Source organism: Capnocytophaga sp. oral taxon 336 str. F0502 (assembly GCF_000411575.1).
In the GTDB taxonomy this organism is placed as follows: Bacteria; Bacteroidota; Bacteroidia; order Flavobacteriales; family Flavobacteriaceae; genus Capnocytophaga; species Capnocytophaga ochracea.
Genome location: NZ_KE150489.1, coordinates 189,853 through 247,523 on the forward strand (window position 1 = coordinate 189,853; position 57,671 = coordinate 247,523).

At 38.7% G+C, this 57,671-nt stretch carries 49 protein-coding genes (1 of these 49 running past the window's edge); 26 read left to right on the forward strand and 23 right to left on the reverse strand.

All coding sequences use genetic code 11. The features are described from left to right. The first annotated feature begins 361 nt into the window (after positions 1–361). The gene (gene glmM, locus HMPREF1528_RS04265) at positions 362–1,756 is read left to right on the forward strand and encodes a phosphoglucosamine mutase (protein WP_016478773.1); all 1,395 of its coding nucleotides are present in this window, start codon (positions 362–364) and stop codon (positions 1,754–1,756) included. Between the two features lie 85 nt (positions 1,757–1,841). Here glmM and odhB read toward each other — a convergent pair whose 3' ends face one another. The 4 genes from odhB to HMPREF1528_RS04285 form a co-directional block, all read right to left on the reverse strand. Beyond that, entirely contained in the window at positions 1,842–3,038 is a 1,197-nt protein-coding gene (gene odhB / locus HMPREF1528_RS04270; protein ID WP_016478774.1) for a 2-oxoglutarate dehydrogenase complex dihydrolipoyllysine-residue succinyltransferase, read from the reverse strand. Between the two features lie 29 nt (positions 3,039–3,067). Further along, positions 3,068–4,024 carry a DUF4299 domain-containing protein gene (locus HMPREF1528_RS04275; RefSeq protein WP_016478775.1) on the reverse strand — a complete coding sequence of 319 codons (957 nt, stop codon included), beginning with the start codon at positions 4,022–4,024 and terminating at the stop codon, positions 3,068–3,070. Positions 4,025–4,107: 83 nt separating this feature from the next. Beyond that, on the reverse strand, positions 4,108–4,668 hold the full coding sequence (locus HMPREF1528_RS04280) for a TonB-dependent receptor plug domain-containing protein (protein ID WP_016478776.1): 561 nt from the start codon (positions 4,666–4,668) through the stop codon (positions 4,108–4,110). A 25-nt stretch (positions 4,669–4,693) separates the two neighbouring features. Next, positions 4,694–7,465, reverse strand: a complete 2,772-nt coding sequence (locus HMPREF1528_RS04285) for a 2-oxoglutarate dehydrogenase E1 component (RefSeq protein WP_016478777.1) — start codon at positions 7,463–7,465, stop codon at positions 4,694–4,696. A gap of 689 nt (positions 7,466–8,154) precedes the next feature. Between HMPREF1528_RS04285 and HMPREF1528_RS04290 the strand changes: the two genes are divergently transcribed. Beyond that, positions 8,155–8,643, forward strand: a complete 489-nt coding sequence (locus HMPREF1528_RS04290) for a thioredoxin family protein (protein WP_009411346.1) — start codon at positions 8,155–8,157, stop codon at positions 8,641–8,643. Between the two features lie 37 nt (positions 8,644–8,680). On the opposite strand, the gene HMPREF1528_RS04295 is transcribed toward HMPREF1528_RS04290, so the two are convergent. Together HMPREF1528_RS04295 and HMPREF1528_RS04300 are read right to left on the reverse strand one after the other, a co-directional pair. After that, positions 8,681–9,682 carry a Gfo/Idh/MocA family oxidoreductase gene (locus HMPREF1528_RS04295; RefSeq protein WP_016478778.1) on the reverse strand — a complete coding sequence of 334 codons (1,002 nt, stop codon included), beginning with the start codon at positions 9,680–9,682 and terminating at the stop codon, positions 8,681–8,683. 11 nt (positions 9,683–9,693) lie between these two features. Continuing rightward, positions 9,694–10,284, reverse strand: coding sequence for a hypothetical protein (locus HMPREF1528_RS04300; RefSeq protein ID WP_016478779.1), 591 nt, complete (start codon positions 10,282–10,284; stop codon positions 9,694–9,696). Positions 10,285–10,421: 137 nt separating this feature from the next. Between HMPREF1528_RS04300 and HMPREF1528_RS04305 the strand changes: the two genes are divergently transcribed. Genes HMPREF1528_RS04305 through HMPREF1528_RS04315 form a run of 3 tightly spaced genes read left to right on the forward strand, consistent with a single transcriptional unit; the run spans position 10,422 to position 12,104 of the window. Further along, positions 10,422–11,072: a protein-L-isoaspartate(D-aspartate) O-methyltransferase gene (locus tag HMPREF1528_RS04305; protein WP_002671501.1), complete on the forward strand. Its 651-nt coding sequence runs from the start codon at positions 10,422–10,424 to the stop codon at positions 11,070–11,072. Positions 11,073–11,119: 47 nt separating this feature from the next. After that, entirely contained in the window at positions 11,120–11,674 is a 555-nt protein-coding gene (locus tag HMPREF1528_RS04310) for a hypothetical protein (RefSeq protein ID WP_016478780.1), read from the forward strand. Further along, complete coding sequence (locus HMPREF1528_RS04315) at positions 11,643–12,104, forward strand: SMI1/KNR4 family protein (protein WP_016478781.1); 462 nt, start codon at positions 11,643–11,645, stop codon at positions 12,102–12,104. Before HMPREF1528_RS04310 ends, HMPREF1528_RS04315 begins: the two co-directional genes overlap by 32 nt. Before the next feature lie 89 nt (positions 12,105–12,193). Here the strand turns inward: HMPREF1528_RS04315 and metE are convergent, their stop codons facing one another. The 3 genes from metE to HMPREF1528_RS04330 all read right to left on the reverse strand — a co-directional run bounded on the left by metE (position 12,194) and on the right by HMPREF1528_RS04330 (position 17,109). After that, the gene (gene metE, locus HMPREF1528_RS04320; protein ID WP_016478782.1) at positions 12,194–14,494 is read right to left on the reverse strand and encodes a 5-methyltetrahydropteroyltriglutamate--homocysteine S-methyltransferase; all 2,301 of its coding nucleotides are present in this window, start codon (positions 14,492–14,494) and stop codon (positions 12,194–12,196) included. A 154-nt stretch (positions 14,495–14,648) separates the two neighbouring features. Then, positions 14,649–15,842 carry an ADP-forming succinate--CoA ligase subunit beta gene (gene sucC, locus HMPREF1528_RS04325; protein ID WP_016478783.1) on the reverse strand — a complete coding sequence of 398 codons (1,194 nt, stop codon included), beginning with the start codon at positions 15,840–15,842 and terminating at the stop codon, positions 14,649–14,651. Between the two features lie 88 nt (positions 15,843–15,930). Then, positions 15,931–17,109: an aminopeptidase C gene (locus tag HMPREF1528_RS04330; protein WP_016478784.1), complete on the reverse strand. Its 1,179-nt coding sequence runs from the start codon at positions 17,107–17,109 to the stop codon at positions 15,931–15,933. A 99-nt stretch (positions 17,110–17,208) separates the two neighbouring features. On the opposite strand from HMPREF1528_RS04330, the gene HMPREF1528_RS04335 reads away from it, so the two are divergent. Continuing rightward, a complete protein-coding gene (locus HMPREF1528_RS04335) occupies positions 17,209–17,853 on the forward strand; it encodes a hypothetical protein (RefSeq protein ID WP_016478785.1) in 645 nt (214 codons plus the stop codon). Positions 17,854–17,945: 92 nt separating this feature from the next. On the opposite strand, the gene HMPREF1528_RS04340 is transcribed toward HMPREF1528_RS04335, so the two are convergent. Together HMPREF1528_RS04340 and tsaD are read right to left on the reverse strand one after the other, a co-directional pair. Next, entirely contained in the window at positions 17,946–18,728 is a 783-nt protein-coding gene (locus HMPREF1528_RS04340; RefSeq protein ID WP_016478786.1) for a class I SAM-dependent methyltransferase, read from the reverse strand. Positions 18,729–18,806: 78 nt separating this feature from the next. Beyond that, entirely contained in the window at positions 18,807–19,823 is a 1,017-nt protein-coding gene (gene tsaD / locus HMPREF1528_RS04345) for a tRNA (adenosine(37)-N6)-threonylcarbamoyltransferase complex transferase subunit TsaD (protein ID WP_016478787.1), read from the reverse strand. 159 nt (positions 19,824–19,982) lie between these two features. On the opposite strand from tsaD, the gene HMPREF1528_RS04350 reads away from it, so the two are divergent. The 14 genes from HMPREF1528_RS04350 to ruvB all read left to right on the forward strand — a co-directional run bounded on the left by HMPREF1528_RS04350 (position 19,983) and on the right by ruvB (position 33,369). Beyond that, positions 19,983–20,690: a metal-dependent hydrolase gene (locus HMPREF1528_RS04350; RefSeq protein WP_016478788.1), complete on the forward strand. Its 708-nt coding sequence runs from the start codon at positions 19,983–19,985 to the stop codon at positions 20,688–20,690. Between the two features lie 181 nt (positions 20,691–20,871). After that, positions 20,872–22,581: a M23 family metallopeptidase gene (locus HMPREF1528_RS04355; protein WP_016478789.1), complete on the forward strand. Its 1,710-nt coding sequence runs from the start codon at positions 20,872–20,874 to the stop codon at positions 22,579–22,581. Between the two features lie 21 nt (positions 22,582–22,602). Further along, positions 22,603–22,980, forward strand: coding sequence for a RidA family protein (locus HMPREF1528_RS04360; protein ID WP_016478790.1), 378 nt, complete (start codon positions 22,603–22,605; stop codon positions 22,978–22,980). Between the two features lie 647 nt (positions 22,981–23,627). Beyond that, positions 23,628–24,560 carry a citrulline utilization hydrolase CtlX gene (gene ctlX, locus HMPREF1528_RS04365; RefSeq protein ID WP_016478791.1) on the forward strand — a complete coding sequence of 311 codons (933 nt, stop codon included), beginning with the start codon at positions 23,628–23,630 and terminating at the stop codon, positions 24,558–24,560. A 15-nt stretch (positions 24,561–24,575) separates the two neighbouring features. Next, positions 24,576–25,094, forward strand: a complete 519-nt coding sequence (locus tag HMPREF1528_RS04370; RefSeq protein WP_016478792.1) for an adenine phosphoribosyltransferase — start codon at positions 24,576–24,578, stop codon at positions 25,092–25,094. 162 nt (positions 25,095–25,256) lie between these two features. Then, the gene (gene atpB, locus HMPREF1528_RS04375) at positions 25,257–26,324 is read left to right on the forward strand and encodes a F0F1 ATP synthase subunit A (RefSeq protein ID WP_016478793.1); all 1,068 of its coding nucleotides are present in this window, start codon (positions 25,257–25,259) and stop codon (positions 26,322–26,324) included. Positions 26,325–26,378: 54 nt separating this feature from the next. Then, entirely contained in the window at positions 26,379–26,579 is a 201-nt protein-coding gene (atpE, locus tag HMPREF1528_RS04380) for an ATP synthase F0 subunit C (protein WP_002671466.1), read from the forward strand. A 155-nt stretch (positions 26,580–26,734) separates the two neighbouring features. Beyond that, positions 26,735–27,226 (forward strand): F0F1 ATP synthase subunit B, encoded by a 492-nt coding sequence (locus tag HMPREF1528_RS04385; RefSeq protein ID WP_002671464.1) that lies wholly within the window; start codon positions 26,735–26,737, stop codon positions 27,224–27,226. 8 nt (positions 27,227–27,234) lie between these two features. Next, positions 27,235–27,783 carry an ATP synthase F1 subunit delta gene (gene atpH / locus HMPREF1528_RS04390; protein WP_016478794.1) on the forward strand — a complete coding sequence of 183 codons (549 nt, stop codon included), beginning with the start codon at positions 27,235–27,237 and terminating at the stop codon, positions 27,781–27,783. A gap of 97 nt (positions 27,784–27,880) precedes the next feature. Next, the gene (gene atpA / locus HMPREF1528_RS04395; protein ID WP_016478795.1) at positions 27,881–29,461 is read left to right on the forward strand and encodes a F0F1 ATP synthase subunit alpha; all 1,581 of its coding nucleotides are present in this window, start codon (positions 27,881–27,883) and stop codon (positions 29,459–29,461) included. A gap of 29 nt (positions 29,462–29,490) precedes the next feature. Continuing rightward, entirely contained in the window at positions 29,491–30,204 is a 714-nt protein-coding gene (locus HMPREF1528_RS04400) for a DUF1266 domain-containing protein (protein WP_002671458.1), read from the forward strand. A 36-nt stretch (positions 30,205–30,240) separates the two neighbouring features. Further along, a complete protein-coding gene (gene atpG / locus HMPREF1528_RS04405) occupies positions 30,241–31,104 on the forward strand; it encodes an ATP synthase F1 subunit gamma (protein ID WP_034567848.1) in 864 nt (287 codons plus the stop codon). Between the two features lie 40 nt (positions 31,105–31,144). After that, on the forward strand, positions 31,145–32,305 hold the full coding sequence (locus HMPREF1528_RS12195; protein ID WP_016478797.1) for a pseudouridine synthase: 1,161 nt from the start codon (positions 31,145–31,147) through the stop codon (positions 32,303–32,305). Between the two features lie 38 nt (positions 32,306–32,343). Continuing rightward, positions 32,344–33,369 (forward strand): Holliday junction branch migration DNA helicase RuvB, encoded by a 1,026-nt coding sequence (gene ruvB, locus HMPREF1528_RS04415; protein ID WP_034567883.1) that lies wholly within the window; start codon positions 32,344–32,346, stop codon positions 33,367–33,369. Positions 33,370–33,444: 75 nt separating this feature from the next. Here ruvB and HMPREF1528_RS04420 read toward each other — a convergent pair whose 3' ends face one another. Next, entirely contained in the window at positions 33,445–35,073 is a 1,629-nt protein-coding gene (locus tag HMPREF1528_RS04420; protein WP_016478799.1) for an acyl-CoA carboxylase subunit beta, read from the reverse strand. 648 nt (positions 35,074–35,721) lie between these two features. Between HMPREF1528_RS04420 and HMPREF1528_RS04425 the strand changes: the two genes are divergently transcribed. The 5 genes from HMPREF1528_RS04425 (at position 35,722) to lipB (ending at position 40,487) form a co-directional block, all read left to right on the forward strand. Beyond that, positions 35,722–36,744, forward strand: coding sequence for an OmpA family protein (locus HMPREF1528_RS04425; RefSeq protein WP_016478800.1), 1,023 nt, complete (start codon positions 35,722–35,724; stop codon positions 36,742–36,744). 102 nt (positions 36,745–36,846) lie between these two features. Continuing rightward, the gene (locus HMPREF1528_RS04430; protein ID WP_016478801.1) at positions 36,847–37,845 is read left to right on the forward strand and encodes a hypothetical protein; all 999 of its coding nucleotides are present in this window, start codon (positions 36,847–36,849) and stop codon (positions 37,843–37,845) included. A 24-nt stretch (positions 37,846–37,869) separates the two neighbouring features. Continuing rightward, positions 37,870–38,877 carry an aspartate--ammonia ligase gene (asnA, locus tag HMPREF1528_RS04435; protein ID WP_016478802.1) on the forward strand — a complete coding sequence of 336 codons (1,008 nt, stop codon included), beginning with the start codon at positions 37,870–37,872 and terminating at the stop codon, positions 38,875–38,877. A 61-nt stretch (positions 38,878–38,938) separates the two neighbouring features. After that, positions 38,939–39,814 (forward strand): neutral zinc metallopeptidase, encoded by an 876-nt coding sequence (locus tag HMPREF1528_RS04440; protein ID WP_016478803.1) that lies wholly within the window; start codon positions 38,939–38,941, stop codon positions 39,812–39,814. After that, on the forward strand, positions 39,792–40,487 hold the full coding sequence (gene lipB / locus HMPREF1528_RS04445; protein WP_009422319.1) for a lipoyl(octanoyl) transferase LipB: 696 nt from the start codon (positions 39,792–39,794) through the stop codon (positions 40,485–40,487). The genes HMPREF1528_RS04440 and lipB overlap by 23 nt, the downstream gene beginning before the upstream one ends. 63 nt (positions 40,488–40,550) lie before the next feature. Here lipB and HMPREF1528_RS04450 read toward each other — a convergent pair whose 3' ends face one another. The 11 genes from HMPREF1528_RS04450 to bioD all read right to left on the reverse strand — a co-directional run bounded on the left by HMPREF1528_RS04450 (position 40,551) and on the right by bioD (position 56,788). Next, complete coding sequence (locus tag HMPREF1528_RS04450; protein ID WP_016478804.1) at positions 40,551–42,533, reverse strand: OmpA family protein; 1,983 nt, start codon at positions 42,531–42,533, stop codon at positions 40,551–40,553. A 110-nt stretch (positions 42,534–42,643) separates the two neighbouring features. Beyond that, positions 42,644–44,596, reverse strand: a complete 1,953-nt coding sequence (locus HMPREF1528_RS04455; RefSeq protein ID WP_016478805.1) for an OmpA family protein — start codon at positions 44,594–44,596, stop codon at positions 42,644–42,646. 57 nt (positions 44,597–44,653) lie between these two features. Beyond that, entirely contained in the window at positions 44,654–45,565 is a 912-nt protein-coding gene (locus HMPREF1528_RS04460) for a type IX secretion system membrane protein PorP/SprF (protein WP_015782758.1), read from the reverse strand. Positions 45,566–45,710: 145 nt separating this feature from the next. Then, on the reverse strand, positions 45,711–50,096 hold the full coding sequence (locus tag HMPREF1528_RS04465) for a gliding motility-associated C-terminal domain-containing protein (RefSeq protein WP_232211461.1): 4,386 nt from the start codon (positions 50,094–50,096) through the stop codon (positions 45,711–45,713). A gap of 410 nt (positions 50,097–50,506) precedes the next feature. Continuing rightward, complete coding sequence (gene mltG, locus HMPREF1528_RS04470; protein ID WP_016478807.1) at positions 50,507–51,532, reverse strand: endolytic transglycosylase MltG; 1,026 nt, start codon at positions 51,530–51,532, stop codon at positions 50,507–50,509. Positions 51,533–51,547: 15 nt separating this feature from the next. Then, positions 51,548–52,342, reverse strand: coding sequence for a Fic family protein (locus HMPREF1528_RS04475; protein WP_016478808.1), 795 nt, complete (start codon positions 52,340–52,342; stop codon positions 51,548–51,550). 6 nt (positions 52,343–52,348) lie between these two features. Further along, on the reverse strand, positions 52,349–52,768 hold the full coding sequence (locus HMPREF1528_RS04480; RefSeq protein WP_016478809.1) for an HXXEE domain-containing protein: 420 nt from the start codon (positions 52,766–52,768) through the stop codon (positions 52,349–52,351). Beyond that, positions 52,755–53,168, reverse strand: coding sequence for a hypothetical protein (locus tag HMPREF1528_RS04485; protein ID WP_016478810.1), 414 nt, complete (start codon positions 53,166–53,168; stop codon positions 52,755–52,757). The genes HMPREF1528_RS04480 and HMPREF1528_RS04485 overlap by 14 nt, the downstream gene beginning before the upstream one ends. Positions 53,169–53,326: 158 nt before the next feature. Continuing rightward, positions 53,327–55,561, reverse strand: coding sequence for a polyribonucleotide nucleotidyltransferase (locus tag HMPREF1528_RS04490; RefSeq protein WP_016478811.1), 2,235 nt, complete (start codon positions 55,559–55,561; stop codon positions 53,327–53,329). Between the two features lie 112 nt (positions 55,562–55,673). Beyond that, positions 55,674–55,943, reverse strand: coding sequence for a 30S ribosomal protein S15 (gene rpsO, locus HMPREF1528_RS04495; RefSeq protein WP_002671426.1), 270 nt, complete (start codon positions 55,941–55,943; stop codon positions 55,674–55,676). 236 nt (positions 55,944–56,179) lie between these two features. Next, complete coding sequence (gene bioD / locus HMPREF1528_RS04500; RefSeq protein ID WP_016478812.1) at positions 56,180–56,788, reverse strand: dethiobiotin synthase; 609 nt, start codon at positions 56,786–56,788, stop codon at positions 56,180–56,182. 183 nt (positions 56,789–56,971) lie between these two features. Here bioD and HMPREF1528_RS04505 point away from each other — a divergent pair, with 183 nt between their 5' ends. Further along, positions 56,972–57,671: the 5' portion of a malate dehydrogenase gene (locus HMPREF1528_RS04505; protein WP_009418361.1), read on the forward strand. It continues 233 nt past the right edge of the window; the window shows 700 of its 933 coding nt (coding positions 1–700); the start codon lies at positions 56,972–56,974; the stop codon falls past the right edge of the window.

Here is a 57,671-nt window from a genome sequence, read left to right on the forward strand (position 1 = left end):
TTCGTTCTTTCTTCGTTCTTTCTTCGTTCTTTCTTCGTTCTTTCTTCGTTCTTTCTTCGTTCTTTCTTCGTTCTTTCTTCGTTCTTTCTTCGTTCATTGTTCGTCTTTTCTCTATATGCCCGTGCAGGTCGTACCGTCTTTTATTCATTGTAGACCCACTGTAGACCCACTCTTAAGCCAGTCTTTCTTCGCCTGTTGTTCGTTTATCCCATAAGCCTTCTTTAATTTAACCATTAATCACTAACCATTAATAATTAATCTTTATGATTTCAAATTTTTATATATCATTTTTTTATCCTATTTTTGTCGCGAAAAAACACTCTCTCTTTTATCTTTTGAAGAGAGTATAATCACTAAAATTATGTCATTAATCAAATCAATCTCAGGTATTCGTGGTACTATTGGAGGTGTACCCGATGAAAATCTAACCCCTATCGATGCCGTAAAATTCGCTGCCGCTTATGGTACGTGGCTCAAAGAAACCCTCAACAAAGCAAATATAAAGGTAGTTGTAGGAAGAGACGCACGTATTTCGGGCGAAATGATACAGAACTTAGTACAATACACCCTTGTAGGATTAGGCATTAATGTAGTGGATATCGGGCTAAGTACAACTCCTACCGTCGAAGTAGCTGTTACAATGGAAAAAGCCGATGGGGGCATTATTCTCACTGCAAGTCATAATCCTAAACAGTGGAACGCCTTAAAACTTCTCAATAATAAGGGAGAGTTCCTCAGTGCTAAAGAAGGTGAAAGAATTCTAACCATCGCTCAAGAGAACAAAGTGGTTTTTGCTGATGTAGAAGCTTTAGGAAGTATTTCTCACGATAATACCTATATTCAAAAACATATTGAGGCAGTGTTAGGGTTGCTAATATCTTCCACTATCGAAGCCATACGCAATTGTAAATTCAAAGTGGTTGTTGATGCGGTGAACTCCACAGGAGGTATTGCAATTCCAAAGTTATTAGAACATTTTGGCGTAGAAGTAGTTCGTTTGTATTGTGAACCAAACGGACATTTTCCTCATAACCCCGAACCTTTAAAAGAACATTTGGGAGACATCTGCAAAAAAGTACTTGAAGAAAAAGCTGATTTTGGTATCGTAGTAGACCCCGATGTAGATAGATTAGCTTTTATTACGGAAGAAGGTGAAATGTTCGGCGAAGAATATACTCTGGTTGCTTGCGCCGATTATATTTTAGGAAAAACCAAAGGAAATGTAGTCTCTAACCTCTCTTCTTCTCGTGCATTGAGAGATATAGCCGAAAAGTACGGAGTACAGTATGCAGCAGGAGCTGTAGGTGAGGTAAACGTAGTTGCTAAAATGAAGGAAGTGCACGCAATCATAGGTGGTGAAGGCAATGGAGGTATTATCTATCCTGAACTACACTATGGTCGTGACGCTTTGGTAGGTGTAGCGTTATTCCTTTCCTTACTTGCTGAAAGAAAATGCAGTGTAAAGACCTTGCGCAATAGTTATCCTGCTTATTATATGAGCAAGAACAAAATACAACTTACCAAAGACATTAACCCCGATAATATCCTACGTGAAATGCAAAAGAAGTACGCACACGAGCAAATCAATACTATCGATGGCTTAAAGATTGATTTTCCTCAAAGCTGGGTACACTTGCGAAAATCTAATACTGAACCTATTATTCGCATTTACACTGAAGCTAAAAGTCAAGCAGAAGCCGATGAACTTGCTCTGCGTTTCATTGAAGAAATGAAAGCCGTTGCTTTTGTAAAGTAACTGATTCATAATTTACTAATTATTAAAACTCCCTATAAAGCTGTTAGCTTTATAGGGAGTTTTCTATATCTTTTTCTCTAATTCCTTAGAGCTCAAGAGCTTGTTTAGGATTGCTATTCATTAGAATTTCTACAGGATTTTCGAGAGCTTCTTTTACAGCTACTAAAAATCCTACTGATTCACGCCCATCGATGATACGGTGGTCGTATGAAAGAGCGACATACATTACAGGAGCAATCACTATCTGTCCGTTGCGCACGATAGGGCGGTCGACGATGTTGTGCATACCCAAAATCCCTGATTGTGGCGGATTGATGATAGGAGTAGAAAGCATAGAGCCAAACACGCCCCCATTAGTAATCGTAAAAGTACCACCGGTCATTTCATCTACCGTAATTTGTCCATCACGAGCGCGGGTAGCTAAGCGTTTTACTTCGGCTTCCACACCTCTAAACGAAAGGTTCTCGGCATTGCGAATCACGGGAACCATCAAGCCTTTAGGTCCTGAAACGGCTATAGAGATGTCGCAGAAATCGTAAGTTACCTTGTCTTGTCCATCAATCATCGAATTGACATCGGGGAAGAGTTTAAGGGCACGCACGACGGCTAAAGTAAAGAACGACATAAAGCCGAGACTCACATTATGGCGCTCTTTGAAAGCGTCCTTATATTTGGCGCGCAACTCGTAAATAGCCGTCATATCCACCTCATTGAAGGTAGTGAGCATAGCGGTTTCATTCTTAGCACTCACCAAACGTTCGGCTACTTTGCGACGCAACATACTCATCTTAGTACGCACTTCTTTGCGAACGCCACCCGTAGGAGTCCCCATCGAAGGTTTAGAGGCTTTAAGTGCATCATCTTTGGTAATACGACCGCCTTTACCTGTACCCACTACTGCTGATACAGGAATCTCGCGTTCTGCTAATATTTTACGAGCGGCAGGACTTGGAACTTGCTTTGCAGAAGATGTAGGTGCTATAGGAGCTTCCTGTTTAACTGGTTGTGATGGTGAAGTACCTGCTGATGAAGCTCCTGCTGGTGCTTTTGCTTTAGTATCAATCAGGCATACCACTTGTCCTACTTTTACAGCTTCGCCTTCTTCGGCTTTCAGTGTAATGACTCCACTGGCTTCAGCGGGAAGTTCAAGAGTAGCCTTATCGGAATCCACTTCGGCAACAGCTTGGTCTTTGGTTACATAATCACCTGTTTTTACAAGCCAACGGGCTATTTCTACTTCGGTGATAGATTCCCCAGGTGAAGGGACTTTCATTTCCAACATATCGTTTAGTTTTAGGTGTTAGGTATTAGTTATTTCGTCGTTAAAAAGTTTTTCAATTTTGCTAGGAGTCCTTTGCGTTCTTGCTTGTCGTTTTGCAAAAGAGCTTCGAGTTCTTGTCGGTTGAGGGTTATAAGCATATAGTGACCATCGAGTTTTTGTATTTTCTCTTGAGGCAATCGCTCTAAAAAGGTTTGGTAATCGAGTCCATCGAGTACCTCATAAGCATTAGGGTCGTTTTCATCGCCGTTGATGACTACCAAACTAATGCGCCACAACTTTACATCGTCTTGACTGAGGTTTACTTGGGTGAAATCTACAAAAGGCGGATATTCATATGGCAAGATAGTAGGGACGCCCTCTGTAAGAGCATAAGCTCCCATCACCTCTCTTTTATCATTTCTAAAAAACTGCTGACGTGCAATATATGCATCAGGGTGCTCATATAGTTGTTTTTCTATGAGCTGACTAAAGGCTTTTACCTTATCTTCGGCGACTAATAACCCGTTTATCATTTCGTCTGACAAACATATAGGACGGTAGACACCGAACAGATAAGATCCTCCTTTTTCACCTTCATAACATTTGATACCAAATTTAATATCGTTTCTATAATCGTACGTAATGGCATTAGGTTCATAAACCTCTCCTTCTTCATCAACCACTTTGCTACCCAATGCGGTGGCTACTTTGCCAATAAACTCGTACGCACCTAACCAATCGGCTTCGGTACTGGGAGTAAAGACGCGCACACCGTAGTCTTGGGTTTCGGTGTCGTAAGAGACCTCAAAACCGCGACCACTGATGCCTTCTTGTCCCATCAGCATATAGCCCCAATCACTGAGCGGTGCATTCATCACTTGAGAGTAATGCTCGTCGTTATCATCAATAGAGTATTGTACAAATCCCTCACGCTGGAGGTCGAGCAATTGCTGAGGAGTCATTTCTTCAGGTGCTTGTGTGTTTTTAATGTAAAAAGTTCGACTCATTTTTTTAGGTGTTATGTGTTAGAAAGCTGCGTTCCCCATAGGGGTTGAACTTTGCCAAAGTTTGCGACGAATTGCTCGTCGTACTACGATTTAGGTTCATAAGGTGGTATATCTAACTTTTCAGGTTTTCCTTTTAGAGTAACTAAAATCACTCCGTTTTTAGCTTTCTCACCGTATTTTTCAGTAGCTTTTTTGTCTTTTAGCACTACGATACTCTCTACTCTTTTAGGGCTGACATTGTTCATAAAAAGCTTTCCTACTTCAGGATCTGAAAACTCTACATCATTGACAACAACCAGAGGAAAAGCTTTATTAGGATTTTCTATTCCTGATAGGTTATCTTTCTTAGAAGTGTCTTTGCTTTTCTTCAAAGTAATGATAACCACTCCTTTTTCGGCTTTACTGCTACATAAAACAGTAGCAGAAGGATCTTTAAGTGCGCTTTTAAGTACGTTGATATTCTCAATATCATTAGGATCAATTGCGTTTAAAAAGATACTACATATCTTGTTATCGTCTATCAGAACGCCATTCACCACGAACAAGGGTGAATTCTGCTCTCGTGACACAATTTTGGTAACTGTTTTTTGCGCTGATAGTGCATAAGTGGTTATCAGCAATAGTAATGTAATAATTCGTTTCATATCAATTGGTATTTTTAGTTTTTTCTTATTCAAATACAGCCGCGATAGCTTTGTTGTGGCGTTTGCGGTCACGGGTATGGCTACCAGAGGCAGGGGCTGCATAGGCGGGAGTACCTACATAACGCCATTTTACCAAATCGAAATTCATTAGCATATAGCCATAAGCGCCCATATTTTTAGGTTCTTCTTGCGCCCAAATAAAGTCGGTGGCGTGTTTGTACTTCGCTATAATGGTTTTGAGCTGTGTTAGCGGTAGCGGGAACAACTGCTCGATGCGCACTAAGGCTATATCGTCTCTACCAAGTTTTTCGCGTTCAGCATAGAGGTCGTAGTAATAGCGACCAGAGCAAAATACTACGCGTTTTACTTTTTGAGCTTTAGCGAGAAGGTCGTCTAACACCTCTTGGAACTGTCCGCCAGCTAAGTCTTCCACAGTTGAAATCACTTGGGGGTGACGCAATAAGCTTTTAGGAGTGAATATTACCAACGGCTTACGGAAGGTAGTCTTCATTTGGCGGCGTAGTAGGTGGAAAAAGTTAGCGGGGGTAGTACAATTGGCTACATACATATTGTTCTCAGCACAGAGTTGTAAATAGCGTTCTATGCGCGCTGAAGAGTGCTCAGCTCCTTGTCCTTCATAACCGTGAGGGAGTAACATTACCAATCCGTCTTGCACTTTCCATTTGTCTTCACCACAACAGATGTACTGGTCAATCATTATTTGTGCGCCATTAGAGAAATCGCCGAACTGTGCTTCCCATATGGTGAGCGTGCGCGGACTTGCCATTGCATAACCGTACTCATAGCCCAAGACTCCATATTCGGATAACAGCGAATTGTAGATATGGAAAGTACCTGTTGCCAATTGTTTGGTTTTGAGGTCTTGCAAGAAGCATATTTCTTCTTCGGTATCTTCTGTTTTGAGCACAGCGTGACGGTGCGAGAATGTACCGCGTTGCACATCTTCCCCAGTGATACGTACATCGTAGCCCTCAGTAAGGAGTGAACCATACGCCAAGAGCTCTGCCATTCCCCAATCGATATGGTTGTGTGCATATGCCTCTTTACGGTCGGCTACAATCTTCTTCACCTTACTGATAAAAGGTTTATCGGCAGGCAATTCAGTAAGTGCCTTGGCTATTGTGTCGAGTTTTCGTTTGCTAATAGTCGTATCTACCTTTTGTAACATTTGTTTTGGCGATGCTATTTCAAAGCCTTGCCATTCGGTTTGCATAAAAGGCTTTAATATCGTAAGTGGTTCGCGACGAGATGCTTCGAGGTCTGCATCAAGAGTAGCTTTATAAGCGTTCTCTATCTCGGCAACATAACTTTGCTGTATGAGCCCTTCTTCGATTAGCTTCTGTGCGTAAATATTGCGGGGATTGTCGTGCTTACTTATAATTTTGTACAAAAGAGGTTGTGTAAAACGTGGTTCATCGCCTTCATTATGACCGTATTTACGATAGCCAAAGAGATTGATATACACGTCTTTGCCAAAGGCTTGGCGGTAATCGATTGCCAAGAGAAAAGTGCACACTACGGCTTCGGCATCGTCGGCATTTACGTGAAGCACAGGCGAATCGTTCATCTTTGCAATATCGGTACAGTACAACGACGAACGCGAGTCGGCAAAATTAGCAGTGAAACCTACTTGGTTGTTTATCACTATATGCACGGTACCCGCATTGGTGAAGCCTCTCAAGCCACACATCTGCACCGTTTCGTAGACGATACCCTGCCCTGACACAGCAGCATCACCGTGAATGATGATAGGCAAGGCTTGTCGGAAATTCTCTTGACAATAGTGGTCTTGTTTCGCACGAGTAATACCTCCTACAACGGCATCTACAGCTTCGAGATGCGAAGGATTAGGTACCAAATTCATATCTACGGTTTCTCCGGCACGAGTAGTGCGTTGGGTGGTGATACCCAAGTGGTATTTCACATCACCGTCGAACCAATCGTCCATTTCGTAATCCTTACCGTCGAACTCGGAAAAGATATCCTTTGGATTCTTGCCGAACACATTGGCTAATACATTTAATCGCCCACGGTGCGCCATACCGAGTACTACGTGTTTTACGCCTTGCTCGGCAGCAGCTTCCACCATAAAGTCGAGACCTGCGATGAGCGCATCGTTGCCTTCAAGCGAAAAGCGTTTTTGACCTACATACTTAGTATGAAGGAAGTTCTCAAAAGAAGTGGCTTCATTAAGTTTGTTAAGGATCTGCAGTTTTTCTTCCTTAGAAAACTGAGGTTTATTGTGATTTTGCTGTAATCGTTTGGTGAACCAATCGCGTTCTTGGGGATTGTGAATATACTGATATTCTACCCCTATCGACTTACAATAAGTAGTATTCAACGCCTCAATAATTGCACTTAAAGGCGAGGGAGCTAAGCCTATTTCACGAGCAGCATCGAAGGTAGTATTGAGGTCAGCCGTCGTAAGCCCGTAGTTTTCGATAGCCAAAGTAGGTGTATATGGCTCACGAGGACGTAGCGGATTAATTTGTGCGAATAAGTGACCGTAAGTGCGATAACCATTGATGAGGTTAAGCACGGCAAACTCTTTCTTGACAGTTTCGGAAAGCGCAGGGTTTTCGTTACCCACCACTTGTTGTACCATTACAGGTACTGCTTCTTCTACCGGAGTACTGTATTGCTCTTGAGCAAAATCGAAACCTTGAAAGAAAGCGCGCCAACTGGGTTCTACCGCATCGGGGTTTTCGAGATATTTATCATATAAATCACCAAAATAAGCCGTACTTGCGGCATTCAAAAAAGAATACTTATCCATAAAAAGCAATTGTTTCGTTTATTTTTCATTAATGATAGGCAAAGGTAATGTTTTGTTTTGGAATAACCATACTTTTTATGAAATATTTTTAAGATAATGTATTAGTAATTTGGGAATTAGCCAATTAGAAAATTAGCAAATGAAAATTCAGAATAAAAAAGGAATATCTAACCTTATGGAAATCTTAAAAATCAATAAAAATTGAAACTATAAAATAGTTGTGATATTTAAAAATATCAACTCATTAAGCGGATAGTTTTCTTTATATAGATATTATCTATGAGAAATGAGGGAAAAAGAGCCATTTTGGAGGGAGTTTAACCGAAGCTAAAGCGAACCTAAGACGAAGCTAAGACGAACAAAAGACGAACAAAAGACGAAGGAACGCTATTAATAACCTATATATTAGATGTTTATAAGAGCCATTTATGATAGATAAAATCTATTGAAAAGAGGAAATTTAGTAATGTTTATTGTGAAGGCAATTTGCCAATCGCCTCTACAATATAACTAAAAGAAATTGATTATCAAGGTAATCAACTTTGACAAAGGTACAAGCCACACAGGTAACTTTGGCAAAGTGTAGCGACACAAATGAAATTTAAGACTTTTGGAACAGCCTCAATATAGCTCTTGAAATATCTTGGCACTTTTTTTGTAATTATATATTTCTAAAAGATTTGGTTTTTATGAAGAAATACTTTTTTATAGCACTCCTCTGCTGGGGAGGTACTGCTCTTTGGTCTCAAAACAGTGAGGAAATAAGTAAAGAACGCGCTGGTTATGAACAACCTTATCACCCTGAGGAAGACGGTGATGCACGTATTACACAACTGCTAAAACAAGCTAAAAAAGAACACAAAAAAGTGTTGGTGCAAATAGGTGGGAATTGGTGTGTGTGGTGCTTGCGCTTTAACCATTTGGTGACTACTACGCCTGAACTGAAAAGTATTTTGGATAAGAAATATATTTTTTATCACCTAAACTTCTCACCTGAAAACAAGAATGAAAAGGCTTTTAAAAAGTACGGAAACCCTGGCGCACAATATGGTTATCCCTCTTTTTTGATTCTCAACGAAAAAGGAGATGTGCTTTTCACTCAAAAAAGTGAAGATTTAGAATCGGGGAAGGGGTATGACGTGAAGAAAGTAAAGAAATTCTTGCAAGGAAGGTTGTAATTTGCAAATTAGAAAATTAGAGAATTAGCAGATTGTGTTATTGGCTAAATTGACTAATAAGTTTGATAATTTCAACGGCTTGAGTGGCAGGGACGGGATTGGCACCTTTGCCTGTTAAAGCTTGGTAAAGGTCGTTATAAAAAAGCCAATAGTTACCGTGTTGGGCAGTGGTAAACAAACGTTTTTCAAGTGTATGGAGAATGCCATTAGGCTCGGCAACAGAAGGTAGCCACTGAGAGGCTGAAGGGATAGTGCCCGCTACTAAGGCATTTTCTTGTCCGTCGAACCGCTGTTGAAGAAAGGAACCCTTAGTGCCGTGCAAGGTGTACTCCCATTGGCGTTCCAAAGCATAGGTAGTGGATTTAAGGCGGACGCGTAGTTCGTTTTCGTAAAAGAGAATCAGTTCAAAATAATCGTCGGTTTGAGTACCTTTGCGAAGGTAACCCAAATCGGCATATACGTTTTTAGGAGTACCAAATAGCTGGAGTGCTTGGTCTATGAGATGTGCTCCTAAATCGTAGAGAGCCCCTCCCCCACGTTCGGGAGTTTCCTTATGAGCCTTAGCACTAATTTCACTTCGGAAACGGTCGAAGCGCATTTCTACTTCTTTAAGTTCGCCCAGTACACCACTGTTTACTATTTCTTTTACCTTTAAATAATCGCCATCATAACGCCTATTTTGGTAAACGGAAAGCAGCTTGCCTTGTTTTGTAGCCAATGTATTGAGTTCTTCAGCCTGCTCGACAGTAACCGTAAAAGGCTTTTCTACCAATACATTCTTATTTGCTAATAACGCTTCTTTGGCATACTCATAATGGGTTTGCACGGGGGTATTGACCACTACCAAATCTACCGCAGGGTCTTGTAGCATTTCGTTTACTGAGCGATAAAGTTTAGCATCAGGATATAGAGCGTGTGAATCGGAACGATGGCGTTCTACTATCGCATAGAGGTGATACTGTGGGTGTTGTGCTATGAAAGGGGCGTGAAATACCCGTCCACTCATACCAAAGCTGGCAAGGGCTACATTAATAGTCATTAGATAAGTATTTATAATTCTTTTAGGGAATTGATAATGTCCTTCATCTGCTGGTAATTCTTTTCTTTTTTGCTAGCTAACGTCCAAGTAAAAACTTGGTAGTAGGTCTTTTTAGTTTCGACAATAGCCACCACGTAAAAGACTCCGATACCATTGACGGTTTCGGTAGTTTCAACTACTACAGCAGGATATTTATTAATGGTAGTTTCGGTAATTTGTTTATCAGTAGGGCGCATCATCTTGGCTTCTGCCCAACCTTTTTTGCAGATGCTAAAATAGTCCTTTAATCCGAAGGATTTAACAAAGGCTTTTTTGTTTTTAATATGCAAAGAGTCCTTTAATACTTGGTAAAGTACCTCATTAAGCTCCTTGCGGTCTTCATCGATTACTGCAACAAAAAGCTCAGATTTACCGTTGCCATATTGCAGAGAGGCTTCTTCATAAAGATTATTTTGGCTGGTAAGAGAGTTAGGTAGTGTCATTTCATATCTATCTTCAACTTTCACTACTTGAGTGGCTTCAGAGGAGGTATCGCTCACTCTGCAAGCCGTAGCTAAAAGGAAGACAAAGATGAAATACAAGTTACGTTCTAAACGCTTCATCTCTTTCCTAATTTAGTTTTTTCCGCCACAAAAGTATAAATAATTTTTAAACTAATCAACTTTTTAGCAAAAAAATAACACAAATACTTTTTTAGTTGAAAAAAAAGGTTGAATTTTGTACCCGAAAATACAAGAAGATGCTACCGCTGAAAGACACATTAAAACACAAAGGTTTACGGAATCAATTAGCTGATTTATTGAGAGAAAAAGGCATAAAGGACAAGCGTGTATTGGAGGCTATTCGCACGATACCACGCCATTTGTTTATGGACAGCAGTTTTGAAGACCACGCTTACCAAGATAAGGCTTTCCCGATAGAGGAAGGGCAAACTATCTCTCAACCCTATACCGTAGCTTTCCAAACGGAATTGCTACAAGTATCACCTCGACAAAAAGTATTGGAGATAGGTACGGGCAGTGGCTATCAAGCTAGTGTACTGCTATATTTAGGGGTACAGCTTTACACTATTGAGCGACAACAGAAACTCTTTAAGCAAACCCAAAAACTACTCCCCAAACTAATGAATCGTACTGTACATATGTACTTTGGCGACGGTTATAAAGGAATTCCTAACGAAGCGCCTTTTGACCGTATTTTGGTAACGGCAGGCGCTCCTTATGTGCCGAAAGCGTTGCTTGCACAATTGGCGGTAGGAGGACGTTTAGTAATTCCGATAGGAGAAGAAACTCAAACAATGACGCTTTACGAGCGCATATCGGAAAAAGAATTTCACAAGACTACGCACGGGACTTTTCAGTTTGTACCGATGCTAAAAGAGAGGAACTGATGATTAATGGTGAGTGATTAGTGGTGAATGATTAATAATAATTTTATATGAGAACCATTGCTTTTGTTTTACTATCGTTATTGCTGTTTTCGTGTAAAACAGTGCAACGCCCTAAAATGACAGCTCCTATGGATGAAGCTGCTATTAAGACCCTTAATGAAGGAACGTATTATGTATATTCTGAGCCTATGGAAAAACAAGCTCCTTTGTTCTTTCCGCTACTGCCCAAAGAATACCAAGAAACAGCGCTACCTTTAAGTAGGTTTAAACTGCAAGTAAAAGCCGATTCGCTGTACGTGAGTTACCAAAAAGTAAAGGATAGCACCACTAGAATGGTAGCTGGTTTTAAAGGCAAACAGAAGAAGAACTTTTGGCAACGCTATAATAGGTTTAGAATCTATCCGTTTATTCCTATTTATTTAGGAGTAGATATTGATAGAATACGCATAGCTCCTAATAAAGATGGGGATTTGTTAGTAGAAGTCTACAAAGACCGACAAGGTGCGGTTATGTTTGTACAGTTTTTCAATACTTACTACGATACTTTTGTATTTAAAAGAGAAGAACATAATGAATTACCTGAGAAAACTACAACAGAGTGATGAATTTGAATACTGTGAAGGTGCTACCGCCGAAGAAATTCAAATTGTAGAAACATCTTTAGGGGTATTACTCCCTGAAGTGTATGTAAAGTTCTTGAGCGAATGTGGCTCTTGTAACTTTGGGGATACTTATATCAATGGAGTTTACAAAGAAGATGGAATATTATCATATCCAATAATAGAACTCACAAAACAGTTGAGAGAAGAACTCAACCTCCCCGATGATTTTATTGTACTCAATTACGAAATTGACGAATATCTTATTCTGTACAAAGTCTCAAAAACAGATCGCCTCAACGATTCAAAAGTATATGGTGCTGAAATACATTGTAATAAAAACAATGATTTTGTAATGAGCAAACCTACACTTCTATTTAATTCTTTTGATGAATATTTTGAGGATTTCTTAGAATTAGCAGATGATTATTAGTATTGTTAGTAGATTTTAGAAATTTACAAACAAAAAAGCAATGTACGAGAAAATGCACATTGCTTTTTTTATTTATTACTTCTTATTTCTTATTTGTAAAGATTGCGAAGTTCTTTAGCGGTATCCACCATTGCGTGAAGAGCTGCTTTGGTTTCTGGCCAGTGGCGTGTTTTGAGTCCGCAGTCGGGGTTTACCCACAATTGCTCTTTTGGCACTACCGAAATGGCTTTCTTCATCAAGTTGGTCATTTCTTCTTGTGAAGGTACGCGTGGTGAGTGAATATCGTATACCCCAGGTCCTATTTCGTTAGGATATTTGAAGTCGCCAAATACATCGAGGAGTTCCATTTGTGAACGTGAACACTCTATGGTAATCACATCAGCGTCCATATCGGCGATAGCTTCAATCATATCGTTGAACTCAGAATAGCACATATGGGTGTGGATTTGAGTTTCGTCTTTTACGCCTGAAGCTGAAATGCGGAATGCTTTGATTGCCCAATCGAAGTAGGATTTCCACTCACTCTTGCGCAAAGGCAATCCTTCGCGGATAGCTGGTTCGTCAATCTGAATAACTTTGATGCCCGCTTTTTCGAGGTCTACTACTTCATCACGGATTGCTAAAGCTATCTGCAAACAAGTTTCAGAACGCGGTTGGTCATCGCGTACAAACGACCATTGCAAGATAGTTACAGGTCCTGTAAGCATACCTTTTACGGACAATTTGGTAAGCGATTGTGCGTATTTACTCCAGCGTACAGTCATTGGTTCAGGACGAGAAATATCACCAAAGATAATCGGTGGCTTTACGCAACGTGAACCGTAGCTTTGTACCCAACCGAATTTGGTGAAGGTGTAACCTTTGAGCAATTCGCCAAAGTATTCCACCATATCGTTACGTTCAAACTCTCCGTGTACGAGTACATCGATATTGGTATCTTCTTGGAAACGGATAGACTCTTCAATTTCTTTTTCCAATAACTTATCGTATTCAGCTTGGGTGAGTTCTCCTTTTTTGAAACGAGCACGCCAGCTGCGTACCTCGTCGGTTTGAGGGAATGACCCAATAGTAGTTGTAGGGAAAAGAGGTAAGTTTAACGCTTTGTGTTGTGCTACTTTACGCTCGTTGAACGGACTGTGGCGCACATCGTCTTTGGCTGTGATGTTGTTCACACGCTCTTTCACTTTGTTGTCGTGGATAAGCGGTGAAGTTTTACGTGTTTCAGCTGCTTTTTTGTTTTCTTCAAAGGCTACTTTTACCTCAGGTGTTATGTGACCTGTAGCAAGAGCTTGCAAAGTAGTTACTTCTTTTACTTTTTGTTTAGCAAAAGCCAACCATTGCTTGATTTCAGGGGTAAGCACTTTCTCGTTGTTTTCGAGTTCGAGGTTGCAAGGAGAGTGCAATAAAGAGCAAGAAGTAGCTATCAATAGGCGGTCAGCACCGATAGCTTCTTTAGCTTTTTCAATCAATGCTAATGAGTGTTCGAAGTTGTTTTTCCAAATATTACGTCCATCTACTACTCCAAGAGATAATTTTTTATCGGCAGGAAGTGCTTTGAGCACTTTGTCAAGCTGAGCAGCTGCACGCACTAAATCGATGTGCAATACATTGAAAGGCAATGAAACAGCTAATTCGGTATTGTTATCCAATGCTCCGAAGTAGGTAGTGAGGATAAATTCGGTGGTAGGGAATTTGCTTCTTAGCTCGGTATATACCTTTTTGTATACATCGGGAGCGCCTTCAGGAAGGTCGAGAGCTAAGTAAGGCTCATCTATTTGAATAGTTTTAGCACCTGCATCTACTAAACTTCGTACGATTTGTACATACACAGGCAATAGACGCTCAGCCAAGTCTAAGCGGTGGAATCCTTGTTCTTTTTCTTTTCCGAGAAGCAAATAAGTTACCAAGCCGATAAGTACAGGTTTAGTGTCGAAACCGTGTTTTTTAGCCAAGTTGTACTCTTGCAAAGGTTTGTTTACAAGAATTTTGAAAGATTGGTCTTTAGTAAATTCGGGTACGATATAGTGGTAATTGGTATCAAACCATTTGGTCATTTCCATAGCAGTAATATCGATACCATTTTTTTGATAGCCACGTGCCAAAGCGTAATAACGTTCTAAATCACGCAAATGTTTAATTGGTGTAAAACGCTCAGGAATAGCGCTTATTGTAAACGAAAAGTCAAGCATTTGGTCATAAAGAGAGAAGTCGTTAGAAGGAATCAAATCTACTCCTGCTTCTTTTTGTAGTGTCCAGTTATGTACACGAATATTTTCAGCCACAGCTAAGAGTTCTTCTTCTGATATTTTACCAGCCCAGAAAGACTCATTAGCTTTTTTAAGTTCTCGTTTTTCACCGATACGAGGATAACCTAATACGTTTGATTTCATATATTTTTATTGAAATTTTAATTGGGCGCAAAGATATGAAAAATAATATCGGTACACAAATTTTTAATAATAAAAATTGTGTACCGATATGAATTTAGAATATTTTCCTAAGAATAAACTTCAAAACAGAAAAGCTAAAAATATTATCTGTTGTTTATTGTAATACTTCTTTTACTTTATCGGCGGCTTCTTGGAAGAGGATTGCTGAGTGAACCGCTAAGCCTGAATTGTCTAATATTTCTTTAGCAAGCTCAGCATTCGTACCCTGCAAGCGCACTATGATAGGCACTTTGATAGCATCGCCCATATTTTGGTAGGCATCTACTACCCCTTGTGCTACACGGTCGCAACGCACAATACCACCAAAGATATTAATGAGGATAGCCTTTACATTAGGGTCTTTGAGGATAATGCGGAAAGCAGCTTCTACGCGTTTGGCATCGGCGGTACCTCCTACATCAAGGAAGTTAGCAGGTGACCCCCCCGCTTGTTTAATCAAGTCCATCGTAGCCATTGCCAAGCCTGCACCATTTACGATACAGCCCACGTTACCATCGAGAGCAACATAGTTGAGCCCAACGGCTTTAGCTTCTACTTCTACTGGGTTTTCCTCTCGTGTATCGCGATAAGCCGCATACTCAGGGTGACGGAAAAGCGAATTGTCATCAAGAGTTACTTTGGCATCTACTGCCATTATTTTATTATCAGAAGTTTTTAGAACAGGGTTAATTTCAAACAAGCTAGCATCAGAAGATACATAAGCATTGTAGAGTGCTGTTACGAACTTCACCATTTCTTTTTGAGCCTCACCCGTAACGCCTAAGTTGAAAGCAATCTGGCGAGCTTGGAAAGGCAAGAGCCCTACGGCAGGGTCGATTTCTTCGGTGAAGATAAGGTGTGGCGTTTTTTCGGCAACTGCCTCAATATCCATTCCCCCTTCGGTAGAATACATAATCATATTTTTACCTTTGGCACGGTTCAATAGTACCGACATATAGAACTCTTTAGGCTCGCTTTCTCCAGGATAATACACATCTTCAGCGATGAGCACTTGATGTACTTTTTTCCCTGAGGGTGGCGTTTGAGGGGTAACGAGTTGCATACCTATAATTTGAGAAGCGATGGGCTCTACTTGGTCTAAACCTTTGGCTAACTTAATGCCACCTCCTTTTCCGCGCCCTCCGGCGTGCACTTGTGCTTTTACCACATACCACTGAGTATTAGTGGCTTCGGTGAGTTGTTTGGCTGCCTCTACGGCTTCGGTGGGGGTGTGAGCAACGATACCACGTTGTACGCGCACCCCAAAACTCGAAAGGATTTCCTTTCCTTGGTATTCGTGTAAGTTCATACGAGAATGATTTGGTAACTATTTGGCAAAGATACAAAACAATTTATTAATTAGCAATAAATAATGAACAATTTTTAGTGTTAACTTCTTATCTCTTACCTGAAAGTACCTCTTTCGGCACTCCTCCCTTGTGAAGCATAATGGCAGTTGTTTTAAACTCTACAAAGGCTTTAGTTACATATAAATAGCCCTCATAGTCGTTGCGCAAGCCCCAAGAGTTTTTCACGATGTAGTACTCACGTCCGTTTTGGTCTTTGGCAAGCCCTACGATGTGCATTGCGTGGTCATCGGTAGTTTGATAGTTGTCAAAATCACGCTGACGCATCTCGGGGGTGATGGTTCTTTCGGCAGTGGGAGGATTAGAAAAAAGATACAAGGCTTCCTCATTACTCATCTCACTCACTTCTTTTTCAGGCACAAAAGCCACTCCGTTTTTCCAACTGAAATAACGCTCACTCACATCGGCTGCCCACGCTACCGTATAACCTTTTTTAAGAGCGTTGTCAATGGTTTTAGTGAGGTCGGTCATTGCAATATTGTAAGCATAATCAAAGCTCCAGTTATCGGGTACTGCCATAAATACGTTTTTGTAGAGAGGCTGATCGGCATACGATACCATTTCTATATAGTCGGCAGGATTGATACCTACGCGCTCTTTAGCAAAGCTCTGAGGAGTGTACTTTTTACCTTCGTACATAAAACTTTCGGGCACTGCACCTAAATAGGCATCGATGGTTGCTGTGAAAGCAGGTAGCCAGTTAGGGGTGAGTTTTTTCTTCTTTTCACCATTTCTTATCATTCCTTTTAAAAAGCCTTGTAGGATAGCGTGCAGTTCACCAAAATCATTGCGAGTAGTACCATAGTGCAAGCCTGTATAAACATTTTGAGGTACAGCACCATATTTGGCGTACATATTGATTACATCGTGGAGTTCACCTCCTTGTCCGTAATCCAAATTGCCGTGCATACGCACATATTGTTTAGCTTTTTCGATATAACAGTTGCGAGCAGTGAAGATTTCGGCAAGATCGATAGGCTTTTTACCCATACGCTTCATCTCACTTTCTATAAACGAAGCCCCTGCATAGCTCCAGCAAGTGCCACTACTACCTTGGTCTTTCACGTCGGTGCGTTCGAGGTTAATAACGGTAGTAAACTGAAATCCAGCATTAGCCGATTGATTTCCTGCTACCGATCTGATTAGGTCGTCTTGTGCTGTTGCTACAAAAGAAGCACACAGCGCTACAAATAATGTAATGTTTTTCATAAAAAAATACTTTATAATGAAGCGCAAAAGTATAAAACAATTGGCAAAATAGCAAATTTGGCATAGTTATCGCTATAAAAAAGTAAATGCTCAAACAATATGAAACATTTATACTTGTACATATTACTTTTATTAGGGGGATTAGTAGCTCAAGCTCAACCTTTTGAAACACGTAAAAAAGATGAAAAGGTAGTCATTCCGTTAGAAAAATCACCTGAGATAGAGTACAAGGGTAGTCCCATCAATCTGCGGGTAGCTCCTAAAAAAGAGAATAATCCCTGGATGAAGATACCTGAAAAGAGCATTGATTTTACGGGAAAGAGTAATTTGGTACAGCGTAAAATAGAGTTCAAACCTAATTATGAGGTACTCAACGACCATAAACGGGAAGATTATGAAGCCCCAAAAGGCGACCAATTCTTTGGCGACTTCACCAATAATGGAAAGTTTGTAAATGTATATTGTCGCGACTTCGCAGCTATTGATGGCGATCGAGTGAGTTTATATGTGAATGGAGTAGAAGAAGTTCGCGATATTTTTCTTCTTGGAGAGTTCAGAGGTTTTAAAGTAGAATTGAAACCAGGTTTCAACAAAGTAGAGTTTTTAGCGCTCAACCAAGGTGAATCAGGCCCTAATACAGCCGAGTTTATGGTGCTGGACGACAAAGGCAACACCATTATACGCAACCGTTGGGATTTAGCAACAGGCTCGAAAGCACAACTTGTAATTGTAAAAGACCATTAAAGCGAAGAAAATTATTTTTATTTGTTACTTTTTTTAGCTCATATTTTTATAGGAGATTTCCTATAAAGATATGAGCTTTTTTGTAAAATCGTTTAAAGGGGTTTTTGAACAACAATAGCAATAGCGTCTAAGTTCTTTTGGTGTTTTCTAAACGTTTTCTTCATATTCATCACGCGTTTGCGCAAATCGGGATGGGTAAAGAGATTGAAGAAGAATTTAAGCGTGCGGAATATCCCTTCATCTTGCCATACGCGCTTGTTTTCAAGTAAGAGCATTGCGTTGTGCTGTTCTTTCGCCACCTTAAAACCTTGCTCTTCAAAAAGAGCTTTCCACTCACTGGAGGTCATAGGGCGTGCGTGTACACGTATATTGGCACTTAGTTCTTTAAAAACATCGTTTTTCACCTCGTCGCTCACATTGTCTGGCTGTAAACCTAATTCGTGAATAGCGTAATAACCTCCTGGTTTGAGTATTCTAAAAGCCTCTGCTATAATAGCTTTTTTGTGTTCAAGAGGTTGCATAGTGAGCATTGCCTCTCCATACACTTTATTAGCAAAAGCATCGGGAAGTGTAGAAGCTGCGGCATCAGCTACAATCACGCGTGCATTTTCATAGTGAATATTCTTTTTAGCTAAAGCAGCAGCTGCCTCATTCATATCTACTCCTGTATAGCTGAAAGGCTTGTAAGAACAGGCTATATTAGCCGTGAATCCTAAGCCTGGGGCAAACTCTACAATATCATCTTTGGAGGTAATCTCTAAGTTTTTCACTAACCATTCGCTGAGTACTCTTCCTCCTGGGCGCAACACTTTCTTGCCGAGCTTGGCGAGAATCCAGTGCCCTTGTTTTTCATTTAATGATGTTTCTGTCTTCATCGTTTTAATGGTTTTTATAATTTAGGAGACAAAAGTACGAATTTATTTTGAATGTTTCAAAATAAATTAACAAATCTGCTAATTAAAAGAAAGTCGCGCTTGGGCAGTTACTTCTTGTGCTACAAAATTTCCTTCCAAAAACTTATGATAACCTACGATACCTATCATCGCTGCATTATCGGTACAATACTGAAATTTAGGTACAAAGGTTTGCCAACCGTACTGCTTTCCTAAAGCTGTGAGAGCATTGCGAATACCCGAATTAGCCGATACCCCTCCCCCAATAGCCACCTGCTTGATACCTGTTTCTTTTACAGCTTTTTTGAGTTTATTCATAAGTATTTCCACAATAGTGTGTTGCACCGAGGCACAGATGTCGGCTAAATGCTCAGTTATGAAATTAGGATTTTCTTCAGTGTTTTTCTGTACAAAATAGAGAATACCTGTTTTAAGTCCCGAAAAACTGAAGTTGAGACCAGATATTTTAGGTTTAGAAAAACTGAAGGCTTTTGGGTTGCCCTCTTGGGCGTATTTATCTATGAGAGGTCCACCGGGGTAAGGAAGTCCTAATATTTTAGCGGTTTTGTCAAACGCCTCCCCTACTGCATCGTCAAGGGTTTCGCCCAACACTTCCATATCAAAAAAACTGTTTACCTTCACAATCTGGGTATGCCCCCCGCTGATGGTCATTGCAAGAAAAGGAAACTCTGGTTTCGGCTGACCTTCCTCTATAAAATGTGCTAAAATATGTGCCTGCATATGGTTCACTTCAATGAGTGGGATATCTAGACCCATTGCCATCGATTTAGCAAATGAAGTCCCTACAAGCAATGACCCCATTAAGCCTGGCCCTCTGGTAAAGGCAATAGCCGAGAGCTCTTCTTTGGTTATTCCTGCTTTTTTGAGCGCTTGAGCCACTACGGGCACTATATTTTGCAAGTGAGCGCGTGAAGCCAATTCGGGCACTACCCCGCCGTATTGTTTATGCACCTCTTGATTTGCCACCTCATTAGAAAGCACTTTATCATTGCAAAGCACTGAAGCTGAAGTATCATCGCAAGAAGATTCTATAGCTAATATATAGGTATTTTTCATTCTTTTTCAGTTTAAAGTGCAAAAGTAAGGATTATTTGCTAATTTAAAAAATTGTACTTGGTTGTGGAAGTAGCATTAAAATAAAAACTGAAAATTATTTGCTTTATTCATTTTTTATCTCTACATTTGTAGCCTTAAACAACAAATAAATAAAACACTATGAAAGTAACTTACTTAGGTCACGCTTGCGTGAATATAGACATCAATGGGACTCACTTTCTCGTAGACCCTTTTATTAGCCCAAACCCTTTGGCTTCACACATTGATATAAACTCTATCAAAGCGGATTACATTCTCATTACCCACGCCCACGGCGACCATATTGCCGATGTAGGAGCTATTGCCAAACGCACAGGCGCTCAACTGATTACCAATCCTGAAATTCTCGCTCATTTTGAAAAATTAGGGCTTAGTGGTCACGCTATGAATCTCGGAGGCTCTCACCGCTTCGTAGATGGCAAGGTAAAAATAAAGATGATTAAGGCAGAACACTCATCTTCCTTCCCCGATGGTTCTTATGGAGGCAATCCTGCTGGTTTTTTGATTGATTACAACGATAATACTATCTACATTTCAGGAGATACCGCCTTACATTACGATATGAAAATTATTCCTCACCAATACAAGGTGAATTTAGCTATTTTTCCTATCGGCAACAACTATACAATGGGCGTACGCGATGCTCTTACAGCGGCTCGTTTTGTAGAGGTAGGCAATGTGTTAGGTGTGCATTACGACACCTTCCCCGTAATCAAAATTGATAAAGAAGCGGCTAAACGCAAATTCAAAGACGACCACCGTCGCTTACACCTCTTAGAAATAGGTGCTACTCTTGATTTAAAAGATTTGAACATCAGCACGCTTTAAGAAATCTTATCACACGAACTTTGCCAAAGCCATAGAACTTTGGCAAAGTTTTTTTTCATACCTAAAATATCTAACCACTAACAAAAATTTACTAATTTACTAATCTACAAATTGGCTAATTGACAAATTATTCTTACTTTTGCGCCGTTTTTACAAAAGCAAAATATTTTAAACGGAAACAATGAAAAAACTTATCGCCTGCTTATTATCCAATCTTTTACTTTTTACCTCTTACCTCTTACCTCTTACCTTAGAAGCTCAGTCTTTCCAGGTCGCAATGCCTCTCAACACCAAACCTTTGCTCGCAGGTAATTTTGCTGAATTGCGTCCCAACCACTTTCACGGTGGCATCGACCTAAAAACCGAAGGTCGTGAAGGACTACAGGTGTTTGCTGCCGAAGATGGCTATGTGTCTCGTATCAAAGTAAGTCCTTACAGTTATGGCAAAATGTTGTTTATTACTCACCCCAATGGTTATGTAACTACTTATGGGCATTTACAAAAGTACGCCCCTGAAATAGAAGCTTACGTAAAGCAAAAACAATACGAAAAGCAAAGCTATGATATCGATATACTTCTTCCCGAAAAACAATTTATCGTAAAAAAAGGCGATTGGATAGCTCTCAGTGGTAATACAGGCGGAAGTAGAGGTCCTCACTTGCATTTTGAGGTACGCGATATTCACAATAACGGTTGGAATCCTCTGCTTTTTGGTTTTCAAGAAATACAAGACACCACTCCTCCTGATGTATTGCTTGTATATGCTTATTCACTAAGTGATGACGCACAAATAGATAACACTCAGTTGCCACGTCAGCTTAATAAAAATAAACAGATAGACGGCACTTACCTCACCGAGAAAGTTAATGCGATTGGTACTATAGGTTTTGGTATTTTGGGCTATGACCGTCAAGATGAAACAATGCATCGCAATGGTATTTATAAGGTGAGTTTACTTCTAAACGGAGAGACCCAGTTAGAAACTGTCTTTGATAAAGTAAACTATGACGAAACACGTTACCTTAATGCACTTATAGACTACGAACGATATGCACAACACAAAGGGTTTGTACAGCTTTTGTACAAATTGCCTAACAACAAACTCGAATCAGTATATCCTACCTTAAAACCTAATAAAGGTTATCTTACTATTGAAGAAGGTAAACAATACACCGTATCTATTATTGCAGAAGACTTTAAGGGGAATACCACTAAAATCAATATTCCTATTGAAGGCAAACGAGAGCCTTTAAAAACAGCTCGACCAGAACCTAAAGGCAATAAGCAAGTAGTTGCTACTCGTGATAATTATTACGAAATGGAATACGGAAGTGTATACTTTCCCGAAGATACTTTTTATAAAGACTATTTGATGAATATTACTAGCACTAAGGATACTTTAACCGTAGGTAGTTCCTTCATTCCTGCTCAAAAGTTCTTTACTGTAACTATCAAAAGTGACACTTATGCCAATGAGGATACTTCTAAGGTATTTATAGCTCGTTCGAACGGGGGCTATGAACCGACAGTCTATAAAGATGGTGTGTTTACAGCCAAATCGCGTAACTTAGGAAAGTTCTATTTGCGTAAGGATACTATTCCGCCCACTCTTAAGGCAGTGAATTTTAGGAACGGAGGCATTGTGAAAGGTAATACTCTCAAGATTTTAGTAAACGATAATCTTACGGGATTTGAATCTTGTTCCGCCACCCTAAATGGGCAGTGGATTCTCTTTGAATATGAACCTAAAAACCGATGTCTCACCTTTCATTTCAGCGATATTGATACTACCCAAACCAATAGATACGAACTCATTGTAAACGCCAAAGACAGAGTAGGCAACGTAGGAACTCTGAAAGCCAACTTTACAAAACTAACGACAAACAATTAACGACTAATAACTAATAGCTATATGAAACATATCATTTTTACAGAAAAAGCGCCAGCACCCATTGGTCCTTACACACAAGCCGTAAAAGCTGGCAACACGCTCTACGTATCAGGGCAAATACCGGTAAATCCTGCAACGGGAGAAGTAGTAAAAGGCATAGAAGCCGCTACCAAACAAGTAATGGAAAATCTCAAAGCTATCCTTACCGAAGCAGGAGCTACTTTTGAGAATGTAGTAAAAACTACTATTTTCTTAGCCGATATGGGGCAGTTTGCACAAGTAAATAGCGTATATGCGCGCTATTTCAACGAAGCAACAGCACCTGCACGTGAAACCGTACAAGTAGCACAACTGCCTAAATCCGTAGAAGTAGAGATTTCTTGTATTGCTGTATTGTAGTAATGCTGTGTAGAGACAAAAAAGCTGTATAGCGAAACGCTATACAGCTTTTTTTATGGTATTATTTACAAGCTAAACCATTTCTGCTACTTTTATAACATCTAAGTGTTTAGCAACATTTTTAATAGCACTATGTCTATTCTCCATATCTGATAGAAGGAATTTGTATATAAAAAAAGTGTGTCTCAGCAGTAGTTTAGTACCAATACTACAATACCAAGTAATAGCATTTTTTAAAAGTAAAAGATAAAAAATAAAAGATAAATTGAAACTTGAACAAATGATGAAGGGAGGAAGTCGCAAAGGCAGATGGGTAAATTAAGGAGGTTGCTTATACAAGGCTTAAACGATAAACGAACAATGAGTGGCTCTACAGTGGGTCTACAGTGGCTCTACAGTGGCTCTACAGTGGCTCTACAGTGGGTCTACAGTGGCTCTACAACGAACAAAAGACGAACAAAAGACGAACAATGAACGAAGATAAGATGAAGATAAGAGGAAGATAAAATAGAGACAAGGTGAAATTAAAATGGAGCTTGATAAAATCGGAATTGTAGCGTTTTTGAAAAAATAATTTTTCTTGCTTCATTGTTAATTACTGATTATTTTGTACTTTTGTCGCTTTGAGTGCTAACCATTGTTTACTGATGAAAAAACAAATTACCAATACTGTACTAATGGTGCGCCCTGTGCGCTTCCGTATGAACGAAGAAACCGTTGTGAACAACTATTTCCAAGAGGAAATGGATTTGAAGAACGAGGAAATCAATCGCCAAGCGCAACAAGAGTTTGATGCCTTTGTGCATAAACTACGTGAGGTAGGAGTAAAAGTGATTGGCGTAGACGATATTTACGAGCAAAACACTCCTGATTCGGTATTTCCGAATAATTGGATTACCTTTCACCAAAATGGCAACGTAGCAATTTACCCTATGTTTGCCGAAAATCGGCGTCGTGAGCGTCGTGAGGATATTTTGGACAAAGTAGAGGAAGAAGGTTTTCTCATCGAAAATGTGTATGACTATACTGATGCTGAGCAAGAAAACATCTTCTTGGAAGGTACGGGGGCTATGGTGCTAGACCGTGTGCATCGCAAGGCTTATTGTGCGCTCTCGCCCCGCGCTGATGAGGAACTATTTATTGAGTTCTGTGAAGATTTTGAGTATACGCCTGTAATTTTCAAAGCTTACCAAAAGGTAGATGGTAAGCAAGTACCTATCTATCATACCAATGTGATGATGGCTTTAGGTGAAAATTTTGCGGTGGTGTGTTTAGATACCATCACCGACAAGAGTGAGCGCAAGAACCTTTTGCATCACCTAAAAGAAGACAAGAAAGAGATTATCAGCATCACCCCTGAACAGATGTGCCAGTACGCAGGCAATATGTTACAAGTGCAGGGTAAGGACAGTACTTATTTGGTGATGAGTGATGCCGCTTATAACGCCCTTACCCCTCAACAGATACAGACGATTGAGAAATATACCCAGATACTCCACAGCAATTTAGAAACTATTGAGACTTGTGGAGGAGGCAGTGCGAGGTGTATGCTAGCAGAAGTGTTTAATCCACGTAATTAGGTAACAAGTAAAAAAATGGACAAAAAAGAATATATCAAAAGTAAAATTAGAGATATTAAAGATTTTCCAAAAGAGGGAATTATCTTCAAAGATATTACACCATTACTAATGGATGTGAAAGCAGGGCAATATGTAATCGACTTGCTGGTGGAGAACCTGCACGGACAGAAAATAGACAAAGTAGTGGGTATGGAAAGTAGAGGTTTCTTCTTCGGAATGTTGCTTGCACAACGATTGGGGGCTGGCTTTGTACCGGTACGCAAAAAAGGGAAATTACCTTATAAAACACTCTCACAAACCTACGATTTGGAGTACGGGCAAGACGTATTGGAAATTCACGCAGACGCTATTATAAAAGGTGAAAAAATCCTTATTCACGACGATATCCTCGCTACCGGTGGTACTGCTGAAGCGGTAGTAAAACTTGTAGAACGCCTCGGTGGCGATATTGTACAACTAGATTTCTTGATGGAACTGCATTTTCTGAACGGCAGAGAGAAACTCAAAGGACACCCTGTGTATAGCATTTTATAAGAATTAGAAGTTAATAATTAGAGCGAGACCTAAATTTCAACTCCTAAAATATAACTTCTGTATTTCAGTAGGTTATATTATATTAAGTGAAAAAATGTGTTAAATAATTTCGTCACTTAAATAAAAACTCCTACATTTGCACGAATAAAAACAAAACAAGTAATGAAAATAAAGAATTACATTCTATATATCACTTTATTTGTAACCTCACTCATTCCTCTACAAGGTTTTGCAACTGAAAGTGAGGAAGGAGAGCCTTTTCAAATCAACGATTTGATTGATGAACACATCAACGATTCACACGATTTTCACTTGTTTGATTATAAAGGGCACACTTATTCGTTACCCTTGCCTATCATTCTTTATACCGATAAAGGATTAGTGACTTTCCTATCGAGTGCCTTCCATCACGACAACAAAGGTACGGTAGTAGTAGATAAAGACGGACAGCGATTTGTGCGCTACAAAGAAGATATTTACTACGCAAATGCTGATACACCTCTCTCTTTCAACGAGAAAGGAGAAGTAACCAATACACGTCCGTTGAACTTTTCTATTACTAAGAACGTGTTTTCATTGCTTTTAGTATCGGTATTGATGGTGCTCATCTTCACCTATATGGCACGTTCTTACAAGAAGAACCCCAAAGCCCCTAAAGGCTTAACAGGAGTTTTAGAACCTATAGTGCTTTTTGTGCGCGATGAGATAGCGATTCCTAACATAGGCGAAAAGTACTACAATAGGTATATGCCTTATTTGCTTACTGTGTTTTTCTTGATTTGGATAGGAAACCTCTTCGGATTAATTCCGTTTTTCCCTTTTGCTGGTACGGTAACTAACAATATTCTTTTCACAGGTATGTTGGCTATCTTTACCCTTATTCTCACCTTATTTAGCAGTAACAAACACTATTGGAAGCATATTTTTGCTCCCCCAGGAGTTCCTACCTGGATATTACCAATTATGATACCTATTGAAATGTTGAGCGTTTTTACTAAGCCTTTTGCCTTGATGATACGTTTATTTGCCAATATGACGGCAGGGCACATCATTGTACTGAGCTTGATTTCACTCATTTTCATCTTTGGAACGGTGTATATATCGCCTGTGTCGATAGTTTTTACCTTGTTTATCTGTATCTTGGAGCTATTGGTAGCTGTTTTGCAAGCCTATGTGTTTACATTGCTATCAGCTTTGTTTATAGGACAGGCAGTGGAAGAAGAACACTAATCAATTGATAATTAACAATTGACAATTAACAAGTAACTAATTAATTTTATACATATGGTTTTAGCAGGAATTGGGGCTGGATTAGCAGCCATTGGAGCTGGAATCGGTATTGGTAAAATTGGTGCTTCTGCTGTTGAAGGAGTAGCACGCCAACCCGAAGTGTCTTCAAAAATTCAAACTGTGATGATTATTGCTGCAGCACTTATTGAAGGGGTAGCCCTTTTTGCTGTGGTAGTAGCACTCATCGCAAAATAGGACGACAAAACCGTTGTGCAACGGTTGGTTACACAACGGTTTTATAAAATTAGGGCGTATGCCACTAATGGTGAATTGTCTTTTATCCCTACATAAAGGGACAGAAAAGAGAATAAAATAATCATATTATTAAAGACTAAATAACAACTAAAGAAATGAATTTAGCACACCCCGAAAGTTTATTATTCTGGAATACTCTCATATTTCTGATATTGCTTTTCCTCTTAGCAAAATACGCTTGGAAGCCCATAATGAATGCGGTAAAACAACGCGAAGACTCTATCAATAAGGCTTTGGAAGCTGCTGAAGAAGCTCAAAAACAAATGGCAAATCTCAAAGCCGATAATGAACGTCTTTTAGCTGAAGCACGTGCCGAGAGAGATGTAATCTTGAAAGAGGCAAGAGATGTTAAGGATAAAATCGTAACAGAAGCCAAAGAAGAAGCACAACGCGAAGGCGAAAAGCTTATCAAACAAGCGCAACAAGCGATTGACAGTGAGAAGAAAGTAGCCTTGGCTCAGCTGAAAGACCAAGTGGCAGCTCTTTCTGTTGAAATGGCTCAGAAAGTGATGATGAGCGAACTCTCAGACGAGAAGAAACAAACTGCCCTCATCAACGATTATCTAAAAGGTGTTACGTTAAACTAAAATAGGTTATGTACGGATTGAGAGTAGCAAATAGATATGCCAAGGCACTCTTGGAATACGCTCTTCTACAAAATGCATTAGAAGGGGTTTTCGCTGATATGACCTTGATAGATAAAACAATAAAAATGAATAAGGACTTGGAGCGTATGCTCATTTCGCCTATTGTGAAAACAACGGTAAAGAAGAATGTCCTTACTGAAATATTTACAATGGTTACTCCTGAAACGCAACGTTTGTTCGATTTGCTTATTCAGAACCGACGCTTGCCAATACTCGGAGCAGTAGCCGAGAAGTTTGTTGTATTGTACAACGATTATAAGCATAACAAAACAGCAGTAGTAACTACGGCAACTCCGCTTAATGAAGCTACCCGCAAAGAGATACTCGAAAAGGTAATGATGCTTACTAAAAATAAAAATGTTACCCTTGAGAACAAGATAGATAAAAATATTATTGGGGGCTTTATTCTTCGTGTAGATGATGTGCAATACAACGCCAGTGTAGCGCATAAACTTAGCAGATTACAACAAGAGTTTCAAGAGAAACTGTTTCTGTAAGTAAGAGACGAATGGTAAGGAGAAAGAATTGTTTAAAGATTGATATAAATAAGACTGACAACTAAAAACTAACAACTAAGAAATAAAAACTGAAAAAATGGCAGAAATAAAAGCCGCTGAAATTTCAGCAATTTTAAAAGAACAATTAGCTCACTTCGACGCCAATGCTTCTTTGGAAGAAGTAGGAACGGTATTACAAGTGGGAGACGGTATTGCGCGTATCTTCGGACTATCGAATGCACAATACGGTGAATTAGTAAAATTTGACAATGGACTACAAGGGATTGTCCTCAACCTCGAAGAAGACAACGTGGGGATTACTCTCTTAGGTCCCTCTACCGATATTAAAGAAGGGGATACCATAAAACGTACAGGGCTTATTGCTTCTATCAATGTAGGTGAAGGCATTGTAGGGCGTGTGGTAAATACCTTAGGACAACCTATTGATGGAAAAGGACCTATTAGCGGCAAACTATACGAAATGCCGTTGGAACGCAAAGCTCCTGGGGTAATCTTCCGTCAGCCTGTAAACGAACCTCTACAAACAGGTATCAAGGCTATCGATGCAATGATTCCTATCGGTCGCGGACAACGTGAGTTAGTGATTGGTGACCGCCAAACGGGTAAAACTACCGTGTGTATCGACACTATCCTCAACCAAAAAGAATTCTACGATGCGGGCAAACCAGTATATTGTATCTATGTGGCTATTGGTCAGAAAGCTTCTACCGTAGCAGGTATCACTAAAACCTTAGAAGATGCAGGTGCTTTGGCTTATACTACCATTGTAGCGGCTAATGCTTCCGATCCTGCTCCTATGCAGGTATATGCACCTTTCGCAGGAGCTGCCATTGGGGAATACTTCCGTGATACAGGTCGCCCAGCTCTTATTATCTACGACGACCTTTCTAAACAAGCGGTAGCTTACCGTGAGGTATCACTTCTATTACGCCGTCCACCTGGACGTGAGGCTTACCCTGGTGATGTGTTCTACTTGCACTCTCGCTTATTAGAGCGCGCTGCCAAAGTAATTAATGATGATACTATCGCACGCCAGATGAACGACCTACCCGAAAGCATTGCACCACTCGTAAAAGGGGGAGGTTCTCTCACTGCCTTGCCAATCATCGAAACTCAAGCGGGTGACGTATCAGCCTATATCCCTACTAACGTGATTTCTATTACTGACGGACAGATATTCTTGGAGTCTGATTTGTTCAACTCGGGGGTACGTCCAGCTATCAACGTGGGTATTTCGGTATCGCGTGTGGGAGGGTCAGCACAGATTAAATCGATGAAGAAAGTAGCAGGAACTCTCAAATTAGACCAAGCACAATACCGCGAACTCGAAGCTTTTGCCAAATTCGGCTCTGACCTCGATGCAGCTACTATGGGGGTTATCGAAAAAGGAAAACGCAATGTGGAAATCTTAAAACAACCACAAAACGACCCTTACCCCGTAGAAAACCAAATTGCGATTACCTATGCAGGTTCTAAAAACTTATTGAGACAAGTGCCTGTGGACAAGATAAAAGAGTTTGAGAGAGAATATTTAGAGTTCCTCAATGTATCGCACCGTGATATTTTAGACGAGCTAAAAGCTGGCAAACTCACCGATGAGATTACAGCTACTCTCGAAAAAGTAGCGAAAGATTTGAGTGAAAAATACGCAAAATAGTAAATACATCTTTTTAAACATTTATTCTTATGAGTGTTATTATATGGGTAATTATTGGAGCCGTCTTTTTATTTGCGCTAAAGATTTATGTAAACAAAGTTTATACAAAAAAACATTTGCAAAAACAAATAGGGCACATCAATCAAAACCCTTTAACAGAGGAACAGATACGATTGCTTACTTTTGGAGCAATACTAACGTATTACCGTGGTGAAAATCTACTAAACCTGATACCTACTGAAATATTAGAAACATATCAGAAAGGATTACGTCGACAATGGGAAATAACAGATACAGCATCTGCTAAAGAAACTATAAGTGACTTATTAGCAGAGAAACGTTCGTTACAGTTCCGACATCTGCTAACGCAAACCTCACCTGAGCTCAGCAAAATACAAAAACAAATAGCCAAAGGTTTGGAGATAGAATTAGCACAAGTAGAAGCAGTAAAATCGGCTTATGCGTGGGATTTGTGTAGAGCAGCTTCTTTGGCTAAATGGTGTTATTGGTGCCAATATATCACAGAAACTGAAATGTGGGATATATTGCAAAAAGTATCAGAAATAGCGAAAGAACAAGGTAAGAATTGGCAAGAATATACCATATCTTTCCTTTTAGGACGTACTATTCAGGGTTTTGATTTAGAAAACCTTATTATTCTAACCTCTCAGCTATTCCATAGCAAATCACCTTCATTAAGGAAGATAGAAGGAATAGATGTTTATCAAAGGTATTCTTTTTAACAGCAATGATAAAATTGCTAACTGTTAATTGATAAAATGGCGAATTTAAAAGAAATACGAAGCAGAATTTCATCGGTAAGTTCAACGATGCAAATTACAGCAGCGATGAAAATGGTATCGGCAGCCAAACTGAAAAAGGCTCAAGATGCTATTGTAGCGATGAAGCCTTATGCTTATAAACTCAAGCAGTTATTAGAACATCTTAGTGCTGCCTTGGGTGATGAGAATGTTTATAATCCGCGCAAAGGAGAAGTAAGAAAAGTACTTTTGGTACCTATCACCTCCAATAGAGGACTCTGCGGGGCATTCAATGCCAGCGTGATTAAAAAAGCGTTAGAGTTAGAACAAACTACCTATAAAGACAAGCAGGTACAACTCTACACCATAGGTAAAAAAGGCAATGATGTGTTGAAAAAATACGACAATATTGTAGCTCATAACAGCGAGATTTTCGATAAGCTCACCTTTGCTACAGCTGCTGCTTTGGCTGAAGAACTAATGGAATTGTACACTTCGGGTAAATATGACCAGATAGTATTGGTGTACAACAGCTTTAAGAATGCAGCTACACAAATTCTTACCGAAGAAACATTTTTGCCTATTCAGCCTATAGCGACTAAAGCAAAAGGCAAAGAACTAAACACAAATTATATTTATGAGCCTTCTAAGCAAGAGATCGTAGAAGAACTCATTCCGCGTTCGTTAAAAACAGAGATTTTCAAAGCCTTACGCGACTCAGTAGCTGCTGAGCACGGTGCTCGTATGACAGCTATGCACAAAGCTACCGACAATGCTCAAGACCTTAAGAACGAACTCATACTCACCTACAACAAAGCCCGTCAGGCTACTATTACCGGTGAGATTATAGAAATCGTAGGAGGTTCAGAAGCCTTAGCATAATGTAATGCGTCGGCATACATAATAGAGAGATTTAATTTATATGGAAAACAAAAAATTTAATAATTACAAGAAGAATAGCTATTCCTCTAATGGGAATTCAGAGAAAAAGCCTTACAATTCTTCTTATAACAGCGGTAACAATCGCAACAACAACGGCAATAGTTCATTCAAAAAGAAAACTTACGGACAGAACGAAGGACGCAATTACAGCAATAACAGCAACCGTTATGAAAATAATAGCGATAATCGTTATGAAAATAACGGAGGCAATCGTTACAACAATAGTAACAACGGTTATAATTCCGAAAACAGAAAATCTTACAATCCTAACTTCAAAAAGAATGAGGGATATAACAAGCCTAACAACTACAACCGTAATGAAGGTTATAACCGAAACGATAATTATAAAAAACCTTTCAACAAAAAACCTTATAACAACATCTACAAGCCTCAGAACAACGCTCCTATAGACTACCTTACTACCACTCCAGCTGAAGTGCGTTTGAACAAATATATTGCCGATGCTGGTATCTGCTCACGCCGTAATGCCGATATGTATATTTCGGCAGGTAATGTAACGGTGAATGGTGAAGTAATGACCACACTCGGCTATCGCGTAAAGCCTACCGATGAAGTTCGTTTTGATGGAAAACTCCTTTCTTCTGAAAAGAAAGAATACATCTTGCTCAACAAACCCAAAGGTTTTATCACCACTACTAACGATGAGAAAGGACGCAAAACTGTAATGGATTTGGTCGCAAATGCTACCAATGTACGTATCTTGCCTGTAGGTCGTTTAGACAGAGCTACTACAGGTTTGTTATTGCTTACCAATGATGGAGAGCTTACCAAAAAACTCACTCACCCCACTCACGGTGTGCGCAAAATATACCACGTAATTCTCGACCGCAAACTCGACTACAAAGATTTTATGAAGGTACAAGACGGATTAGAGTTAGAAGATGGTCTTATTGAAGTAGATGAAATCAGCTATGTGAACGACAAACCTAAGAATGAAATAGGCATCAAAATTCACAGTGGTCGCAATCGTATTGTACGTCGTATTTTTGAACACTTGGGCTATCAAGTAGAAAAACTCGACCGTGTAGTATTTGCTGGGCTTACTAAAAAAGATTTACCTCGTGGTCATTGGCGTCGTCTCACTCAGCAAGAAGTAATCAACCTTCGCAATATGAAGTGATTCAATCTCCTAACTCATATTACCTAAATCCTAAAAGCTTGAATAAAAACTTAGACCCAAATAAAGAAAATTATTCGGCGCAAGAACTCGATATAGAAAGAGCCTTGCGCCCTTTGTCGTTTGATGATTTCGCAGGGCAAGAAGCAGTTTTAGAAAACCTAAAAGTATTCGTAAAAGCTGCTAATATGCGTCACGAAGCACTCGACCATACCCTTTTTCACGGACCTCCTGGACTTGGAAAGACTACCCTCGCTCATATTTTAGCTAACGAATTGGGCGTAGGCATCAAAATTACTTCAGGCCCTGTGCTTGATAAACCTGGTGATTTAGCTGGATTACTCACTAATTTGCAAGAGCGTGATGTGCTTTTTATCGACGAGATACACCGCTTGAGTCCAGTAGTAGAAGAGTATCTTTACTCAGCTATGGAAGACTACAAGATTGATATAATGATAGAATCAGGCCCTAACGCCCGCACCGTACAAATCAATCTCAATCCATTTACGCTTATAGGGGCGACCACCCGTTCAGGGCTACTTACAGCTCCTATGCGTGCACGTTTTGGTATTCAAAGTCGATTACAGTATTATTCTACCGAACTTTTGGCAGATATCGTTCAGCGCAGTGCTTCTATCCTTAAAGTACCAATTTCTATGGAAGCTGCTATAGAATTAGCGAGCAGAAGTAGAGGTACCCCGCGTATTGCGAATGCTCTTTTGCGCCGTATTCGTGACTTTGCTCAGATAAAAGGCAATGGTGAAATAAATATTGCTATTACCCGTTTCGGCCTCAAAGCCTTAAATGTAGATGCTCACGGATTAGACGAGATGGACAACAAAATTCTTTCAACTCTTATTGATAAGTTCAAAGGAGGGCCTGTGGGAATTACCACTTTGGCGACTGCCGTATCCGAAAGTGCCGAAACTATTGAAGAGGTGTATGAACCTTTTCTCATTCAAGAAGGATTTATCGTACGTACTCCTCGCGGACGCGAAGTAACCGATTTAGCTTATAAACATTTAGGTAGAGTAAATCCTACGAGGCAAGGCACTTTATTCAATTAAACAAATAACAATTAGATAGAAAAAATCCCTTAAAGTATGATGTTACTTTAAAGGATTTTTTATTGTTTATCTATTTTATACTTGTATCACACCCAAATTAAACGCTCTTTCAATAGGGGCATTATTAGCGGCTTCTATACCCATTGCTATCCATTGGCGAGTTTCTAATGGGTCGATAATGGCATCAGTCCAAAGGCGAGCAGCGGCGTAGTAGGGTGATATCTGCTCGTCGTATTGCTCTTTGATATGAGCAAAAAGCACGGCTTCTTTTTCAGGGGTAAGTTCCTCTCCTTTTTTCCTTAGGTTGGCAGTTTCTATCTGCAAGAGTACTTTAGCAGCTTGCGTGCCTCCCATTACCGAAATGTTTCCACTGTGCCACGATACGATAAGACGCGGGTCGTAAGCCTTACCGCACATTGCGTAGTTACCAGCCCCATACGAGTTGCCTATCACGACCGTAAATTTAGGCACTACCGAATTAGCAACTGCATTCACAAGTTTAGCCCCATCTTTGATAATCCCTCCGTGCTCTGATTTGGATCCTACCATAAAGCCCGTAACATCTTGCAAAAAGAGCAAGGGAATTTTCTTTTGGTTGCAATTGGCTATAAAGCGGGTCGCCTTGTCGGCACTATCCGAGTAGATTACTCCTCCAAACTGCATTTCCCCTTTCTTAGTTTTTACCACTTTGCGCTGGTTGGCAACAATGCCTACTGCCCAACCCTCAATACGCGCATAACCGGTGAGAATGGTTTGTCCGTACCCTTCTTTATATTCGTCAAATTCTGAATTGTCTACCAATCGAAGGATAATTTCCTTCATATCATAAGGCTCTGTACGCAATTTAGGCAAGATACCGTAAATTTCGTTAGGGTCTTTCAGCGGTTTATGAGCTTCAATGCGGTTAAAGCCTGCTTTTTCGGCATCGGCGAGTTTAGCCATTGTACGGCGTACACGGTCGAGGGCATCTTTATCATCGGTTGCCTTGTAGTCGGTTACCCCGCTAATTTCGCAATGGGTAGTTGCCCCACCTAAGGTTTCATTGTCGATGTTTTCGCCTATAGCTGCTTTTACTAAATAGCTGCCCGCCAAAAAGATACTACCCGTTTTATCTACTATCAATGCCTCATCGCTCATTATTGGTAGGTAAGCCCCACCCGCCACACAACTGCCCATTACTACGGCTATTTGGGTGATGCCCATACTGCTCATCAGAGCGTTGTTGCGAAAGATGCGACCAAAGTGTTCCTTATCGGGGAAAATCTCGTCCTGCAAAGGCAAGTACACCCCTGCACTATCCACCAAATAGATGATAGGCAATCGGTTCTCCATCGCAATTTCTTGAGCGCGTAAGTTCTTTTTGGCAGTAATAGGAAACCACGCCCCCGCCTTTACAGTAGCGTCGTTAGCTACTACTACGCATTGTCTACCAGCTACATAGCCTATCACCACCACTACACCAGCCGAGGGGCAACCGCCGTGTTCTTCGTACATTCCCTCACCGGCAAAAGCGCCTATTTCTATTTGGGGTTTATCGTTGTCTAACAGATACTCTATGCGTTCACGAGCCGAAAGTTTACCTTGGCTGTGAAGTTTTTCGAGGTTCTTTTTGCCCCCGCCTTCTTTTACTTTTTTCAAGCGTTTGCGCAGCTGACTAAGGGCTAATTTATTGTAATCTTCGTTTGTATTGAATTGAATGTCCATTGTAATGTTATGAGGGTGCAAAGGTAGGAAATAATTATGAATTACAAATGATGATTGATAAGTAAGAAAATAATACAGAAAATGAATCGTATAGACCTTTTGTATTTTTACATCAGTTCAATATAGCAAAGTAGTACTTTTCAATCACTTTTGCGTTGCTACAATCTCCCTCAGAAGGTAGGTTGCTTTCGTTTTTCATTACTTTTCTTTCGCCTAAACCTCTTTTTATTCATCACTCTTAACTATTTACTATCAACTACTTATATACCCTTTCTATACCAATCTTCCAAGATTCGTTCAAGCTTCCTATAAGCTCCCTATAAGCTAAGCATACCCATTTACCCTCTATTTTTCACTTTTTAGCCAATTTACCCCTTCCGAACCTCTCCGAAATCTTTCGATAATCCAACTCTCTCAGCTTGCTAACTTAATCATCTGCGTAGCTCGCACTGCTCATTATGCCACAACTGTCCGTACAGCTTACATCTAATTTGCTAATCGAAAAAATTGGCACTAATTTTGTAAAGGTAGAAATAAGGTATATGTTACCTAACTCTAACTAAGAGAGAAATTGTTAAAAATGTTAAATTAAAAAGGAAAACTGTACAACTTTTAAGAAGTTTTTGTACATTTGTGCCTTAATTTGAAATGAAAAATATGAAGATAAAAGTATTATTTGCGCTATTCTTAGGAGGTTGCTCCTTAGGTTTTTCACAAATAAAAGTATCTCCTGTCGAAATTTATAACACAGTAGTAGATAGAGGATATGAAATACAAGAAGTTGTAGAACGATTAGGCGATTATTACTATGCTAGTAAAGATTATCCTAAAGCGTTCCATTGGTATGAAAAACTAATGAAAGACGGCAACTACTCTCCTCAACCCATCAACCGTTACCGCTATGCGGTGGTATTGCAAGCCTTAGGTAAAAAAGACGAAGCTAAAAAACAATTTAACCTATTTGAGGTACTCACAAAAAAAGGTGACGCTCCTCAAACTAACCCTACACCAGATTGCTCTCGTGAAATTATAGGCACTGTAACCGATGCCGAAACAGGTGCCAAAATTTCTGGTGCTCAAGTTTATATATTCGATAGTGCTATGGGAGCTCTTTCCAGCAATACAACTGATAGTAAAGGCTCTTTTACTACCAAAAAACTGAACTGTAACTTCCAAAATGGCTTTGTGGAAATCGTAAAAAAAGATTATGATATTGCCGATACCCCTATCGTTTTTGAGAACAATAACACTCTCAAAAAAACAATATCATTAGCCCCTCACACAATAAGCCTTAACGAGGGCGATGATTTAGCCCCTGTTTTTGCCATTGATAATATTCATTTCAACTACGGAAGAACCAATATCCGATATGACGCCTCTGTGCAATTAGCTAAAATTGTGGCTTTTTTGGAAGCCAATCCTACTGTAAAGATAGCAATTAAAGTGCACACCGATAGCCGAGGAGAAGACGGTTACAATATGAACCTCACCGAAACTCAAGCGCAATCTATCTATCAATGGCTTGTAAGCAAAGGTATTTCTCCTAACCGATTAACTGCCAAAGGTTATGGCGAAACGCAATTAGTAAATGGTTGCGAAAACGGAGTGCCTTGTAGCGAAGAAGAACACCAAGCTAATAAACGCGTAGAATTTATTATTATCGAAAAATAAAATACTTTTTTCATTAATTTTCATAGCTTCTACACTTTGTTAAACAGCAAGTTTAGCAAAGTGTAGTTTCTTTGATTCTAAAATTAAAAAAACTTACACAATATGAAAGGAAAATATTTACTCCTATTTTTTGTTTTACTAATCGCTTGTAAAGACGAAAAATCAAATCCTGAAAACAAAGAACCAAAAGCAGGAGTAGGATTAAGAATTGCTACTGCTTATGGAGCTCCTAATGTCGATAAATGGATTGCTAATGCTAAAGCTATGGGTATTAATTGTATGCGATTGACTGATATGATACAAAAAGATAAAGGTCATTTGCAAGATTTAACCAGTGACCCTGAACATAAGTTTGACGAAATGGATAAAAAAGTAGCCAAAATAGTCGCCAGCGGTATGACTTATGTTTTAGATTTATCCTACATACGAAATCAACTCATAAAAGAAGGTATCAACCCTTATTCACCTTCTACCGATTGGACTCCGTATTTAGAAGTTGTTTTAAACAGAACCCCTATAAAAGGATATACTTATAAAAACGACCCTCACCTTGCTTTCATAGCCATAGCAGGCGAGCCTTTTAGTAAATACAGTGATAATCCAATAGAGAAAGCGGGTAATAAAGCTAATCTCATTGCCTTCTATAAACGGTTAGCTCTTCAGTTAAAGAGAATGGGAGTAACTCGCCCTATTTCAGCAGGTGCGTTCCTTCATCAAGGCAAAGACGGCTGGGGTACCGATGCCGATTTAGGTTTTAAAGAAATATGGTCGTTGCCCGAGATTGATATCCCCACCATACACGTATACGACGACGACGCTATTAATAGCATTCCCCAATTAGTTGCCTTTTGCCATAGCATTGGTAAACCTTTGGTCATTGAGGAAACAGGAAAAAAATACGAAGGAAATGATGCTGAGAGAGCTAAATGGTTTGAGAAGATTGCCTCCAAAATTAAAGACTCTAAAGCCTTCCCTGATGGTATAGGTTTGTGGAATATAGGCGAAATGAATGGTTTTGATGTTCGTGCCGATGAACACCCTATAACTACCAAAGCAGTACGAGAACTAATGCTATTAACTCAAAGCAAGCTACTAAATTAACAAACAGCTTATTATCGTCTGATTATGACTATTATTATCCCTAAAAACTACTCAACTCCCTACGGAATAATGGATACCGAGCGAGCTATAAAACTAATCAAAGACTCTTTTGAGCAGGCTTTGGCGCGTGCTTTAAACCTCACACGTATTTCGGCTCCTTTATTTGTGAAGCGTTCCACAGGTCTTAATGATAACCTCAACGGAATAGAACGCCCTGTTAGCTTCGAAATGAAAGATTACAAAGGTGAAGTGATAGAAATTATCCATTCGCTTGCTAAATGGAAACGTTTAGCCCTGAAACGTTATGGTATTACAGCAGGCGAAGGCATTTATACTGATATGAATGCTATCCGTAGAGATGAAGAATTAGATAATACCCATTCTATTTATGTAGACCAATGGGATTGGGAAAAAGTGATAACTCCCTCTCAGCGCACTTTATCTTATCTCAAACAAACCGTAAAACAGCTATATAATGCCTTTCTCGAAACAGAAGCGATATTAGTAAAAGAATATAACAAGTGTAAGGTTTTTCTACCTCGTGAAGTAACATTCATAAGTTCACAAGAATTAGAAGATATGTATCCTAACTTATCACCTTCTGAACGCGAACATAATTTCACCAAAGAAAAAGGAGCTATTTTTATTACTCAAATAGGCAAAACACTTCTTTCAGGAAAAAAACACGACAATAGAGCCCCCGATTATGACGATTGGGAACTCAATGGCGACCTTATTATTTGGAATCCTGTACTAAACAGCGCTTTAGAACTTTCTTCAATGGGTATTCGAGTAAACGAAGCCTCTCTACATTCTCAACTGAAAGCTTCAAAATCAGAAGAACGCGAGAAGTTAGAATATCATCAGATGCTATTACGTGGTGAATTACCCTTAACTATTGGGGGAGGTATCGGTCAATCTCGTATCTGTATGCTACTCTTGCAAAAAGCTCATATCGGTGAAGTACAAGCATCAATATGGACAAATGATATGGTTCAGTTATGCGATAAGAACGGAATTCATTTATTGTAAACGGATATTGTACATATTGAGAAAAGATGTATCTTTGCACCAAAATATAACAAGATAAACTATGAAATGGGAAGGAAGAAGACAAAGTAGCAATGTAGACGATCGTCGCGGAATAAGTGCTAAAGGTGGTCTTATAGCAGGCGGTGGTATCGTAGGTATCATTGTAGTATTGTTACAACTTTTTGGAGGCGAAACAGGACAACAAGTAGCCTCTGTAGTAAATCAAGTAGCAGGTGGTAACCAAACTCAACAAGCGGTAGAACGTGTAGAACTTACTGCCGAACAAAAGAAAATAGGTGAATTTACCGCTACAGTACTCGCCGATACCGAAGATGTATGGGATAAAGTATTTGCTCAAAATGGCTTAGGAACCTATAAGAAACCTACCTTGGTACTCTTTACCGCTAATGTAAATACAGGCTGTGGAACTGCCTCTTCTGCAGTAGGTCCATTCTATTGTCCTGCTGACCAAAAGCTCTATATGGATATGGATTTCTTTGAAGAACTCAAAACGCGCTTCGGAGCTAAAGGTGGCGATTTTGCTATTGCCTACGTAATGGCACACGAGGTAGGGCATCATATCCAAACGCTTTTAGGCACTTCTCAACAAGTACGCCAAAAACAACAAGGGCTCTCCAAAGCAGCTGCCAATAAATGGTCGGTAGCACAAGAATTACAAGCCGATTTCTATGCGGGAGTATGGGCTCATCACAACCAAAAATATTTAGATGCCGATGATATTGACGAAGCTCTTAGTGCGGCTAACGCTGTAGGCGATGATGCTATACAAAAACGTATGCAAGGACACGTAGTACCTGATTCTTTCACTCACGGTACTTCTGAACAACGTAAATATTGGTTTACCAAAGGGTACAATACTGGAGATATCCGTCAGGGTAATATTCAAACTATTTATGAACAAACAAGTAATCGTTAAGGATTTAGGTAATAAAGACTACAAAGAAACGTGGGACTACCAAGAGTCGCTGTTTGAAGAAATAGTCGCACAAAAAACAAATAACAAAGCTAATGGCACAACCTTGCCTACTACTAATTATTTCCTTTTTGTAGAACACCCTCACGTATATACACTTGGCAAAAGCGGTCATATAGAGAATCTGCTCATCGATGAAGAAGGACTAAAAAATAAAGGGGCTACTTTTTACAAAATCAATCGTGGAGGAGATATCACCTATCACGGACCTGGACAGATTGTGGGGTATCCTATCTTAGATTTAGAAAACTTTTTTACCGATATCCACAAATATTTGCGTTCTTTAGAAGAAGTGATTATCCGTACTCTTTCCGATTATGGTCTCAAAGGCGAACGCAGTGAAGGTGAGACAGGGGTTTGGCTTGATGTAGGAACACCTTTTGCTCGTAAAATTTGCGCAATGGGAGTCCGTTGTTCTCGTTGGGTAACAATGCACGGCTTTGCCCTAAATGTAAATACTGATTTAGGCTATTTTGATAATATTATTCCTTGTGGTATTCGCGGTAAAGCAGTAACATCCCTAAATGTAGAATTAGCAAAAGATAAGGTGGATACTCAAGAAGTAAAACAACGTATCCTAACTCATTTTAAAGAAATCTTTGAAGCAACATTATAAAGAATAAAAAAGGGAGGTATCAAAATGATAACCTCCCTCCTATTTTATAGAAATATTCTTTTCTTACATTGATATAATAATAAATTCACTACGACGGTTTGCTTGATGCTGTTCTTCAGTACAGGGTACTCCATTTGAGCAACCATTTACTAATTGCGTTTCTCCATATCCCTTACCCGTAATCCTATCTTTGTGAATACCGTGAGCTATAAGCCACTTAATAGTTGATTTTGCACGTCTTTGTGACAAAGCTAAGTTATAGCTATCAGAACCTCTACTATCAGTATGCAAGCGCACATCTATTTTCATAGTAGGGTACTCTTCCATTACTTTTACTATTTTAGCCAACTGTTCAGCTGCATCAGGACGAATATTAGCTTTATCATAGTCGAAGTATATATTATCTATTTTTAATTCCTTTGATAAATCATCTCCTATTTTTATAGGTTTCTTCTCAACAATAGGAGATAACAATACTTCAGCATATGCGTCTTTTAATCCTATTAAAGTAACATTTTGCTCATCAGAAGAAAAACCTTCCCTTATTGTTCTAATTATTAGCTGTTCTTCTTTGCAATTGGAAGTATAAAGAAAACTAAAAGTCCCCTCCTTATTCGAGATTTGTTCTTCTATTAACTTCAATGATTTATCTAATAAAGTAATTTTAGCATCTGCTATTACTTCTAAACTTTTTGCATTTTTAACGATCCCATTAATGGCTTGTTTACACGAGAACTGTACTGGGGCTTCCTCATAAAAACTATAAATATCATCACTTCCTTTACCTCCTGGTCTGTTTGAAGTAAGATATCCTATTTTAGTATGAGTGTTAATTACATAACAGAAATCATCTTCAGCACTATTGGCAGGGCGACCTACATTCACAGGTTTAGAAATAGGATTGCCTTCCTCATCTAATTTTACGGCATAAATATCTAATCCCCCTAAACCTGGAAAACCATCTGATGAATAATACAATATGTTATCATCTGAAACAAATGGGAAAGACTCTCTACCTTGAGTATTGACAAGTGCTCCTAAATTCTCTGGCTTCCCATAACCGTTTTTCAGTATTTTAGCACGATAAATATCCGATGCTCCAATAGTGCCTTTCATATCCGATGCAAAATAAATATATTTGCCATCAGGACTTAAAGCAGGGTGAGCTACATTATGAATATTACTATTAAAAGGCATTTCTTTTACATCTTCCCACTTACCGCTCTTATTTTTGGTAGCTTTAAATATCTTCAACAATACTGTTTCGTCCCCATTAGTCTTTACTTCATTGTGGATAAAGTTATTACGAGTAAAATAAACCGTGTTTCCATCTTTGCTAAACGCAGCTGTCGATTCATTAAACTTAGTATTGATACCATTGAGCCTTCCTTTCTTAGAAACTTGCAAGCTATCAGTAGTTGCCTCATACAAACTATAAAAATTATCGCCTGTCCAATCTGCACGCTTCTTTAAAATACCTCCTTTGCTGGTAGCATATACTATATTATTACCATAAAAAGCTGTCCCATACTCTGATTTATTAGTATTAATCTGTAAGGGGTGTAATACCATTCTATCAGAATTCCGCTTAATTTCTGCCTGATAATCTCTGTTCTTTTGAAAGAGTACTGCACGCGAATCAGTATTCCCTTTAAGAGCCACAAACTTATCCATCATTTTGTCAGAGGCTTCATAATCTTCCACTGATTTTAAAGTTTGCGAATAACGATAGTAATATTCAGGATTAATATTATAAGTTTTTCCTGTCTTAACATCAGTATTTGCAAAGAGTTTTGCATACCACTTATTCGCTTGTTTGTAATCGGCATTATAGTAGTAAGCATTAGCCAAATTTTCTAATAGCTCTTGGGGTTCCACTCCTTTACGAGCAATACTTTCATAGGCATTAATAGCCTGTACATAATCCAAGTTCCTGTAATAGTTAGCTGCTTTCTGTAAAGCTTCTTTTTCACTTTGTCCACAAATAGTTTGTGTAAAAGTACTTACAAGAATGACTAATAAATAGAAAGGTATTTGTTTCTTCATAAATCAATAAAAGGAAAAAATTATAAAAAAGAAGGTTTGTAATATCAACTGGGTAAATAGAAAAATAGGAGTTAATTTATAACTCCTAATCTTCCATTACAATATTTCTATTAATCCATACTTACCACAATAAACTCACTACGGCGGTTAGCTTGATGTTGTTCTTCAGTGCAAGGCACTCCATTTGAGCAACCATTTACTAATTGCGTTTCTCCATAGCCTTTCGCTTTCAATCGCTTGCGGTCAATACCTTGCTTAACTATCCATTCAAGAGTTGCTTTAGCTCGGCGGTCAGATAAAGCTAAGTTATAAGCATCTGTAGCTCGGCTATCGGTGTGCGAACGAATATCTATCTTCATCTTAGGATATTGTTTCATCACTTCCACAATCTTAGCTAATTCTACCGCTGCATCTGGTCTGATGTTCGACTTGTTTAAATCGAAGTATATTTCTTTTATCTCAAATACTTTAGCTAAATCAGTATCCTTTGAGATAGCTATTTCTCTCGGTTTTAACAAAAACTCGTAGAAGATATCTCCTTCTTTACCCGTTAATACTTTCACTTCTGTGGTTTCATATTTATCTTTTTCAGCTCTTAGGTAATAATATAATTCTTTACAATCCACCTTCTTGAATGCAAAAGTACCATCTTCTTTAGTTCTTTGAGTATCTACCTGTTTCATTGTTCTATCTGATAGCACTATAAGAGCATCTACAATAACGCTTTTTGTATTAGCATCTTTCAGTACTCCTTTCAGCATTTTCTCACAGTCAAAGGATAAAGGTTTCTCTTCATAAAAGCTGTAAATATCATCTTTACCCTTTCCTCCAGCTCTGTTAGAACTTAAAAATCCTATCCTACTGTCACTATCCATTATAAAACAAAAATCATCATCAGCACTATTACCTGGCTTACCTATATTAATAGGTTTTGATACAGTTCCGTCTTCATAAAACTTTACTGCAAAGATATCCAAACCTCCTAACCCTGGAAAACCATCTGATGAGTAATACAACACATTGTTCTTAGAGATAAAAGGGAAAGATTCACGTCCCGACGTATTAATAACATCTCCTAAATTTTCGGGTCTACCGTATTTATTATTTCCTAAAATCTCTACGCGAAAGATATCCGAACTCCCTAAGGTTCCTTTCATATCTGAAGCAAAATAAAGATATTTTTCATCAGGACTCAAGGCTGGGTGTGCCACATTGTATTGGTTACTATTAAATGGCACCTCTACCACATTCCCCCAATCACCTTTTTCATCTTTCGTTGCTTTAAGTATTTTTAGTAAGATAGTATTTTCTCCATTCGTTCCTATCTTTTTATTTATATAGTTATTACGGGTAAAATACACTGTTTTTCCATCTTTTGTAAACACAGCCGTAGATTCATTAAACTTTGTATTTAAAGCTGATGAAAAAGGTTTCTTATTACTTAATTCTTGCTTACTGCGGTCTGCTATATACAGGTCATAAAAACTCTCTCCTGTCCATTGTGAAATTCCTCCTTTAGAAGCTCTACCGCTATTAGCTGCTGCAAAAACTATTTTATCACCATAAAAAGCTGTCCCATATTCTGAATATTCGGTGTTAATAGCTACTGGGTGTAATTGCAAACGTCCTGAGTTACTCTCTATCACTTCCCGATAGTCCTTATTCTCTTCATAAAGTACAGCACGCGTATCATTATTACCTGTAAGCTCAGCAAACTGAGACATTAGCTTATTTGCTTCGTCATATTTCCCTACTGATTTTAGTACTTGTGCATAGCGATAGTAATATTCAGGTTTGATTTTATATTTCTTATTCTCAAATAGCTGTTTGTACCAAGGTAATGCTTTCTTGTATTCGGCATTGTAGTAGTATGAATTACCAAGATTTTCTAATATATCTTGATTCACAAATCCTTTCTTAGCAATGCTTTCATATATTTTTATAGCATCAACATAAGCAAAGTTTTTATACATTTCCTTTGCTTTTTGCAACTCTTTCTCATTCTGGGCAAACAGTACAGATATTCCACAAAATAACGCTATTATAAAAGTGTATTTTCTCATCAACAATTCAATTTTAAGTAATTTATAAAGGCTTATACTCTCTGTTCTCCTTCCTAACTAAAAGAAACGAGGAGACACTATTTTCTTATAGGTTTTGAGCAGTTCATAACGCAAAAAGATTTCGTGTGAACCTGAATTATATTTTGATAATTCAGTCGTCTCAAAGTCATAAGCATATCCCGCAAACCAACGTTCACTTATCTGAAAACCTGCCATTACACTCACTGCTGCCGACCATCTGTAAGCTGCCCCCAACACAAACTTCTCATTAAACATAAAGTTTGCCGATAAGTCCAATTGCAAGGGTGCTCCAAAAGCTATCTTAGAAAGCACTGCGGGTTTGAATTTTGTGTTCTCTGACAAGTTGAACACATAACCACCGATTAAATACATATGCTGCGTATTCTTCAACACAGACACTGAACTCTTGTTGTAATGAGTGGTTTCCAACATATTAGGCACTGAAAACCCTAAATAATACTTATCTGTATACCAATAAATACCCGCTCCTATATTGGGAGAAAAAACGCTCTCACTGCCCGATAAGTTAGGGTCTGCTTGGTCTTGTTTGGTTAGCTCATCATAATTTATTTGAAATAAGCTACCCGAACCATTGATACCAAAAGCTAATTTAGAGTTCTCAAAGTTCAAAGTATATGAAAAATCAATCGTTAAATCCGTTTGATTTTGAGGTCCTATACTCTCTCTAAAAATACTTCCTCCCAAACCTACATTGCGTAAGCTCTCCATTGGTTGGTGATAACTAATGCTTCCATTAGTGGGGGCTCCTTTGATGCCTACCCATTGGGTACGAAACATACCAAAGAAACTGCCTACCTCTCTCGAGCCTGTATAAGCTGGGTTAAACATCATAGTGTTGTACATATACTGGGTATATTGCGACTCTTGTTGTCCATATACCCCTACACTAAACATTGTTAATACTAAAATAAACGCTTTTTTAATCATTTTTAAACTATGTATTACTTAAATTTTATTCTTTATTATTGTAAATCAGTTAGATAGTAAATCTAACTGACTTTTATTTCGGCAAAAGTACAACTTTTTTACATTTCTACCACTTTTTACACAATATTTTATATCTATACCCTTATTATTTTTGTATATACAGCCACCCTATTTGTGTTTCTTTTCGTTGAGCATCGTAATATTCTAACACATAGTAGTAAGTTCCTAAGGGCATTTTATCTCCTTTTAATACGCGAGAAGTATTGTCATATCCTTTTATATCAAACACTTTTTCACCTGCCCGATTATATACCTTAACTCTATTATTGAGGTAATGCTCTATTCCTCTGATATAAAAACAATCATTTTTTCCATCTCCGTTTGCTGATAAGCCATTGTAAACAGTAATTCTTTTTAATTCACTTGTTGTTGTAAAAGTGTCTGCTTTTACCTCTATTTTGGCTACTGAACTTGTTACAGTGCCACATCTGTCGGTTATAGTCACATAATAATACCTCTCCCCTACTGTTTCAGTTGAAGGTGTATAACTATTCGCGCGAGAATCTATTGCCTTACCACCGATATTTGTATTCATAGTACTCTCATACCACTGATACACAGGTGTAGTGGTACCCTTCACTATTACATATAAAGGCGATGGTAAAGCTTTCTGAATATAAACACCTGAGGTAGGTTGTTGTTCGATAGTTAAATAATTCACCTTCAATATTGCTTCCTCAGAGTACTGAACGGTAGCAGTTTTTACGTCTGTATAACTATATTTCACCCTATACTTATTCCCGTTTAAGTCAGCATTGACAGCTTCAAAAACTAAGGTTACTTTATCTCCTCTTCTAACAGAGCCCTTTTCCGTATCTATATTCTTCCATTGGGTGCTTTTATTAGTTAATTCTTGCCACTGATAGCCGATGTTTTTTCCTGTAGCACTTGCTGAGATAAGTTTAGCCTCAGAAGTAAATACAGCTCTTTCTCCATTGCATAACACTTGACTCTCAGGTTGTGTTACAACAACAATATCAGGTGTTACTCCTTTTTCATTTTCTACATTATACACAAGTTGTTGTATATTGCATTCCATTAAATTATCATTACAACTCCTGCCTGCATAAACCTCAACGGTAAAATGTGTCATATCGAAGTTAGTCACTCGGTATTCCAATCGATAAACCATATCTGTATAGGCTCGTAGCTCACTTAAAGAATAATACTTCTTGCCTTGCACATCTTGGGCTGTGATAACTCTTTGCTCTTTCTGTTTAATAGGGTCTACTGCTAACAATCTCAATACTTCTATACCTTGTATATTGGGGAGCATAAGCCAAATATTATCTATGGGCTCCCTATTCAAATTTTGTAACCTAAAGTCTATAAAAAAGGTCGTGTTATGTATTTTTATATTCTGAGGGGTGATAGACTGCAAAGTAATAGAGCGCTGTCCCCCATAAAGCAAAGTATTCGATGTATTCTGTTTTGTAATCTTTGTCTCTCCACTATTGGCATAATGATAATAGAAACCTTCATAGGTTACCCCCATAATTACTAATTGATTATGGTTAAAGGCTTCTTCTTCGCTTGTGCATACTTTTGCTTTACAAGTAGGCTGTACAAAAACTTCTATATACTGAGTCTCATCATTTTGTCCCGAAATAATTTCTGGCGGTAAATATCCCTCCGTTCCTTTCATAGGGTTAGTATAAGTATACACTTTAAAATCCTTATCTTCATTCGTTGTAAAGCTTTCTAACGGAATATGCACTACATTAGTTGCCGTGTTTTCTAAATAATGATACGCCACCGGCTTTACCAAATCATAACCCTTAGGCACTTTTATCTCTATAATCTTTACAAGCCTCTTAGGACGATATTCATCTTTAAATATTCTATCGGTAGTCTGCTGAATAACACTACTCTCTGTCTTATTTCGTAGAGAAAATAACACACAATCTTTCATCTTATAGCAAGAATAAACATCTTCATCAGGTATATTTACAATATAAAATACACTCTTACTCTCTTCTCCACAATGCAATTCCTCCGTATGATAACCTCTTTCATTTATGTTTTGTTCTTTTGTTCCATCAATTCTATAAAAAAAAGAACCTATCTCTTCTTTTAATTGAGAGGTTGAAGTAACATCTTCAGCAGTACAACTCTCCACTTGATAAGTAACAACGGCAGTAAATTTCTCATCTGCTAAAACTCCTCGAGAAGGTAATGCCTCTGTTAAATTCCACAAGAAATAATTATTTTCATCATCGGTGGTCTGACGAAGGACACCCTGCTTGGCAACCAATGTTATAAGATGTTCTCCTATCTTTAAACTAACCTGTTTAGGTAATAATACCACTGTTTTAGGTACCTGCACATAATAATAAAGATTCTTAGTAGAGCCCCCTAATTGTACACCCTCCGATATTATTTCAATATCGTCTAAGTAAAGTGCTCGTTTGCGGTCTTCTTGTCTCACTTTTGCACGCTTTTGCCGTTGGGTCATTGTATAATCTGTCCAACCATACGAATTTTCAGCCCTTTCTATTGTTGTTGAAAGTGTTTTAGGGGCATTCTCAAAGCACACATCAGGACACTTGGCAACTATCGCCCTTTCTGTACAAATATAGGGTATTTTGCAATAAGTATTATACCTATTCTTATCCATTTGCCAAATTGAATATTGCAAAGAAACCTTGTTTGCCTTGCAAGTTGTTAAAATCATATCAGAAGTGATATATCCCCAAACCTCATCTGCTGTGGTATAACTGAATGTTCCTCCCGAAGGGACATCAGGCAGAGTTATTGCAGATGCTACCAAACCCCCATAAGCATCGGCTTTATAAAACTTTATATTCATCATTGCCATTCCTTCGGGTAACAACAGCTCATAACGATACTTCCTTTCTGCTATTTCTTTGTGATGTGATTGTAATTGTTGAATATTGTCTTGTGTAGTTACAGAAGCAGTAAAAGATATTGAAGCCGGTATAGGTTGGTTAAGTGCTAATAAGGTAGGAAATTTTGAAGTGTCTTTCACTTCTTTTATTTTTCGTTTAAAAGTATGGTCACTTAATGACTCTTGTTTATGAAAAGAAATACCACACAAGTTATGGTAAGAAAGCTCAGCAATAATACTTACTGCAAATATCCCTTCGGTAGATGATAAACAGGGAATATTATCATTTCTAACTAAATCAAAACGTATTTCTAACTTTTCTTCTGGTGCCAAATCATCTCTTATCCCGTCACCATCTTCATCAGTAAGACCTATATTGCTTTGTCCTAATGCTAAATCCTTAAAACTTTCTAATTCAGCAAAGCTAATGATGCGTTTTCCTAACACACCATCAGGCATTTGTATGGCTTTATCAGGGATAATGATTTCTTTTTTCTCACTATCTATAATACGGAAATTCGTGGGTTTATAAGCCTTAAATTTCACCAAATCCTCTTCTTCATAAAGGGTCAGTTGAAGGTCATAAGCCGTTGCATTCCCTTTATTAATGTATTGTGCAGTAAACATTCCCAAAGTATTTCCACAGAAGCCTTCACTCCATTTAAAATAAGTTGCTGTACTCTGTGGATTTAAAATAACATTAGGTTTTTCATCAGTTGCCACTTGCATTGTAATCGATTGAACAGCACTACTCACTTCATATAATTCCAAAGGATTTTCTCCCCAATAAGCCTCATAACGCACCTCTCCATTGGCTTTACAACCTTTCGCCGTATACTCTTCTGTAATCCAAACTCCTTCCTTCTCTTTTAATCCTTCCGAAATTCGTATCACATACAAATTCTCTCCTCCATTTTGCCCTATATGCTGTGGCACTTTACTTATGGGAGCAAGTACTTTTTTATTGTAAATCATTTTTCGTGTTTTAACCCCTAATGGGTGTTTCACCGAAAAATAAATATCGTTTATGATACCTACTCTTTTTCCCTCTATGGTTTTATTCTCAATACTGAATACTCTCGAATAATCCCCCATAGGATTCTCTTTCACCTTTTGTGTAGTAATTTGCAGATTAGGAGTATTTAAAAAATATTCATTAGATTTTTTAGTAGCAACCGTTACCTCATCAATCATTACCCCCACTTCATCTTGAAGAGATAGATGTGTTTTCAGATAGCTGTACCCTCTTTTAGTAATTCTGCGTTTCACTAAAAGATGTGTTGTACTTCCTGGTCTACTTAGTACAGTAAGCACAGGGTTATTAGGTAAATTTATATCTTTGGGAGTAACTTTTCGTATGGCACTATTCTTTTCAAGAGTATATCCCGCATATTCAATTCCTTTAGGAAAAGTAAATCTTACATCTATCTTTTCTTTATCTTTAGGAAAAATAATTCTCACGGAAATATAAGTATCTTCCTGAAAACCAGAAGTAGTAAATTTTATATTCTCTGAAATTACAGTTTTTAGTTGCTGTGCTTTAAGAATCTCTGTTGAAGAAAAGAGTATAAGTAGTAGTATTAGAGTAAATACATTTACTGTTCGTTTAAAATCCCACATCATTATTAAGCCTTAAAAAACTTTATTTTGCAAGGCAAAATTAGGTCTTCAGCCATAAAAACACAAGATTTTTAACATTTATTTTTTATCAGTGACTAATAAATATATTATTCATCTATAATAGCTGTCATTACAATACCCGTTTAGCAGGTATCAGCAATTGGGAAATAAGTGAATAAAGAAACCTTTTTAATATATCTCTCCTTCACTTTACTTCCACTTTACATTCGTTGTTCCTTCGTTTATCGTTCGTCTTTTGTTCGTCTTTTGTTCGTTGTAGAGCCACTGTAGACCCACTGTAGACCCACTCATAGTTCGTTTATCCTATAAGCTCTGTATAAGTTACCCCTAATTTCACCATTAACCATTAACCATTAACCATTAACCATTAACCATTAATCATTAATCATCTTCTATTTAATTCCTTTGTCATCAACCCATCTTGTATATTGCTTTTTCCCTTGTAGGTGTTGCATATAGGTACGCGAAAATTTGTGATAACCGTAGTTTTCAGTATCAGCAACAAAAAAGAGATAATCGTGTTGCTCAGGGTTGAGCACAGCTTCAATACTCGATATATCGGGCATCGTGATAAGTCCCACAGGTAAACCGTAATTCCGATAAGTATTATAGGGGTTTTGCAAACTTGTATGCACCTCGGTAACGCGTTTTATTACCATATTGTAATCACCCGTATGGTTTTTCATAGCAAAGATAGCAGTAGGGTCAGCCTGCAATTTCATATTGATATGTAAGCGGTTCAAGTAAACCCCTGCTATGCGCGGACGCTCGTCTACCTTAGCTGTTTCTTTCTGCACAATTGATGCCAATATACTCACTTCTATAGGAGTAAGCCCTTGCTTTTGGGCTTGAGCTTTGCGTTCAGGCGTCCAAAAACGCTCATATTCTTTGAGCATACGGTCACGAAATTCTTCGGCAGAGGTATTCCAATAGAACTCATACGTATTGGGGATATACATTGCCAATGCAGTAGCATCGGTGAAACCGTTTTCTTTGAGGAAGTTAGCGTCTAAAAAAGCACGCATTAAAGTAGTGCTATCAGGCTCTATTTGTGCAGCGATACGTCCTGCAAAGTCTTCTAATCGCTCCTGATTGTTGAATTTGAGTTTTACTGGGGTATTACGATTGCGAAGAGTGCGTACGATATCTATATTGGTTGCCCCTTTTTTGATGATGTATTTACCTGCTTTTACTTTATCAGCATAGCCTATACACTTGGCTACTTGGATAAAAGAAGTACGGTCTTTCAACAAGGGACTCATCACGTACAACACATCGCTAAAATCGGCTCCTGTAGGGATATATACTATTTCTTCTTTGGTTTGAAAAGCTGTATTGCTCACCAGTACAGCGCGATAAATAAAGAAGCCTAATACGGCTATCACGGCAATCACCGCTCCTATAATCCATTTTTTCATAGTTGTTTTTCTATTTTAAAATTTCCATTCTATGGTTTTGTCTTCTTTTTCTCTAAAATCCTTCTCTTTAGCAATCTCATTTTGCAAATGTTTAGTATACTGACTAAACATAAAAGCATTATATGCCTCAAAGTTTTCGTTTGTTCGCACAGAGTTCAAAGCCTCGTAATAAGCTGCTTTATCCTCTGCAAATACAATACCCAAAGGCAAACCATACCACTGTTGAATAAAGTTCATCAGCAGGCGTGAGGTTCTGCCGTTGCCATCAAGAAAAGGGTGAATGTTCACTAACTCATAATGAGCATAAAATGACAGTGCTAATTGAGCTTCTTCGGTAGTTTGCTTAGGGAGTAGTTCATTTAGTTTTTTTACTAACTGCTCTAATGTTGCCGGTACTTTTTCAAAACTCATAAACGATACACCTCCTGCGGTTACTCTCACCTTACGCAATTCACCTTTGCTGGCATCTACAGTACCTAAGGCATTAGTAAGCACTTCTCCTGTAGTTTTCATCACTTTGGCAGCTATTTCCTGAATAAAAGTTACTGATAGAAGTCGTTGTTGTGTAGCTTCTTTTAGTACAAAATTCAATGCCTCATAATGATCTTTAGTTTGATTGGCAAACAATAGAGGCTTACCATTAGGAGTGTTGCCTTCTTCAATCAGTACGCGAGTTTCGTTTAAAGTTAAAGTAGAGCCTTCTATACGGGTAGAGTGACTGGTAATAAGAATCTTGTTGAACTCATTATAATTCAACGAGGATTCTAAACCAAGTGCTCTGTAGGTTTGTATAATTTCTGGAATAGTCATTGGCTTCTATCTTTTAAACAACTGGCACCCCCATTTTGGGATGAGATAAACCCCTATGAGGCAGGTTACCATTACGGGAGAATAAGAATGGGTGAAATAGCTTATTAGGATATGCCATACCAAAAAGAAACTCAATCCTGCGAGGTATATCCCAAGAGCAATTCTTGTAGCTTTTTCGTTCTTTCGACATAAAAAAGCAATGACCGCTACCAAAACAAGTTGTCCTATGGAAGCTCCTATAAAATATTCAGGGTGAGCTTTTGCTAAATGGGCATTCTCTAAAATTCTTGAAAACTGCAACCAAGAGGGTATCTTATCTACAAAGTCAATATACCATTGCCAGAATGAAATACTCTCTTCTACTTGATGCAAAGCGTGTAGTCCCATTATGGGTAGCCACAAATGTATGTATCTATTGGTTTGCATATACTTCTGCTTTTAATGTGGTAATATAGTTTTGTTGTATCCGTTTTAAATTCCAAAAGAGAGGCGCTATGAGTCTTAAAAAGAAGTTTTTAATATGTATTTTCTCTTGAAAGCAAACTTTAGTACCTCCGTTATACGATTCAAACTTTCCTTCCCATTCTCCATAAAATAGTTTGTGTTGCATTGTAAAGGCATAATACTCATTTTCTTTCTTCTGAATATTCTTAAAAAACGTGTGTCCCCCACCTTTGTAATATTCAATAAAACCGTCTTCTAATAACTCAATGTTTTCCACTTCCTTTCGCCACTGAAAGTTCTTATTATCAGTAACAATATTATATACCAATGCTACAGGTGCATCAATCACATCAGTTACGATTGAAATTAGAAAGGGTTTCATTTTTGAAATCTTTTATGTGATGGCAAAGATACTAAAAAAAAGAAAAACCGAAAACTTTATACTATAAAAGTACCAAATCTTCGGTTTAAAAAATATTATGAATACAAAAATTCTATGATAGGCTTTGTCAAATTTTGAGATTTTGACAAAGTTTTTTGCTATTCTTGACGTGGTTTTTGGTTATTATTGTGTCCTTTAGGGCGGTCGTTACGAGGTTTACCGTTGTAAGGTTTATCTGATTTTGGGCGGTCTTCTCTCGCTGGACGGTCAGGGCGCTCTTCGCGTGGTGGACGTGGCAACAAGGCTTTGCGTGATACTCTTGTTTTCTTGGTTTTAGGGTCGATACCAAGGTATTTCACTTCTATGATATCACCTTCTTTAAGAGCATCTTCTATTTTGTCGATTCTATCCCAAGATACTTCAGAGATGTGGAGCAAAGAGTCTTTACCAGGAACAAACTCTACAAAAGCCCCAAATTCTACCAAGCGCACTACTTTTACAGTGTAAGTTTCTCCTTCTACAGGTTCAAATTTCACTGCGTTTACTGCCTCAATAGCTTCTTGAATACCAGCTTCGTCGGTACCTAAGATTTCTATGATGCCCAATTCGCCCACTTCTTCTACCACAATAGTAGTATTTGTGCGCGCTTGCAAATCTTGAATGTTCTTACCACCCGTACCGATAAATGCTCCGATGTATTCCTTAGGCATATCCATCTTAACAATTTTAGGTGCGTGAGGTTTCACTGTTGGGTTAGGTTTGGCAATAGTATCAGTGATTTTGCCTAAGATGTGCATACGTCCTTCGCGGGCTTGGTTCAAAGCTTTTTCGAGTATTTCGTAAGAAAGACCTTTGATTTTGATGTCCATTTGGCAAGCGGTAATACCATCGGCGGTACCGGTTACTTTGAAGTCCATATCACCTAAGTGGTCTTCATCACCTAAGATATCGGAAAGTACTGCATAACGCTCGCCATCGGTGATGAGTCCCATAGCAATACCCGATACAGGTTTTACCATTTGTACCCCTGAATCCATCAAGGCTAAAGTACCTGCACATACGGTAGCCATAGATGATGAACCGTTAGATTCCAAAATCTCGGATACTACACGCACGGTATATGGGCAATCCTCAGGAATCATACGTTTGAGGGCGCGTTGTGCTAAGTTACCGTGACCTATCTCACGACGTGATGTTCCGCGTAACGGACGTGCTTCACCTGTTGAGAAAGGAGGGAAGTTGTAATGCAAGTAGAAACGTTCTTCACTTTGTTCTGAAGGCAAATCGATTACGTTTGCTTCGCGTGAAGTTCCCAACGTAACGGTAGTAAGCGATTGGGTTTCACCACGTGTAAAGATAGATGAACCGTGTGCTGATGGCAAATAGCCTACTTCACACCAAATAGGGCGTATTTGGGTAGTGTTACGACCGTCTAAACGAATATTTTCGTTTAAGATAAGGTTGCGCACAGCTTCTTTTTCAGCCTCGTCAAAATAACGAGTGATGATAGGTGTGAGTTCTTCTAATTCTTCTTCGGTGAAGAGTGCCAAGCATTCTTCTTTTACCGCATTGAACTTCTCGCCACGTTCTTGTTTGGTTGTATTTTCTTTGGCAATTGCATAGCATTTTTTGTAAGCCAAAGGATATACTTTTGCTTTTACCTCTTCGTTTTCAACCTCTGGCTCATAAGTACGTTTTTCGGTCTTACCTACTTTTTCAGCCAAATGCAATTGTGCCTCAATATGAGGTTTGATAGCCTCGTGTGCAAATTTGATAGCTTCAGCCATATCCTTTTCACTCACCTCGTCCATTTCACCTTCTACCATTGCCACAAAGTCTTTAGAAGCACCTACCATAATATCAATATCAGAAGCTTCTAATTGTTCACGGCTTGGATTTACGATAAATTTACCGTTTACACGACCTACGCGTACTTCGGAAATAGGACCATCGAACGGAATATCGGACACTGCCAAACAAGCAGAGGCAGCAAGACCTGCCAAAGCGTCGGGCATTACATTCTCGTCGTGAGAAATAAGCTGAATCATCACCTGAGTTTCAGCGTGATAATCTTTAGGGAATAGTGGACGCAATACGCGGTCTACCAAGCGCATTGTAAGTATTTCTTGGTCGCTAGGGCGCGTTTCACGTTTGAAAAAGCCCCCAGGGAAACGACCTGCTGCTGCAAACTTCTCACGATAGTCTACAGTAAGAGGCAAAAAGTCAGTTTCAGGATTGATTTCTTTAGCTGATACTACGGTTGCCAATAGCATCGCATTCCCCATTTGCACCACAACAGCACCGTCGGCTTGTTTAGCCAACTTGCCTGTTTCGATAGTGATGGTACGGCCATCACCTAATTCGATGATTTCTTTTTTTACTTCTGGAATCATTCTTTAATTGTTAATTAATAATTAATAATTGTTGTGTTGTGGGCTTTAGGGTCTAACCAATGAAAAACTGCTGTGATAAACAAAAGGAGGCACAAAGCCTCCTTACTATTGCTTATTTTCTGATGTTTAGCTCTTTGATAATCGCACGGTATCTTTCGATATCTGTGTTCTTCAAATAATCGAGCAAACTTCTTCGTCTACCTACTAATTTCACCAAGGAACGCTCGGTATTAAAATCTTTGCGATTTACTTTCAAGTGTTCTGTAAGATGATTGATTCTAAGGGTAAAAAGAGCGATTTGCCCTTCTGCTGAACCAGTGTTGGTTTCTGAACCTGCGTACTTTTTGAAAATTTCCGCTTTTACTTCTTTTGTTAAATACATTCCAATATTAATTTAATGATTATTATGTAATTTTTTTCGGGCGCAAAGATAAAAAGATTTTATAAGCTGTGCAAATTTATAGATAGATTTTTCCTCTTCTCAATTTATCCTTAACCTATACAAAGCTTATAGGAAGCTTGAACGAATCTTGGAAGATTGTTATACAAAGGGTTATGACACATTGATTATCATTAAATTACTAATTTGTTTTTCACTACAAAATATAACATTTTGTATTATATTTTTAGTTTGCTAGCATATTCTTTAACAACTTGCTTATCAAAATAAGGTTCTTCATCTATACGTAAGAGCACGGGGAGTCCTGTTTTATGAAGAATAAACTCCTCGGTAGACGGTGTGGGGGTACCACTGAAAATAATGCCGTAAACGTTGAGTCCTTTGTTTTTAAGGGCCTCATAAGTGAGCATTGTATGATTAATACTACCCAAATAGTGGCGAGAGACGAGCACTACCTTATCGGTGGGGAGGATAAGATCGAGCATAGTATCTTCATCATTTAAAGGAACATAGAGACCTCCTGCTGCTTCAATAATTAATGTGTTATTGGTAGTAGGACGCACAATTTTGGAAAGCTCAATACGAACGCCATCTAACTGAGCAGAAAGATGTGGACTAGCAGGTGTGTGTAGCCCATAACTATTAGGGTGAAATACCGTGCGGGAGTTGCTAATGAGACGTTTTACCTTATGAGTATCGGAGTTTTCTAAATCGCCAGATTGGATTGGTTTCCAATAATCGGCTTGGAGAGCTTCAGTAAGGATAGCCGAAACGACGGTCTTACCGACTTCGGTGGAAATGCCCACCACAAAATAAGTGTCTTTCATTTTGAATGGTTTATTAGTTTTGAAAGTGCAAAAGTACATAAAAAGCACATAGCATAAAATGAAAAAGTAAAAGAATGTTAAAAATATTTTTAAAGATAATTTGGAGGATTTGTTAAAAGTCCTTACTTTTGTTGCTTGAAAATAACCATCAGGAGGCTTCTCCTGACTTAAATAATAGATTATATGAAAGTTACAGTAGTAGGCGCTGGTGCCGTAGGAGCAAGTTGCGCAGAGTACATTGCTATTAAAGACTTCGCGTCTGAAGTAGTTTTAATTGACATCAAAGAAGGTTTTGCCGAAGGTAAAGCTATGGATTTGATGCAAACCGCCTCCCTCAATGGGTTTGACACTCGTATTGTGGGGGTAACCAATGATTATTCAAAAACAGCAGGCAGTGATGTAGCTGTGATTACCTCAGGTATTCCTCGTAAACCAGGTATGACTCGTGAAGAGCTTATCGGTACCAATGCAAACATTGTGAAATCGGTTGTAGAACAATTGGTAAAATACTCACCTAATGTGATTGTGATTGTAGTGAGCAACCCTATGGATACTATGGCTTATTTGGTACATAAAGCTACTAAGTTGCCTAAGAACCACATTATTGGTATGGGTGGAGCACTTGATAGCGCTCGCTTTAAATATCGTTTGGCAGAAGCGCTCAACAGTCCGATTTCAGACGTAGATGGTATGGTAATCGCTGCTCACAGCGATAGTGGTATGTTACCTCTTACTCGTTTGGCAAGCTATCGTGGTGTGCCTGTAACTGAGTTTTTAAGTGCTGACCGCCTCAATCAGGTTGCTGAAGACACTAAAGTAGGTGGCGCGACCCTTACTAAACTCTTGGGAACTTCGGCTTGGTATGCACCAGGGGCTGCCGTAT

Excerpts from the sequence above, each read along its gene's own strand:
- glmM (WP_016478773.1), top strand. The coding sequence starts at position 362 with ATGTCATTAATCAAATCAATCTCAGGTATTCGTGGTACTATTGGAGGT.
- odhB (WP_016478774.1), bottom strand. The coding sequence starts at position 3,038 with ATGTTGGAAATGAAAGTCCCTTCACCTGGGGAATCTATCACCGAAGTA.
- HMPREF1528_RS04275 (WP_016478775.1), bottom strand. The coding sequence starts at position 4,024 with ATGAGTCGAACTTTTTACATTAAAAACACACAAGCACCTGAAGAAATG.
- HMPREF1528_RS04280 (WP_016478776.1), bottom strand. The coding sequence starts at position 4,668 with ATGAAACGAATTATTACATTACTATTGCTGATAACCACTTATGCACTA.
- HMPREF1528_RS04285 (WP_016478777.1), bottom strand. The coding sequence starts at position 7,465 with ATGGATAAGTATTCTTTTTTGAATGCCGCAAGTACGGCTTATTTTGGT.
- HMPREF1528_RS04290 (WP_009411346.1), top strand. The coding sequence starts at position 8,155 with ATGAAGAAATACTTTTTTATAGCACTCCTCTGCTGGGGAGGTACTGCT.
- HMPREF1528_RS04295 (WP_016478778.1), bottom strand. The coding sequence starts at position 9,682 with ATGACTATTAATGTAGCCCTTGCCAGCTTTGGTATGAGTGGACGGGTA.
- HMPREF1528_RS04300 (WP_016478779.1), bottom strand. The coding sequence starts at position 10,284 with ATGAAGCGTTTAGAACGTAACTTGTATTTCATCTTTGTCTTCCTTTTA.
- HMPREF1528_RS04305 (WP_002671501.1), top strand. The coding sequence starts at position 10,422 with ATGCTACCGCTGAAAGACACATTAAAACACAAAGGTTTACGGAATCAA.
- HMPREF1528_RS04310 (WP_016478780.1), top strand. The coding sequence starts at position 11,120 with ATGAGAACCATTGCTTTTGTTTTACTATCGTTATTGCTGTTTTCGTGT.
- HMPREF1528_RS04315 (WP_016478781.1), top strand. The coding sequence starts at position 11,643 with ATGAATTACCTGAGAAAACTACAACAGAGTGATGAATTTGAATACTGT.
- metE (WP_016478782.1), bottom strand. The coding sequence starts at position 14,494 with ATGAAATCAAACGTATTAGGTTATCCTCGTATCGGTGAAAAACGAGAA.
- sucC (WP_016478783.1), bottom strand. The coding sequence starts at position 15,842 with ATGAACTTACACGAATACCAAGGAAAGGAAATCCTTTCGAGTTTTGGG.
- HMPREF1528_RS04330 (WP_016478784.1), bottom strand. The coding sequence starts at position 17,109 with ATGAAAAACATTACATTATTTGTAGCGCTGTGTGCTTCTTTTGTAGCA.
- HMPREF1528_RS04335 (WP_016478785.1), top strand. The coding sequence starts at position 17,209 with ATGAAACATTTATACTTGTACATATTACTTTTATTAGGGGGATTAGTA.
- HMPREF1528_RS04340 (WP_016478786.1), bottom strand. The coding sequence starts at position 18,728 with ATGAAGACAGAAACATCATTAAATGAAAAACAAGGGCACTGGATTCTC.
- tsaD (WP_016478787.1), bottom strand. The coding sequence starts at position 19,823 with ATGAAAAATACCTATATATTAGCTATAGAATCTTCTTGCGATGATACT.
- HMPREF1528_RS04350 (WP_016478788.1), top strand. The coding sequence starts at position 19,983 with ATGAAAGTAACTTACTTAGGTCACGCTTGCGTGAATATAGACATCAAT.
- HMPREF1528_RS04355 (WP_016478789.1), top strand. The coding sequence starts at position 20,872 with ATGAAAAAACTTATCGCCTGCTTATTATCCAATCTTTTACTTTTTACC.
- HMPREF1528_RS04360 (WP_016478790.1), top strand. The coding sequence starts at position 22,603 with ATGAAACATATCATTTTTACAGAAAAAGCGCCAGCACCCATTGGTCCT.
- ctlX (WP_016478791.1), top strand. The coding sequence starts at position 23,628 with ATGAAAAAACAAATTACCAATACTGTACTAATGGTGCGCCCTGTGCGC.
- HMPREF1528_RS04370 (WP_016478792.1), top strand. The coding sequence starts at position 24,576 with ATGGACAAAAAAGAATATATCAAAAGTAAAATTAGAGATATTAAAGAT.
- atpB (WP_016478793.1), top strand. The coding sequence starts at position 25,257 with ATGAAAATAAAGAATTACATTCTATATATCACTTTATTTGTAACCTCA.
- atpE (WP_002671466.1), top strand. The coding sequence starts at position 26,379 with ATGGTTTTAGCAGGAATTGGGGCTGGATTAGCAGCCATTGGAGCTGGA.
- HMPREF1528_RS04385 (WP_002671464.1), top strand. The coding sequence starts at position 26,735 with ATGAATTTAGCACACCCCGAAAGTTTATTATTCTGGAATACTCTCATA.
- atpH (WP_016478794.1), top strand. The coding sequence starts at position 27,235 with ATGTACGGATTGAGAGTAGCAAATAGATATGCCAAGGCACTCTTGGAA.
- atpA (WP_016478795.1), top strand. The coding sequence starts at position 27,881 with ATGGCAGAAATAAAAGCCGCTGAAATTTCAGCAATTTTAAAAGAACAA.
- HMPREF1528_RS04400 (WP_002671458.1), top strand. The coding sequence starts at position 29,491 with ATGAGTGTTATTATATGGGTAATTATTGGAGCCGTCTTTTTATTTGCG.
- atpG (WP_034567848.1), top strand. The coding sequence starts at position 30,241 with ATGGCGAATTTAAAAGAAATACGAAGCAGAATTTCATCGGTAAGTTCA.
- HMPREF1528_RS12195 (WP_016478797.1), top strand. The coding sequence starts at position 31,145 with ATGGAAAACAAAAAATTTAATAATTACAAGAAGAATAGCTATTCCTCT.
- HMPREF1528_RS04420 (WP_016478799.1), bottom strand. The coding sequence starts at position 35,073 with ATGGACATTCAATTCAATACAAACGAAGATTACAATAAATTAGCCCTT.
- HMPREF1528_RS04425 (WP_016478800.1), top strand. The coding sequence starts at position 35,722 with ATGAAAAATATGAAGATAAAAGTATTATTTGCGCTATTCTTAGGAGGT.
- HMPREF1528_RS04430 (WP_016478801.1), top strand. The coding sequence starts at position 36,847 with ATGAAAGGAAAATATTTACTCCTATTTTTTGTTTTACTAATCGCTTGT.
- asnA (WP_016478802.1), top strand. The coding sequence starts at position 37,870 with ATGACTATTATTATCCCTAAAAACTACTCAACTCCCTACGGAATAATG.
- HMPREF1528_RS04440 (WP_016478803.1), top strand. The coding sequence starts at position 38,939 with ATGAAATGGGAAGGAAGAAGACAAAGTAGCAATGTAGACGATCGTCGC.
- lipB (WP_009422319.1), top strand. The coding sequence starts at position 39,792 with ATGAACAAACAAGTAATCGTTAAGGATTTAGGTAATAAAGACTACAAA.
- HMPREF1528_RS04450 (WP_016478804.1), bottom strand. The coding sequence starts at position 42,533 with ATGAAGAAACAAATACCTTTCTATTTATTAGTCATTCTTGTAAGTACT.
- HMPREF1528_RS04455 (WP_016478805.1), bottom strand. The coding sequence starts at position 44,596 with ATGAGAAAATACACTTTTATAATAGCGTTATTTTGTGGAATATCTGTA.
- HMPREF1528_RS04460 (WP_015782758.1), bottom strand. The coding sequence starts at position 45,565 with ATGATTAAAAAAGCGTTTATTTTAGTATTAACAATGTTTAGTGTAGGG.
- HMPREF1528_RS04465 (WP_232211461.1), bottom strand. The coding sequence starts at position 50,096 with ATGATGTGGGATTTTAAACGAACAGTAAATGTATTTACTCTAATACTA.
- mltG (WP_016478807.1), bottom strand. The coding sequence starts at position 51,532 with ATGAAAAAATGGATTATAGGAGCGGTGATTGCCGTGATAGCCGTATTA.
- HMPREF1528_RS04475 (WP_016478808.1), bottom strand. The coding sequence starts at position 52,342 with ATGACTATTCCAGAAATTATACAAACCTACAGAGCACTTGGTTTAGAA.
- HMPREF1528_RS04480 (WP_016478809.1), bottom strand. The coding sequence starts at position 52,768 with ATGCAAACCAATAGATACATACATTTGTGGCTACCCATAATGGGACTA.
- HMPREF1528_RS04485 (WP_016478810.1), bottom strand. The coding sequence starts at position 53,168 with ATGAAACCCTTTCTAATTTCAATCGTAACTGATGTGATTGATGCACCT.
- HMPREF1528_RS04490 (WP_016478811.1), bottom strand. The coding sequence starts at position 55,561 with ATGATTCCAGAAGTAAAAAAAGAAATCATCGAATTAGGTGATGGCCGT.
- rpsO (WP_002671426.1), bottom strand. The coding sequence starts at position 55,943 with ATGTATTTAACAAAAGAAGTAAAAGCGGAAATTTTCAAAAAGTACGCA.
- bioD (WP_016478812.1), bottom strand. The coding sequence starts at position 56,788 with ATGAAAGACACTTATTTTGTGGTGGGCATTTCCACCGAAGTCGGTAAG.